Consider the following 50,284-nt stretch of genomic DNA (forward strand, 5'->3'; position numbering starts at 1 on the left):
TCCAGGTTTTCCTCCTGTTGCAACTTCACAATGTCTGTCAGGTTGGTAATCGTCTTCTTAAACCGGTTTACCGAGCCCTGCATCAACGTCAGGATGTGATTGATATCCTCCTGATTCGGAGAAGCCTCTTCCAAATCCTCTGAAAGCAACGTTAACAGTCCTTCGATGTTAGAAATAGGAGCCTTCAGATCGTGCGAGGCGGTATAAATAAAATTATCCAGGTCGTTGTTGATGCGAATGAGCTGCTTATTTTTCGATAAAAGCTCCTCCTCCGCCGATTTGCGGTCTGTTATATCGCGGGCAACTCCAAACATATGGGGTTTGCCCTCCAGCGTGATGCCCGTCAGACTAACTTCAACCGGGTATATGGTACCGTCTTTTCGCTTATGCAAGGTTTCGAAAGGGGGAATGCTTTGTTGTTGCGTAGTCCTGAAAACTTCCTCAAACTCTTTTTCCTGGTAAATAGGGTCCACATCCGGCACCCGTATGTGCAAGGACTCCTCTCGGGTGTATCCCCAACGCTCCAGTGCCAAATCATTGAGGTAAGCGAATGTGCCGTCTTCCCGCATCAAAATGAAGGCATCGAGGGCGTGGTCACTGATGTGCTTGAATTTTTTTAGCTCTTCCGCGAAATTGCGCTGGGCTGTCACATCCTGGATCATGCCGATCACCTTCGCCGGTTTGCCATCCTCGTCAAAGAAGAACCTGCCCTTCAGCTTAATCCAACGCACTTCTCCTGTAGAATCAATAATTCTGGACTCGAAGTCCAGTATACCTGTTTCAAGACCAGCTTGGATGGCTTTGTCCTTTGTCTCCAGATCATCGGGGTGTATTGTATCGTAATACTGATCGATGCTATGGATCTCTTCAAACCCAGATATTTCCGTAAACCGACTGTCCGCTATCACCTGGTTGGTAGCTAGGTTAATCTCAAACAGGCCCAAATCCCCGGCCTCTATGGCCATCTTAGCTCTTTCCTGTTCTTCCTCCAGCTTTCGCAAAGCCTGCACTTGCCTGGTCACGTCGTGGCAGAGAATCATGACACCCTCTATGTGGCCCTCCAAATCTTTGTAAGGCTGGTATACCAGGTTCAGGAAGCCTTCTTTCTTTTTGCCGCCCACATATACAAAATATGGCATGTCATACAGGTATAGCGGCTCTCCTGTGCTCCTTACCTGATCAATAATAGGCCTGAACACAGGCTCTGCCTCTGGTATGATGGAAAACAGGGGCTTATCGTTCAGCTCCTCGCTTTTGCGGTCTATCAGTTGCGCATAGGCATCATTTACAATATCAACCCGCATCTCTTCGCCTGTGAGCACAATGATACCCACCGATGCGTCTCGCACGAGGTTTCGAAACCGCGCCTCACTTTCCTGAAGCTGAATTTGAGAGAGAACTTCTTCCGTTACATCAATGGCGGTGTGATGGATACCGTATACCTCCCCATCCTCGTCCATCAAAGGTTTCAGCGTGTAGTTATAGTAACAGGTCTGCTGAGAACCATTTATGGCTAGCTGCATTTTCTCTTTATGGGCAGTGTATGTATTCCCGGTCTTGTAAACTTCCTGTAACAGTTCGCTAAATGACTGATGTTCCGGGAAAGCCTCCCGGAAAGATTTACCTGCAACAGCGTTGCTCTTCGCCCAGTAGTCCAGCATAATGTCGTTGGCATACTGGATGGTCTGCTCGCTGCCCATGTAAAGAGCGGCGGCAACAGGGGCCTCTTCGATAAGGGTTCTGAAACGGGCCTCGCTCTCGACCAATTGCTGCTTGGTGGCGACCTGCTCGGTTACGTCCTTGGCCACTATGATAACTCCTGTAATGCGACCATCGGCCTCACGGTAAGGCTGGTAGCCGAAATTGAAATAAATGGTTTCTTCCACCCCGTTTTTTCGCCTGAAAACAGCAGGTATCTCATAGCCATACTCAGGTTCTCCTGTATGGAGTACTTTCATGAGCATTTCGAGAAAGCCTTGCCCCCTAATTTCCGGCATGACCGTTTCGAAAGGCTTGCCCAGCACATCCGAGTTTCGTTGCCAAAGTTCCAAAACCGCTTTGTTGGCGACTTCTACCACTAAGTCCTCCCCTTTGAAGATGGCGATCAAATCCGATACCTGCTCGACCACATTCTGGAACTTCTGCTCTTGCCGCAGTCGATCGGTTGCGTCGTTGAAGTACCAGGCCCAACCATAATAATGGCCACTTTCTGAAACCACGGGAGATCCGTTCCGCTCAATGATAACACCGTTTTTGAATACAATTCTGTCACGAACAGGCCCACTCGTTCTGGAGTAAGCTGCTGTCACGGTGTCGATAAAGCCTTGCTCGTCTGCCACCTGCTGCCTGGCATACGCTAATGCCAAGGCGTCGTCTTTGCTATCGATGATGTGCTGAGGCATATTCCAGATTTCGACGAAGCGTCTGTTGTGCAGCAATATCTTGCCCGATGCATCCACGATCAGCATACCGTCAGGCGTCGCTTCTTTATGCGCCTCAAACAATGCATTGCGTAAGTCCAGCTGCTCCTTTACCTCCTCCACTTTCTTTCTGGCCAGCACTTGCTCGGTTACGTCATGCGCCACAATGAATACCCCGTGGGGCGTAAGGTCGCCTTCGTTTTGATAGTAGGGCTGGTATATGTAGTTATAATACCGAAGCTCCATCTGACCATCAATTAAAAGCTGGGCAGGAAATTCAGCAGCGTGAAAAGGGTTTCCTGATTTGCGCACCTGTTCAAGCAACTCAGGTATACCCTGATCCAGGGCCTCAGGCACAGAATCGAATAGCGGCTTGCCCACAATTTCAGCACTGCGGCCTATAATTCGGAGCATCTCCTCGTTGGCCAACTCCACAATATGCTCAGGGCCCACCAAAATGCAAACTGCCACAGGTGCCTGCATAAAAAGGCTGTATGCTTTCTCAACTTTTTGCAGGGAGGCTGTTGCTTTGTCCTTCCTGACCTGCGCCGTTACATCGGAAGTAGTATGTACGATGTAAAGAACCTCTCCACTTTGGCTTAAAACAGGTTTACTATGGGCAGACCAATACCTTGTCTCGAATTCGCCGCCCGGATTCGTTATATCGTAACGTACCAGCGGCATATAATCTGCCTTTTTATGCAGGATCGCATTTTGTAGAGAAATCCTGAGCTGAGAAGCGCCTGATGCACTAGTCACCTCTGGATTTTCGGGGTATACCTCAAACACCCCTTTTCCTATTATATCCTTTCTTGAACGGGCTGTGATTTGCAACAGCTCATCACTGATAGCCAAAATAGTATAGAGCGGTGGATTGGGCTGCAGCACTACAAAGCAGCCCGGCATTTGGTTGAAAATCTCCAGATAATCCAATGATGGATTGTTATCCAGAGTAGAAGAAAGGTGCGCCATAATTAAAGGTAGTACATCGCTAAACCTTATCCTAAAAAAATCGGGCGCTGCCGTTTTTTTAGGATAAGGTTATATTGCTCAAAATATCGTTTTAATATCCGAAAAATGCTTATTCTAAATTAGCGCTTGGTCCGTTAGGTACTATTAAAAGTAGCACAATGTTCAATCATATAGAAAATTTTTTTAGTCAGCAATTCTTTGCAAAGCACATGAGTATGAGATGCTGCTGCTTTACATTACATTTGCACCCATGTTTTACTCAAATTGCATTTAAGTGAAGCACAGATACTTGACACAGTTCCTAGTCCCTTACATTCGATAGCTTGCCAGAATCACTTTCCCCAGACAACTTCTTTATCCCTTTCGATAGATCCGCAACGGCTTATTCCCTGCCCGAAAAATTCTCCTACCCCTTCGCATACAAGCCACATGCGCTAGCTTTAGTAGCATCTGAAAAACTGCAGGTATACCTGCAACGGCAGCAAGAATGGGAGCATAATTTTGGGTTGGTAGAAGGGCAACAAGGCACTGTCATCGGGAAGATGTTCGGGGTGTTGGTGGTGGAAACCGCCCAGAACGAACTAGGCTATCTGGCCGCTTTTTCCGGTAAGTTGGCAGGTAGCTACCACCACCTCAAGTTCGTTCCTCCGGTTTACGACAGCCTGGCGGAAGGAAGTTTTCTGAACACAGGTATGCGCGAACTGACTCGCATCAACCAGGAAATCGGAGCATTGGAAAAACAACCTACAGGCGAGAGCAAAACGCAAATCGAGCTGCTACGGAAAATGCGCAAAACGAACTCTGTTGCGCTTCAGGAAAAGCTCTTTGACCAGTACCATTTCCGGAACCAGGCCGGTGAGGAAAAGAGTTTACGGGCATTGTTTCATAATTCTTCAAACGGCAACCCGCCGGCGGGAGCAGGCGATTGTGCCGCCCCCAAACTTTTTCAGTATGCCTTTCAGCATAACATGAAGCCCATCGCCCTGGCAGAGTTCTGGTGGGGCTTATCCCCTAAATCAGCCCACTGGAAACACGGCCACTTCTACCCTGCTTGCCAGGAAAAGTGCCAGCCGATTTTGGCGCACATGCTCCAAGGTATAGCCATGGACGAAAAACCACAAGAGCAGCCCCACTAAGGCGCAAATTTCGTAAGTTGCAGCTATGAATCACAGACCACCAGAGATCAGAACCGTCCACGTAACCCGTTACATCACGCCTTTGCGCGAGGGCGGTTCGCTTCCTGCCATCGTGGAGGCCGACGACGAGTTCCTTTATGTGCTCAAGTTCAGGGGTGCGGGACAGGGCGTAAAAGTGCTCATCGCCGAGCTCATTGTCGGCGAGATGGCACGGGCACTGGGTTTCCTGGTGCCCGAAATTGTGTTCATGCATCTTGACGAGGCATTTGGCCGCACCGAGCCCGACGAGGAGATTCAGGACTTGTTGCGCGCCAGCGAGGGCCTTAACCTGGGCTCCCATTACCTGTCGGGTGCCATTACGTTCGATTCGGTGGTCACGACCATCGATGCAGAACTTGCCTCGCGCATTGTGTGGCTCGACGCTCTGGTCACCAACGTGGACCGCACCGCCCGAAACACCAACATGCTCATGTGGAAGAAAGAACTCTGGCTGATTGACCACGGCGCCACCCTTTTTTTTCACCACTCCTGGGACAACTGGGAAGAACTTGCCAAGCGCCCTTTTGCCCAGATAAAAGACCATGTGCTACTGCCCCAGGCTACCGCGCTTGAAGCCGCCGACAAATCCGGCAAGGCGATCCTGACCTCCGAGCGCATCCGGGAAATTCTGCACCTTATACCTGACGAGTGGCTCACCGGTGTTGAGTCGCCGTTTGAAACTGCAGAAGAACACCGCCAGGCGTACGCCCATTTCCTGGAAACACGTTTAGCTCATTCTGAAATTTTTGTGAAAGCCGCCCAACATGCAAGAGAGACACTTATTTGAGTACGCCGTGATTCGGGTGGTGCCACGGGTGGAGCGTGAAGAGTTTCTAAATGTGGGCGTCATCTTGTTGTGTTCCGCGCAGGGTTTTCTACAGATCCGCTATACCTTGAATGAAGAGCGTCTCCGCGCCGTGTTCGGCAACCTGGACATGGAAGAATTGCCGGCCCGCCTGCGTGCCTTCGAGAAGGTATGTGCTGGCCGCAGAGAAGGCGGCCCAATCGGACAGTTAGGTATAGCATCGCGTTTCCGATGGCTCACGGCCAACCGCAGCACCATTGTGCAGATATCGGCCGTGCACCCAGGTATGTGCATTGATGCAAAAGAGACACTTGAGAAACTGCACCGAGACCTGGTATTGTAAACATGATTTGAACCGATAAAACCAGCTTCTCTGCAACCCAACCAGCCAGACTGATTGTTATAACCGCACAGACCCGCAAAGCACTATGAACATCTCCCGCATCATCACGATCGTTTTGACTATAGCAGGCATCTCGTTCCTGGTGATTATCCTGTCTGATCCTTACTTTTTTACTGATACCAAAAAGATCCAGAAAACGGCCGAAGCGAAACTGGAGGAAGGTATACTGGGCAACAAAAATGCATTTAAGGAGGCCAGCTATTACTTAAACTCCTTGATCGAACAGGGCAAGGACGACCGACAAACCCATGAGCTGCTTTACTGGAGCTACCGCTACGACAAAAACTTCGAACGGGCCGAAAAGGCGCTGGACGAAGCACTGGAAATTTACCCGGAAGATCCTGCTTTCCTGTATCACCGCGCTGAGATGCGGCTGGAGTTGGGCAAGTACGAACAGGCGCTACAGGACTATGACGCTGTGATTCCACATATCGAAAAACAGTCCTATTACTATGATGCACTTTATAGTCGTGGTGCCGCCAGGTATAAGCTTGGCCTGAAGGCCGAAGCTGAAGCGGATTTCCGGAAGGCGCAATCGTTGACAAAGGATACCTTGCAAGCTTACACAGTGTATTTTAAAGAGTAGGCTATACCTGTAGGTTGAAGCTATACCTGTATCGTTCATGAACAACCAGTAACCTCTTGTCTTTCACGCACAATAGTGGCACAGGAAGCTATCAAAACCTGGCCATAACCAAACGCAAGTCTGCTTATGGATGTTCATAAACTGAATACTGTTTAATGTTTAATGTTTACTGTTTATTGTTGACTGATCAAATGTGTAGTTGGTCGTATGTTGGCAACTCAAAGGTTTCTTTGTCGGAGAGCAGATCCACGCGCAGGTCACATACCGTGAAAGCCTCTCCAGTTTTGATCTGATGAATAGTTGATTTCGTGATGCCCGTTCCGTCCACCACCGTAACCAGCCCGCTGCCAATCACCTCGACCATTTTTCCTTTCGATACCAGGATGGCTGTGTCCTCTTCTATCCCTATACCTATGCAACCGGGATTGGTGGAAATTGCCTGGGCCATGCGGACAATTCGGCCTCGGGCTATAAAATGCGTATCAATGGCCACGTCCTTCACAAACTCCAGTCCGGTAGTAATCCGCACATCCCCCTTCAGCATACCGCCCTGGGTTTCTCCTTCGTAGATCATGGGCGTTGATAGGGCAGAAGCACCGGCGCTGGTTCCGGCAATGATGAACTCCTCGTAGGTATAGCGCTCTTTCAACAGCTGAACCAGGGGGGTGCCTCCCAGAATGGCTGTCAACCGGAGCTGGTCGCCGCCTGTAAACATCACGCCAGCCGCCTTCTCCAGTATTTTGAGGTAGGCAGGGTCACTGGCCTCTGTTCTCGACTTGATATTGATCACTTCGATATTTTTGACGCCTAGTTTTGCAAACAGCTTTTCATAGTCTTTGGCAGCCCCAACCGGATCGTTCGATGCCGTCGGAATTACGGCGATCAGCGGATTTTCACCTTTAAGCTCCTCCACAAAGCGCTTTTGTATTTCCTCTGCTATGAAGTTGACGTTCTGCTCTTGAACCTCGGTTTCCTCCTCAGTCGTTTTGCTTTCTTTTCCGCCGATGGCCAATACCTTTCCTTTCGGAACAGCCGGACGTTTGTGATGTGCGTGTTTGTCAGAGACTGTTTTCATAGTAAAGCTGGATCAAGGTCTTTTATAGCTCACTACCCTGGCCATCAGCGTATCCGCCTCTGCAGGGCTTTCTTTGAAATTCACCCAACCCTCTCTTTTTGACTCTTTGGGTGCGTATGCAATACTCAATTCGGCCTTTTCGAGTTGCTCCCCCCCTTTTTCCAACGACAGCTCTATCTGAACTTCTTCCGCTGTTTCGCCGCCTTGGTTAAGCACGACCACCCGGTAGCGCTGTGGCGCATGGGCCGATGGGTCATGAAAGTACTGCACCACCAGGTCGGGCGTAGCGGGTTTCTCGGTGTATGTCTGGTAACTGAGGTACCCCAGTATGCATAGCACCATCATTAAACTCACGCCGAACACGATCCATTCCAGTGCGTTTTTATCGTCATCGCCCGAGCCCTTGGCTTTGTATGCTCCTTTTTCTTCGGTCATCTATTTCTAATTCGTTATCTATTTAATCAATAATCTGCCCGCCGATGCCCCCAGGCTGGACAGCACACCAAGCACAATGCACTGCGCAAAGGCAACTTCAAAGCTCACACCATCGAAACGGCCGAAAAACCAGAGCAGGAAAGCCGATGCGGCCAGGGCCGTCAGATAACTCAGGCAGGTATCGAGGGTAATGGCAAAGGCTAGGTTGCCCGGCGCAAGCTTCCCGGTGCCCCTGAAGTCACTAAAGTATACCACCACGACACTCAACCCAATCGAGAGTAACGCCATGAGCAGTATGTGGTATGCATGGGCACCTACTGCCAATTGAATCACCTCCTCGGTTGGTGCCACGTTTCCACCCACGATCACGCTTCCGCACAAGGCCAGCACCACAAGACTCACCTTGCTCTTCAGCCCATTACGCCAACCTGCCTCTTTGGCCTCCGCCTTCACCTCGCTCTCCTCTTCCTCATCTCCTTCTGTTCCGAGCTGTGCCGTCCCGATTGACACGCCGATGGAAACGGCCATCGCCTCTATGATGATTTTGCCCATGATCTCATCCATCGACATATCACCGAACTGTATGAGGTTGAGCACAAACAGCACCCCAAACGAGAGCAGCAGTCCCAGGCCCATTTCCTCTATTGAGTCGATGAAGACGCTGCGCCAACTGGCACCGGGATGCATTCCGGCATAGCGGTTATAACCCAATAGTAACAGGTAGGTCATCGTCACCATTATGAGCAGTTGAAAAGGAGATGCAATGAATCCTGCCCACCATACCTCCATGGTATAGAGCAGCGGCAAACTGAATAGCAGTCCGCCAGCTATACCCCGGGCATACTCTTGCAGCGATTTACGGATGGGTCTTTTGTTTGTGTCTGGGTTCATAGGGTTTAGGCTTTTTATCGGGGCAACCTGACGGACAGGCCACTCGCCAGAAAGCTATGAGGCGCGGATTTGTTCAGCCTTCTGCCGGCCGCCACATCAAGCTGTAAGTTGGGCAGCAGCAGGTATAGCAGGCCCAGGTCGCCTTGGTGCGCGGCAGATTCACCCTTCGCTTTACTGCCAAACACTTCTACATACATCGTCAGTTTTTGAGTCAGCGCACGGGCCATGGTGGCGCTGTAAGAAGCGGAGGAGGTGCCGTCGGCCCGGCCATACCCCAGGTTATAGGTCAGGTCCGTTTTCCAGGGCAGCTCGTTGGCCAGGCTTAAAATAATCTGCGGCTCCGGGTTGTCAGGTCTGAAGGCCCGGCTGCCAACGGGTAGCACTACCATAGCCAGCACGGCCGCCTCCGGACGCCAGCCGCTCGCTTCCCATAAATGTACCTTGGTGCCGATACTGAGCGGACCGAATCCTTTCGTCTTTCGCTCGGCACCAGAAGCATCTACAGAGTCTTTCCATGCACTCTGCAGGCGCAGTTCCATCCCTTTTACCAAGCCAATACGCAATAAAGCGGTGGGATAGGCATGTGTTTTAACCTGACTATTCTGCTTCTGGTAAAAGTAACCTGCTTCCAACTGAAAGGTTTTCGCGGGCACTACAACTGGTCCTTGCGACTGGTCGGGGCGGTCAGTGGAAATTTTCTCCCCCTCCTCCTGTGCCTGCGCTATACCTGGCAGGGCAATCAGAATAGACAGAAAATATAAATATCCTGTAAAAGTTGAATTCATCGCACGAGCCGAATAAAGCGTTTTATAAACTAATGCGCTTTATACGCTACTGTGAGCGGTAGGGAGCGATTATGACAGATAAATGTCATTTTAGTTGCCGCTGCGTGCCGGCCATTGCATGTAGTATGCCCCTTATACCTGTGGTATTGATCGGAGTTAGTGGATAAAGAAAAGCAATGATTTGGCCAAATAGACAGGGCCAGTAGAAGGAGAGGAATAAATGTTGAGGGGTAAAGGGAGCCGGTTCCAACCGCCTGCTTTTTTTAAATAACAGAGACCGACTCCCCTCTATAAACATGGCAACCCGCTAAACGCACCCCAGATAGCGGCATCACCATGGTTCAGTTAAAAACAACGTATTGCAAAGCAGCAGGTCTCAGGAGACCAGAAAGCAGCGATTCAACCAACCTAAAATCAAAGCTCCAAAGCTGTCTTGCGCGTGTTCCGTCCTCCTTATACGAAGTATACTCCGGAGGGTAAACCTAAAAAGTACCAAATGGCTATTCGCCGCCAATTTTAAGTATAAGCCCGTATAAATTAAGTGTTTATACGTTATCGAACTACCAGCCACTCGCCAGCACGTCGGCTATGTGCAGGGTCTTGATCGGCTTTTTGTTCTTTTGGATATAGCCGTTGAGGTGCATCAGGCAGCTGCTGTCTGTGGAGATGATGTAGTCGGCGCCGGTGGCCAAAGCATTTTCTACTTTTTGCTCGGCCATCGCCACCGAAATCGACTCGAACTTCACGGCGAAGGTGCCGCCAAAGCCACAGCAGGTTTCGGTGTCCTCCATCTCGATCATCTCCAGCCCCTGCACACCTTGCAACAGCGCACGCGGCCCTTCCTTGATGTGGCACTCGCGCAAGGCGCTGCAAGAGTCGTGGTAGGTCGCCTTGCCATTCAGCCGGGCTCCCGGAACTTCAGTCACCCTGAGCACATCGGTCAGGAACTCTGTCAGTTCATAAACCTTCTTCTGCATGGCGCGGTACTTCACCAGCTTAGAGGATTTGACGAAGATATCCTGATAGGCGTTGCGCACCATGCCCACGCAAGAAGCCGATGGCGCTACAATGTAATGCGAGGTCTCGTTAGAGAAATCATCCAGAAACTTGTTCGCTACCTCGCGGGCCTCGTCGAAAAAGCCGGCATTAAAGGCGGGCTGTCCGCAACAGGTCTGGTTGGGGTTGTAGTTCACCTCGCAGCCAAGCCGCTCGAGCACTTTCACCATGCTCATACCGGTCTCTGGGTGCAACTGGTCTACAAAGCAGGGTATAAAAATATCAACGATAATTCTTCTTGCCATAATCAGGAAAAAACGGAGCTCGAGGCCGCCAGGGCAGCGGCAAAGGCTTGCTTGTTCAGGCCCAAATTTAAACCATTATTTTCGAAGTAGTCGACCAAATTTTCAGTCGCCATATTGCCTACCAGTTCGTCCTTGGCCATTGGGCAACCGCCATATCCTCTTAGGGCGCCATCAAAACGACGGCAACCAGCCTTGTAGGCAGCGTCCACTTTCTCTTGCCAGGTCGTGGGCGTGGTATGCAGGTGCGCCCCGAACTCGATGTGCCCGAAGGCAGGGATCAATTCACTGAACAGGTAGGTGATGTTCTCTGGATTAGATACCCCAATGGTATCGGAAAGCGAGATAACTTTTACGCCTAATTTGTCGAGGTCCTGCACAAACCGGATAACCGTCTCAGCATCCCAGGGATCTCCGTATGGGTTACCGAAGCCCATGGAAATGTAAGTGACCAATGCTTTGCCCTGCTTGCCGCAGATGTCCTGTATATGGGCCAATTGATCCATGGCCTCCGCAATGCTTTTATTCGTGTTGCGCTGCTGAAACGTCTCGGAAACAGAGAGTGGGAAACCCAGGTAATCGATCTCCCGATGCGAGGCAGCCTCTTCTGCACCGCGCACGTTGGCGATAATGGCCAGCAGCTTGGACTTCGTGTTTTTCAGGTCCAGGTTAGCCAGCACTTCCGCTGTGTCTGCCATCTGAGGTATCGCCTTCGGTGAAACAAAACTACCGAAGTCGATGGTATCAAAACCCACATTCAGCAACATGTTGATGTAATCGATCTTCACCTCAGTAGGTATAAACTTCTTCAGCCCCTGCATAGCATCGCGTGGGCACTCAATTATTTTCATGGAATTATCTTTCGTTTAGCAATAGGTTGTGTCGCCTCCCCAAATATACAAATTAGAATCAACTCAAATTATTACATTTTATAACTAAAAATTTTTATATCTGACTTCATTCTTATATATTTTGCTTGTCAAAACCGGTGTGCAAACTATAATATAACATTGTTTAAACACTCCCAGAAATATGGCAATAACCCAGAAGCAGCTGGTACAGATTGTTTGGGTTGTAACCGGAACGTTATATCCGGTAGCCAATAAGTTTCTGAGGAAGGTTTACCGGTTAAGTTTAAAAGTAAAATATATACCAGACACTTTTAATTTGGAAAGTGCTGGCCTCCTGATACTACACCACTCTTACATATTCACCCGCTATGAATTCATTCAATACTTTTACAAACCAACACCCGCCTGAACAAGAGACAGGCCCGGTAGCCATAAAGGAACTGCTCCAGCGGCAACGTGATTTTTTCGCCGGAGGCCATACCGTGGATCTGGCTTTCCGGAAATCTCAATTGCGCTTGCTCTTGCAGGCGATCAAGTCGCACGAGCAGGAACTGATGGATGCCATGTATGCAGACTTCCGCAAACCGGCCTTCGAGACATATACCACCGAGGTAGGTTTCGTGGAAATGGAATTACAGCTCGTTCTGAAAAAATTGGAGAAGTGGTCCAGACCCCGGCGTGTCAGCGAAACTTGGCTCAACTTCCCGGCTAGTAGCCACATCTATTCCCAACCGTATGGTGTAGCGCTCATCATTGGTCCCTGGAACTACCCGCTGCAGTTGGTTCTCAATCCGCTTATCGGAGCCATGGCTGCCGGCAACTGCGCCATCGTTAAACCGTCCGAGTTGGCACCTGCCACCTCTGCCGTAATTAGCAGGCTGATCAATACCACTTTCAACCCGGCCTATGTGGCGGCTTTGGAAGGAGGCGTTTCTACTACCAGGAATTTACTGGCCCAACGGTTCGATTACATTTTTTTCACGGGCAGTACACAGGTCGGGCGACTGGTCATGAAAGCTGCCGCCGAGCACCTCACTCCCGTCACGCTGGAGCTGGGCGGCAAGAGCCCTGCCATCGTGGCCGAAGACGCTGATCTAGGCCTGACTGCCCGGCGCATTGCGTGGGGCAAATTCATGAACGCCGGCCAGACCTGTGTGGCCCCGGACTACGTGCTGGTGCAGGAACAGGTGAAAGACGAACTGATCGAGCAACTGCGGATCGCCATCACCCAGTTTTATGGGCCCGAGCCGGAAGCCAGCACCGACTTTGCCCGCATCATCAACGACCGGCATTTTCAGCGGCTCAGCAATTACCTGCAAGACGGATTGGTGCGCATCGGCGGACAGACCAACCCAGCCAGCCGCTACATATCCCCCACCGTGCTCGACCAGATAACCTGGAGCCAACCAGTCATGCAGGAAGAGATTTTTGGCCCCATTCTGCCAATTCTCACCTATAGCAAATTGAACGAAGCCATCGAGCAGGTCAACACCGGTGAAAAACCGCTGGCACTCTATTTCTTTTCCAGTAACAAACATCAACAGGACTGGGTACTTGAGCAGGCACATTTTGGGGGTGGCTGCATCAACGATACTATGTCGCACTTGGCCAACCCCAACCTACCATTCGGAGGAGTCGGGGAGAGCGGAATTGGCAGCTACCATGGCCAGTCGAGTTTCGATCTTTTTTCGAACCAGAAGAGCGTTGTGCGCCGTGGCACCTGGCTGGACATTCCGTTGCGCTACCCCCCATACGGCAATCGTTTGAAGCTTATCCGAAAGGTTTTCAAGTGGTTGTGAGCACACTTGCACACGGTTGATAGTTAATATGGAGCGGGTGGTTTTATATACTGCCCGCTCCATGTATATAATTGCGCGAATGCTCCGTATATGAGGGCAGGACACTTTATACGAACTATGGAAAACCTGATAGAATACCTGGACGAATCACTCATTCCGCTGGAAGAAAAAGTAAAGGAATATCTGCACATCGAACGCGACATCCGGCTGCTGGAAGTAGAGTTGCTGTCACTGCAAAGCATCAAGCCTGACTTCAACCCGGAACAGCACGGTCTGGAGCACAGCACCGACAAAGATCAGCAAGGCAGCACACTCAACGACAAGGAGCAGAAAATGGTGGAGCTGTTGGATAAGTACAGGCAACTGCAACAGGAGGTGATTGCCATACTGCCCGAGAAGAACAAGTTTGTGGAGTTGAACCTGGGCTATGGCCCCAGTCTGGTCGGTTATTTTACAATAGACCCCGAAACGCATATTGCGCTCGAAGAACCTGTGCTTCGCGTAGTACACTAAACTCAGTTCTGATCCGGAAGGTATAGCAGACGCTATACACCCACATTTTCTCACCAATAAATGACCTCATGGGCTTACTCATTTTATACTTATCTATTGCGCTCGTCTTTTCCTTTTTATGCTCCCTGCTGGAAGCTGCTCTTCTTAGTATCACCCCTTCGCATGTGAGCATCACAGCGCAGGAAGACCCCGCGCTCGGCAAACATCTGCAGGAGTTTAAAGACAACATCGACCGTCCGCTTGCCGCCATCCTCACCGTCAACACCTTTGCGCATACCATCGGCGCGGCAGGTGTGGGTGCACAGGCGCAAATCATCTGGGGAGAAGAGTATTTATCTATTATCTCTGCCGTCCTCACCATCATCATCCTTATTTTTTCGGAGATCATACCGAAGACACTCGGGGCTAATTACTGGAAGCAGCTTACCCCTTTCACGGTCACCACGCTGCGCATTATGATCTACTCGCCTCTTTATCCACTTATCATTCTGTCACAGTTCATCACCAAGCGGCTGAAACGGGACAAGAACAAGAGTGTGCTGAGTCGGGCTGACTTCACCGCCATGGCAGAGATCGGCATAAAAGAAGGCATCTTCAAACGCGGTGAATCCCAGATTCTGCGCAATGTCCTCCGCTTTAACCAGATCCTGGTTCGCCATGTCATGACGCCCCGAACGGTGATATATGGTGCACAGGAAGAAATGACCATCCTCGACTTTTTCAAGCAAGCCAAAACGCTGCGCTTCTCTCGTATACCGCTTTATAAGAACAGCTTGGATGACATACACGGCTATGTATTGAAAGATGACGTGCTGTCCAAACTCATAGACAACCAGGGTAGCCAGCCGCTCAGCAGCATCCGACGCGATATTGAAGTGGTTACCGAGTACATGCCTATACCTGAGTTGTTCAGCCGTTTGCTCAAAGAGCAGAACCATATTGCGCTCGTAGTGGATGAGTATGGGGGCACGGCTGGTATTGTCACTATGGAGGACATCATTGAGACACTGCTCGGCATGGAGATCATGGATGAAATGGACAACGTGGAAGACATGCAGAAATGGGCCCGCGAAAACTGGGAAAAACGGGCAAAGGGAATCGGTTTCAAAATAGAGGAAAACCCTAAATAAGTACCCCTTGGATAGGTGAATAAAACAAAGCCCTGCCACTTCGATGCTTGAAGTGGCAGGGCTTTGTTTCAGGTATAGTCAAGGTATAGCCAAGGTATAAGCTCAGATTAAATTAGTGAAATTGCTCTTCCTCTGTTGAGCCGACCAAAGCCGCAGTGGAAGCAGCGCCAGAAGTCACGGTATGCTGGATGGCGTCGAAATAGGCGGTTCCAACGAAAGCCTGGTGCTTCACAGCTTTAAAGCCATCCTGCACGAGACCAAACTCACGCTCCTGTAACTCTGAATAACCCGCCATACCCCGTGCCTTGTAGGCTTTGGCCAGTTCGAACATGCTGGTATTGAGTGCATGGAATCCGGCCAGCGTAATGAACTGAAACTTGTACCCCATCTGCGCCAACTCTTCTCTAAAAGTTTCCATTTCGGCTACACTCAGCTTGGCAGCCCAGTTAAAGGATGGGGAGCAGTTGTAGGCCAGCAGTTTACCTGGAAACTCTGCATGAATCGCCTCTGCAAAGTGACGGGCCTGCTCCAGGTCTGGTTTGGAGGTCTCCATCCAGATCAGGTCGGCATAGGGCGCATAGGCCAGGCCGCGGGCTATACCCTGCTCCAGGCCGCAGTTCACTTTATAAAAACCCTCACTGGTGCGCTCCCCCTTGATGATGAAAGCATGATCGCGTGGGTCAATGTCACTGGTGATCAGGTTGGCAGCGTCAGCATCTGTACGGGCTACCAGCAGGGTCGTAACACCCATGACGTCCGCTGCCAGTCGTGCAGCCACCAATTTGTTGATGGCCTCCTGGGTAGGCACCAGCACTTTGCCGCCCAAGTGTCCGCATTTCTTGGCTGATGAAAGTTGGTCTTCGAAATGCACCCCGGCAGCCCCTGCCTCAATCATCATTTTCATGAGCTCAAAGGCATTGAGGTTGCCGCCAAAGCCCGCCTCGGCATCCGCCACGATCGGCACCAGCCAGTCTACCTCCCCCTCTCCGGTCACGCTTTGGATCTGGTCGGCACGAATAAGCGCGTTATTAATCTTTTTAATGACATTCGGCACACTATCAGCCGGGTACAGGCTTTGATCCGGATACATATGCCCGGCCAGATTGGCATCTGCCGCCACCTGCCAACCGCTTAGATAGATGGCATTCAGACCAGCCTGCACCTCCTGCACCGCCTGATTGCCCGTCATAGCTCCCAGCCCTGCCACGTACTCTTCGGAGTGTAGCAGCCGCCATAGTTTCTCGGCCCCGTTTCGGGCCAGGGTATACTCAATCTGCACAGAGCCCTGCAGTTTTACAACCTCATCAGCGGTATACGGTCTTTTTATACCTGCCCAGCGTGGGTTCACTATCCAGTCATTCTGGATAGCCTGTATTTTTTCTGTCCTGTTCATGATAGTTTAAAAGTTAGAAAGTTTAGAAGTTTGGAAGTTTGGAAGGTGGAGAAGTTGGGAAGCCTATAGAGCTGAAAGTGAGGAGTTATTTCCTGTAAACTTTCTAACTTTCTAACTTCCCAACTTTCTAACTAATCCATGTACTTGTAAGCCGGAAGGGTGAGGAATTCGACGAAGCAGGTCGAGAGCACCAGTTCGGAGAAGAGTTGGGAGGCACGCTCGAAGTGGCAGTTCTTGAAGCGGGCAAGGCCTACTTCTTCCTTAATGTTCTCCGTTTCCTCTTTTATGAGCCGCAGCACGCGCTCTTCTGTGATCGGTGTTCCATCATCGGTACTGGTATTGTTGTGATGCAACCACTGCCATACCTGCGCCCGGGAAATTTCGGCAGTGGCGGCGTCTTCCATCAAGTTATGGATAGCGGCAGCGCCTGTGCCACACAGCCAGTTGCCCAGGTATAGAATGCCCACATTGATGTTGAGTCGTAGCCCAGCCTCTGTAATCTTACCGCCTTCGATGCTAAAATTGAGCAGATCTTCAGCCTTCACGTTTACCTCTTCGCGCAGCACTTCTTTTTGATGGGGCTTGTTGCCCAGCACCTTGTCAAATGCCTCACGCGCTACAGAAACCAAGCCAGGGTGTGCCACCCAGGTACCGTCGAAACCATTTTTAGCCTCAAAGTCCTTATCCGCTTTCACCTTCTCAAAGGCAGTTTTGTTCGCCGCCGGATCGTGCCGGTTGGGGATGAACGCTGCCATACCGCCCATGGCATGTGCACCGCGTTTGTGGCAGGTCTTGACCAGCAGATCGGTGTAGGCTTTCATAAAAGGCACCTGCATTGTAATGGCCGTGCGGTCGGGGAATAGAATATCGGGTTGGTTGCGGAACTTCTTGATGGCACTGAAAATGTAATCCCAGCGACCGGCGTTCAGTCCGACGATGTGATTCCGCAGTTCATACAGAATTTCCTCCATTTCAAAGGCCGCGGTAATCGTCTCGATCAGCACGGTTACTTTGATCGTGCCAACAGGTATACCCAAGGCTTCCTGCGCTGCAACAAACACCTCGTTCCAGAGCCTGGCCTCCAAGTGACTCTCCAGCTTAGGCAAGTAAAAGTAAGGACCAGAACCCCGGGCAATCAACTCTTTGGCATTATGGAAAAAGGACAGGCCGAAATCGAACAGGGATGCTGAAATTGGCTTCCCCTCCACCAGCAAATGCTTCTCGGGCAGGTGCCAACCCCTTGGCCGCACTTTGAGCAGGGCCACTTTCTCCTTCAGTCTGTATACCTTGCCATTCTGGTATTCAATGTTTCGCCTGACAGCGTCGCGCAGGTTAATCTGACCCAGCACCACATTTTCCCAAGTGGGGGAGTTTGCATCCTCAAAGTCTGCCATAAACACATCGGCGCCGGAGTTGAGAGCGTTTATCACCATTTTTCGGTCTACCGGTCCTGTAATTTCCACGCGGCGCAGCTGCAGGTCGTCAGGTATAGCCCCGATCCCCCAACTTCCTTCCCTAATCGCTGCTGTTTCCGGTAAAAATTGTGGAAACTCCCCGGAATCTATCCGCTTTTGGCGTTCGGCCCTATCCCGTAGCCGTTCTTCCCGGGTAGCATTAAACCGCTGGTGCAGCGTCTCCAAAAACTCAATGGTTTCCGGTGTCAGGATTTCTTCCATACCTTTCACTGGTTTTCCTACAACTTGGGCAGAGGTGGTCTCTAATATCATAACTATAATTTTACTGTGTTAAACTATAACTTTTGATTTTATACGCGAACATTTATATTTTGGCGAATTTTCGCTAATTTAATTTTAGATGTTTTTAGGAAATAATCGCAAAAGACCGTTTATTGGTATTATATCCAGCAAAAACACTGAAAATGAGGCTGCAAGAAGATGTTATCCGGCTCATACTTGGCCTAAAAATCAAGCAATTAAGGACAGATAAAAATATTTCGCTGACAGACCTGGCTAACAAGACAGGAATATCTGTCTCTTACCTGAATGAGATCGAGAAGGGGAAAAAGCACCCCAAGCCGAGTAAGATCGCCGTTATAGCCGATGTGTTGGGCGTAAACTACGATTACCTGGTTTCCCTTCAGCTCAGCAAACGCCTGCAGCCCGTAGGGGAACTGCTACGCTCCAATATTCTCTCGGAGCTGCCGCTGGAGCATTTCGGACTGGACATCAGTCGCCTGCTGGACTTGTTTGCCACTGCGCCTGCCAAGCTGAGTGCCTTCGTGAACACACTGCTGGAAATTTCACGCGCCTTTGACTTGCGGGTAGAGCAATTCTATTTCTCGGCGCTCCGCTCCTACCAGGAACTGCACGACAATTACTTTGAGGAGTTGGAACTGGAGGTAGAGCGTTTTCTGGAGCATTACCAGCTTAGCCCGGATCAAACACCTTCTTACGAACAGCTGGCAGGTATACTCTCTACGGTATTTAACATAAATATCGAAACGGAGACATGGAGTCAATATCCTGAATTGACTCCGCTGCGCTCCGTGTTCATACCGGGGGTGCAGCCGAGGTTGCTGCTCAACCCCAACCTAACAGAGCAGCAGCGCAGTTTTGCGGTGGCTCGCGAGATCGGGTTTCAGGCACTGCAGCTACAACCCAGACCTTATACCTCTACCTGGGTGCGGGTGGGCTCTTTCGAAGAAGTACTCAATAACCTGAAAGCCTCTTACTTTGCGGGAGCCCTGTTGCTGAACCGCGATCGTCTGGTGCAGGACCTGGAGGCGTTTTTTGAACAGCCAACCTGGCAGCCAAAGCTTTTGCTGCAGATTATGGAGAACTATCAGACCTCTCCCGAAACGTTCCTGCACCGGCTCACCTCGCTACTCCCCCGCTTCTTCAACATCAAACAGTTGTTTTTCCTGCGCTTTCACCACGATGCGGGGTCAGACAATTACTCCCTGACCAAAGAATTGCACCTGGCTGGTCTGCACAATCCGCATGCCTCATTCCTGAATGAGCATTACTGCCGCCGCTGGGTTTCGCTGACCCTCTTTCAGGAGTTGGAGCAGCAGAAGCTGTCCGGCAACCTGCGCCAACCCCTAGTAGGTATACAGCGCTCCTCTTACATCAACTCTACCAACGAGTACCTGGTACTGGCACTGGCACAGCCCACCGAAAGTATGAACGGCACCATCAGCATTGGCCTGCTGATCAACGAGAACCTTCGCCGCAAGGTCCGGTTTCTGAACGACCCGGCCATTTTGCAACGCCTCGTAAACGAGACCTGCGAGCGCTGCCCCGCCCTCGACTGCCTGGAGCGCGCCTCGCCCCCCTTGATTTTGGAGAAGCAGCAATGGCAAGAGAAAGTGGTGCAGACACTGGAGGTATTGAAGGACTAAAATCCTTCACTCCGGCTACACCTTTCGCTAAAAAGTCCTATCTTCGGGATTACATTCTTCACCCTGCCCATGGCTCAGTTTAATTTCCGCCAGACAAGCGCCCAACAGGAGTTTCAGGCTCCGCTTTCGCTCTTCGAGCTGCACCAGCAGATTCGGGAGGAACTTGAAATGGCGTTTCCGGAAAGCTATTGGGTGGTGGCGGAAATCTCGCAGGTATCGCCGGACAGGCGCAAAGGCCACTGCTACCTCAACCTGGTGGACAAAGGCGACGACCCGCGCGGCGCTTTGCAGGCGCAGGCCCGGGCCACCATCTGGAGTGCCCGCTACCAAATGCTGGGGCGCTATTTTGAGGAGAAAACGGGGCAACCGCTCAAAGCCGGGCTCAAGATTCTTTTCCAGGCCAATGTGCGCTTCCATGAGCTGTATGGCATGAGCCTCGACATCGTGAACATCGATGCCAACTATACCATCGGCGACCTGGCCCGGCAACGGCAGGAAACCCTGAAGCGACTCGAGGCAGAAGGACTGTTGATAGCCAACAAAGCACTGCAACTGCCAATGGCACCGCAACGGCTGGCCATCGTTTCTTCCGCCTCAGCCGCCGGCTACCAGGATTTTATCCACCAACTGGGCAACAACGCCTATGGCTATACCTTCAGCACCACGCTGTTCCCCGCCATCGTGCAGGGCAACGAGGCCCCAGCTTCCATTGCCAAAGCCATGGTACTGATTGCCAGGTATAGCCACCTGTTCGATGCCGTTGTGGTGATACGCGGAGGAGGCTCACAGACGGATCTGGGTTGTTTCGATGACTACAGGGTAGCAGCTGCCATTGGCCACTCGCCCCTGCCAGTGATAACAGGTATAGGCCACGAGCGCGATGAAAGCATTGCCGACCTGGTGGCGCATACCCGCCAGAAAACCCCGACCGCTGTTGCCAATTTCCTGATCGACCTGTGCCGGGAAGTGGAGGTAGAGGTCGTGAGTCTTTATGACAGCATCTACATGCTCTCGGCCCAATCGCTGCGTTTGTCCACGGACAGGCTGGAGCGGCAAAGCCTGAAGCTCTCGAACCTGACCAATGGCTACCTGCAAAAAGGCCGCGAACGGCTGGAGCATTTTTCCAAAAGCCTGCTGCTCAAGCCCAAGAATTTCCTAGATAGCCAGAAACACCTGCTGCGTGACAAAGAACAGCTGATCAGGGCCTATACCAAAGACCTGCTGCACCTGCGCGGCAAGGAACTCGGTGAGCTGACCCTTTGTGTGGAAGGTATAGGGCAACGCTGGCTGCACCTAAAGGAGCAAGACCTCATCAAATTGGTGCACTGCGTGGAGACCGAGGCTAAGGGCAAACTCAAGCGCAGCCAGATGGCTTTTGTAAAGCACAGCGACCGGATACAGTATGGCGCCCAAAGAAGTTTAACCACAGACAAGCACCGGCTTGATATGCTGGAAGCACGCATTCAGGCCAACGACCCGGAAAAGCTGCTGCTGCGTGGCTATACCCTGACACTCATCAACGGGAAGATCATCAAGTACATGAACCAGGTGAAGGAGGGAGATGTAATGGAGACACGCCTGCAGGATGGCAGGGTGCATAGTTTGGTTGTAAACAAAGACAATAATGACGAATAAAGACATAAACAAAATGACTTACCGCGAAGCCACCCAGGAACTGGAGGAGATTCTGCGGGCTATTGAAAGCGACGCCGTAGACGTGGATGAACTAACCCAAAAGGTCCAGCGTTCCTCCCTGCTGATAAAATTTTGCAAGGATAAACTGCGCAGCGCCGAAAACGCCATCAACCAGGTGTTCAATGAGGAGAACTGCGAAGAGCCTGCCTCGAAGCCTGAGAAAGGCAGCAGTGGGAACGGAACTTTGTTTTAATAAGGTATAGCAATGAAAAAAATATACCCCTTTCTGATTGTGGCTGCCTTTGGGTTAATGATCTTCAACATAGCCCGCATCGACTATACTGCCCTGCCTTCACAGGAGAACCTTATGGTATACATTGCCCTGGCGAGCAATGCCCTTATTCTGGCTTCCTTATCAATTTCCTATTATAGGTATAGAAAGTATAACAGACTTTAGCTAAGCCCCTCAAAACTACTCTGTAGACGACAAAAAAAAAACTCCCCAGCCTGCTGAGCAGGCTGGGGAGTTTTTGTGCAATTAACCGATTACTGAAGCTCTTTGGGCGTCTTTTTCTGTTTGAGATGCACCAGGCGAGAAAGCAATCTGCGGGCTTCTTCGCAGGTATCGATATGGTACTTGGCCACCGAGTGCGAATTACCGATTTTGACGGTGTAGGCCTCGCGTGGCATTGCCTTGAAGATGTCCTCATCGCCCCAGTCGTCGCCGATGGCCAGCACGAAGTCATGCGGGTACATGTTCAGCCAGTAACTGGTCGCCTTGCCTTTGCTGACCTCTTGCGCTTTGATTTCCACAGCCATCTGTCCATCCAAAACCTGCAGGTTGCTGTTGGTAGCCAAAAAGTTGAGGTGGCTCACCAGTTCACGGGCACGCAACTCGCCCAAGCCTGTCTCCACTCGGCGGTAGTGCCAAACCAGGGAGTATTCTTTCTCTTCAATAAAGGAACCGGGGGTACGGTCTACGTACAGGTCGAGTATCAGCCTGATATCGGTTTTCCAGTCGTCTATGAGGCTGGTCATAGTCTGCCATCCTGTACCGCGCTGCTTTATCCAGACACCGTGCTCTGCTATCAGGTCGATGTTGAGGTGGCCCAGCCATCGTTGCATGTTGTCCTTCTCGCGGCTGCTGATCACGATGACCCTGTTCTTCGGGTTGCTGCTCAGCACCTGCAAGAGCTCCAGCAGATCCTCGTCCGGCGCTGCCATTAGCGGCCGGTTATGGTAATCGACCAGCGCTCCGTCATACTCCAGGAAGAACAGGCGAGAACTGGCCTCCTCATAGGAGTTGCTGAGTTCCTGGTAGGTGGCTTCGTCCAGGTAAGTAGTCGCCATAGACAGCTGCTTGATCTTGACATAGGACAGGCGGTCCATGAACATGCTCACCCAGTGATGGATGTTATACCTGCGCAGCGAATCCTGCATATGCTGCATGTGCTGTTTCTGCATGTCTTCGGGCATGGTGAGGGCCGTGTGCAGTGTTTCTACCAGTTGGTTGATGTCGTTGGGGTTGATGAGCAACGCCTCAGAAAGTTCTTTAGATGCCCCGGCCATTTCGCTCAATATCAGCACCCCGGTCTGGTCCAATTTGCTGGCCACGTATTCTTTGCACACCAGGTTCATCCCATCGCGCATTGGGGTTACCAGCGCCACATCGGCCATGCGGTAAAAGGCGGATAAAGTCTCGAGCGGGTAAGAGCGGTAGAAATACTGGATCGGGTTCCAGTTCATGTGGCTGTATTCGCCATTGATACGGCCCACCAGTTCGTCCACCTCCTCTTTCAACTCCTTGTACTTCTCCACAGCATCCCGCGACGGCACAACCAGCATCACCAGCGTTACCTTCTCATGAAACTCAGGGTAGCGTTTCAGGAAAAGCTCAAAAGCCTGTAAGCGCTGCGGTATACCTTTGGAGTAGTCCAGGCGGTCGATGGAGAGGATGATCTTCTTGGAATGCAGGTTGTTGCGGTACATTTTCTCCCGCTTTTTCACTTCCTCGCTGTCGGCTGTCTGCTCATACTTCTCATAGTCAATGCCCATCGGGAAAGAGTCGACCAGCAAGGACCTGTTGCCGGTGTTAATCCAGCCATGGGTACTGCCGTGCCCCACAAGTCGGTTCACGGAGCTAAGAAAGTGTCGCATGTCGTCGTAGGTATGGAAGCCGATCAGGTCGGAGCCCAGCATACCTTCCAGTAGCTCTTTGCGCCATGGCAGGAGACGGAAAACCTCATAAGAAGGAAATGGAATGTGCTGGAAGAATCCGATGGTGGTGTCGGGAAGTTTCTCGCGCAGCATGGAGGGCAGCAACAGCAGTTGGTAGTCGTGTACCCAGATGGTGTCATCCGGTTCAGCCACTTTCATCACCTCGTCGCAATACTTTTGATTCACCTCTACATAGGTCTCCCAGAGTTGCTGCTCATAAATGGCGTACTGGCTAAAGTAGTGAAACGTGGGCCAAAGGGTCTCGTTGCTGAAGCCCTCATAAAACTCTTTGATTTCTTTTTCTGTCAGGAAAACCGGGTGCATGTTCTGTCCATGCAGATTCTCGACAATGTCTTCTTGCTGATCTGTTTCCTCTACGACCATGCCAGGCCAGCCAATCCAAAGGTTGTTTTTCTTTTTGTAAATGGATCCTAGCCCAGTGGCCAGGCCGCCTTCACTCGGTTTGAAGTCTAGTCTGCCCTCTTTTTCCTGAAGCTTAACGGGAAGTCTGTTTGATACGATGATCAATTTCGCCATGTGTGTTATACCTTAAATCAGGCAATCTGCAGCAACGCCTAAGGATGGTAGATCGTTGCACCAGCGTCTGGATTAAATGTTCTTTTAAACTGATTGATACAGGCAGTCTTTCCTATCATACGCAATTATGATACAGACGTTTTCTCTATATAGTAAACTATCTATAAATATCAAATACCCCGCTGGTTATATAACTAAGTAGGCCAATTTTGAGTAACAATCCTTTTGATTAGCCAATACCGCCTGTTCAGGTATAGCTTACCCCGGACAGGCCATTCTACTTATGAACAGAGTCTCCAAATTTATTTCAGAACTCGATCAGTTGGCCTTGGGCCTGCTGATATTGGGTATCGGCGTGGTGGTAGGTATAGTTGTCAAATTTGTGGTTTTCTGGCTTCTGAACCTCTACAACCGCAAGGCCAATCCACAACTGATGGCTTCCCTGACCCGCCACCTGGACCGCCCACTCACTTTTTTCATCCCCTTGCTCTTTGCGGCCTTTGTGCTCAACTCAGCGCCCTTCACACCCGAGCAGCACCAGTTTTTCAGACGCATTATTGAGATTCTGAACATCGCCGGTTTCGGCTGGATCCTGTTGCATCTGGTGTATGTGGTGCAGGACATGGTGCGTCTCAAATACAATATTACCAAAGAGGACAATTACCGAGAACGCCGGCTCATCACACAGCTGCAGTTCATCAAAAAGCTGTCGATTGTGCTCATTATTTTTATCAGTGTATCACTTATTCTGCTCACTTTTGAACCGGTGCGCAAGTTGGGTACCGGTATGCTTACCTCGGCAGGTATAGCGGGTGTCATTGTGGGTTTTGCGGCGCAGCGTTCGCTCTCCAACTTACTGGCGGGCTTGCAGATAGCCTTTACGCAGCCCATCCGGATTGATGACGTGCTGGTGCTGGAAGGAGAATTTGGCCGGGTAGAAGAAATAACCCTGACCTATGTGGTACTGCGCATCTGGGATAACCGCCGCCTCGTGCTGCCGCTTAATTATTTCATCGAAAAGCCTTTTCAGAACTGGACCCGCACCGGCTCCGACATCCTGGCCACGGTATACCTATACCTGGATTATACCGCACCTATCGCAAAAATAAGGAAGGAGTTTGAGCGCATTGTGGAGGCATCGCCGCTGTGGGATCGGAAAGTACAGAACCTGCAGGTAACTGACGCCAAAGAGAAGACATTGGAACTGCGGATGATGGTGAGTGCCCCCGGTTCAGCCACCGCCTGGGATTTACGCTGTCATATCCGTGAGAATCTCATTACCTATATCCAGGAGCATTGCCCGGAAGCCCTGCCCAAGGTACGGGCAGAATTAGGCCCGGAAACCATTTGGGGCCGAAGTCAGTAACAGCATCACATTTAGCCAATAGCCCAAAGGGCAAACCAACACATGGATTACTTCAATGGAATTGACCCCGATCTGTTAAATTGGGTCATTATACCTATCCTTATCTTTCTCGCCCGCATTGTGGACGTAACGCTGGGCACCTTGCGCATTGTTTTCATCTCTAAGGGCAACAAAGTAATTGCTCCATTATTGGGTTTTGTGGAGGTGCTCATCTGGCTCGTGGCCATTACCCAGGTGATGCAAAACCTAAGCAACTTCGTTTCTTACTTTGCCTGGGCCGCCGGATTTGCCACCGGTAATTTCCTGGGGCTTCGAATTGAACAGAAGTTGGCACTCGGCCAGATGGTCGTTCGTGTAATCACTGTAGAGTCTGCCGATGAATTGATTGACCGGCTGGCCGGCCGGGGCTACCGCCTGACCAGTGTAGATGCCAAAGGTACCCGTGGTAAAGTTAACCTCCTCTTTATGGTTGTAAAACGCAAGAAATTGCAGGAGGTCATCAACATTATTCGCGACTACAACCCAAATGCCTTTTACTCGGTTGAGGATGTGCGATCTGTTTCAGGAACCGAAATCCCGGAAGAGGAAATAGAGCGCAAAAGCAGTTTCAGGAAGTTCTTCCCAGTGCGTAAGGGGAAGTAGAGTCAGGTTTCTCCCCAAAATCTATACAGCAAAAAAGAGCGTCTGCCCATACCTGTGCAAACGCTCTTCCTAAAAATATCTTTACAACGAACCAACTCTATGGCTGGTACTTAAAGTATACCACAGCCATAGGAGGCAACTTCAGCGTGATCGAATAATCATGCCCATGGAAAGAATCAGGTATAGCCTGCAGCGCACCGTGGTTGTGAAAGTTGCTCCCCCCGAAGTGACTGTCATCGCTGTTGAACACCTCTACCCAGCTATTTCCCATTGGAACGCCTAAACGGTAATGCTCATGTACGCCCGGCGTAAAATTGCAGACGACTAATATCTGATCTTCTGGCCTGTCGCCCTTGCGTAAAAAACTAACCACGCTATTATGAGCATCGTTGAAGTCGATCCACTCGAAACCTTGCGGCTCGAAACTGTGGGCATATAGTGCGGGCTCCTGCTGATATAAGTGGTTGAGCGCTCGGATCAATTCCTGCACACCAGCATGGTACCCATACTGCAGCAGATGCCAATCCAGACTGCTGTCATGATTCCATTCGCTGCTCTGTGCCATCTCACCACCCATAAACATGAGTTTAGCCCCGGGGTGGGCATACATGTAGGCGTAGAGCGCCCGCAGGTTGGCGAAAGCCTGCCATTCATCTCCCGGCATTTTCCGGATCAAGGCACCTTTGCCGTGCACCACCTCATCATGCGAAAGCGGTAGCATAAAGCGCTCCGTAAAAGCATAGATTATGCTGAAGGTGATATCGCCCTGGTGATGTCGGCGGTATACCGGGTCTTTGGAGAAATAGTTCAGCGTGTCGTGCATCCAGCCCATCATCCACTTCATGTCAAAGCCAAGCCCGCCTTCTTCTACCTTTCCGGTCACCTGCGGCCAGGCCGTTGACTCCTCTGCAATGGTGAGTACTTCCGGAAATTTCTCGTGCACAGCCTGGTTAAAATCTTTGAGCAGGGAAATCGCTTCCAGGTTCTCGCGTCCGCCATGCTCGTTCGGAATCCACTCATCGTGCTTGCGGCTATAGTCCAGGTATAGCATAGAGGCTACGGCGTCTACCCGCAAGCCATCCACATGGTATTTATCGAGCCAGAAGAGCGCATTACTGATCAGGAAAGAGCGGACCTCATTGCGGCCGTAGTTGAAAATGTAGCTGTTCCAGTCCGGGTGGTAGCCTTTGCGCGGGTCGGCGTGCTCGAACAGGTGCGTGCCGTCAAAGTAGGCCAGGCCGTGCTCATCGGATGGGAAGTGCGAGGGCACCCAGTCCATAATCACACCTATACCTTCGCGGTGCAGACAGTCGATCAGGTACATCAGGTCCTCAGGCGAGCCGTAAGTACTGGCCGCCGCAAAGTACCCTGTAATCTGGTATCCCCACGAGCCATTGAAAGGATGGTGCATCACCGGCATAAACTCCACATGCGTAAAGCCCAGATCCTTGACATAAGCCGGCAGTTCCTCCGCCAATTCGCGGTAAGTCAGCGGCCGGTTGTTGTCCTCAGGCTTTCGGCGCCAGGAGCCCACATGCAGTTCGTAAACCGAATAGGGCTGTGCTTGGCCGTGACGTGCCTGACGCTGCTCCAGCCAGCCATTATCCTCCCAGGTATGGTGCAACTCGTGCACCACCGAGGCAGTTTGGGGTGGCTTTTCACGGCGCAGGGCAAAAGGGTCGCTTTTCTCGACATGGTACATGTGGTAGCGCGACTTAATGTGGTATTTGTACAGCATCCCCGCCTGCACCTCCGGTATAAAGCCTTCCCATATACCAGAGCCATCGACCCGTACCTGCAGCTGGTGGCTTTCACGGTTCCAGTGGTTGAAGTCGCCCATTACAGCGACCTGCTCGGCATTGGGCGCCCATACTGCAAAGTAGGCTCCTTTCGTGCCTTGCCGCTCCATAAGGTGCGAGCCCAGTTTTTCGTACAGGGTATAGTGGCGGCCTTCGCGGAACAGGTAAATGTCAAATTCGGACAAAAGGCTGGTGTCGTAAAATACTGGCCCTGTCTGTTGCTGCGTAGCCTGTGCGATGGCCGGCACAGGCGCTGTCGATAGTCCCATCTCTTTGGCTTCTGTCTCTGTTGCCTTCGTCTTGGATTCTGTCGCTTTCCCTCTCTTTGGTTTGGCAGCAGTTGTCTGTGCGGCAGGGGTCTCTGACGTTGCTTTGGGTGGACGGCCTCGCGTTGGCTTACTGGCAACTCCCTGCGCAGTTTCGTTCGACTCCTGGGTCAATGATTTTTTAGGTCTTCCCCGCTTAGCCGGAACGGTACCCGACTGCTCTTGCTCTCTCGCTATACCTGGCTCTTTTTCAGTTCTCTTGCGTCCAGCTTTTTTGCTGGAAGCCATACCTTCGTTCGCGGCCTTGCTGGCACCAGTTTCCATACCTGTTCCCATGCCGGGGTTTTGCTGTGTGTTCTCCTGTTCCTTTTTCTTAGCCATTCCGATATTTCCTCATGATGTACTTTATGCCCCTGATCGGGATGAGCACCCAATCCGGACGGTTGTTCAGTTCATAACCCAACTCGTAGATCGCCTTCTCGAGCAGGAAAGTCTCCATCAGTATCTCAAAATCCTCCTCCTTTTCCGGCACGACGCCAGTTCCAAGCGTTTTGCCCAAGTAGGTATGCATAAAGAAGCCACTGGCGTAGTGGTACCATTGTTCGGCCCATTCTTCCAGGTAAGCGCTGTCCTCTTTTCGGAAGCTGTCCTGCTGGAAGAGTGCGCTGTAAGCAGCATAGTGGAACGAGCGGATCATACCGGCCACGTCGCGGAGTGGGGAACGCTTTAAGCGACGCTCACTGAACGAACGGGCGGGCTCCCCTTCAAAATCGATGATGACAAAATCACGACCTGTGAACAATACCTGTCCCAGATGGTAGTCGCCATGGGTGCGTATTTTCATCGTGTCGATCTTGCGGCTGAATATCTTTTTGAGCCTTTCCAACACCTCCTGGCGCATTTGAAGTACTTCCTCCGCTTCGGCTCTTACGGCCTCCGGCAGGTTGGGCAAATGCTTGCGCAAACTGTCAAAATTGCTACGCACCAGCGAGGTCAGGGAAGAGTATAGGGAGCGCTGATAGTGCAGCGAAAAATCTTCCGGTGCAAAGTCCTTTGACGTGTTGATATTGGCCAGGGCCAGATGCATTTCGGCGGTGCGTTGTCCCAGCAACTCAATCCGTTCGACAGATGCCCCGCCCAGTTGCAGCTGCATGTGTTCCGGAGCCTCCGAAAACTGAACTGGCCGCGCCAATGTGCCAGTCGTGTCAACGTGCTCAATATGTTCCCGATGTGTTTGCAGTCTTTCAAAAAACCGTTTGAGCGAGTCCTCCATGTATACCCAAGCGTCCCCCTGGTTCGGTACCAGTTCCTGCAGCATCACCAGCACCATCGGTGGTTTGCCGCCTTCCTCATGTTCAATGGAGCCCAGGAACATGGGCACATTCGGAAAATTCACGTCAGTGAGCGCCTGCACGATCTCCACATCGGGGTTCATGGTACGGTCCAGTTTACGGTATACCTTCAGGAAGAACTGGTTATCGTAAAGTACAGAAGTATTGCTCTGTTCAGCCCCGAGTATTTTGGAAGGGAGCGGGTGTCCGATTTCCTTTAATTTAGAAGCGATGTTGCGACTGCCTGAGCCCACTATTTCAGCACCGTCCACTTTGTGGCGCTTGCGCTTGGCCATCATGTTGAGCAAAAGCTGACGGTACTCTTCGGAGTAAACCGCGTCGTAGAGTATACCTTCTTTGCCATCCATACTCACGCGGGCAATCACGCTGTTGGGGTGGTTCGAAATAAGCTCTTCTTCCTGTTCGTCACTGGCAAAGGCAATCGGCAGTTGGTACAGCTCGGGCAGGCCCTCGTTGTAGCTCACCTCAATAAACAAAAGCGAAGCAGCGAATCGGCCCGCCGTCATGGGCGTATTGCTCACCACCTGCATGCGCTGTATGGTGCGGGCCTTGCCCCCGAACCAGCGACGCTTCATGATGTAAGGTGGCAGCACTTTGTTTTCCAGTGTCTTTAATGATCGGGCAGGCAAGGTATGGCTCAGAGCTGGCAGCTGCATGGCTGGCTTCTGCATGTCAAGTCCTTCCCTACCACTCACCTCCTGCGGCTGCAACTCAAACCAGTAGTAGCCGTGCGCTGCCATCGTGAACAGGTAGGTATCGTCTTTCACCTGCGGGAATTTGTTGCGACTGAACACCTCCACGGGCACATAGCCTTTAAACTCCGGCAACTCCAGCTCTACCGCCTCCGGGAAGCGTGACAAGTTTGCAATTACCAGGATATTCTCGTCCTGGTAAGATCGCACGAAAGCCAGCACTTTGGAGTTGGTGGGGTTCAAAAACTGCATGGTGCCCCGGCCAAAGGCCTTGTAGCGCTTCCGCATGTTGATTACGCGGCGCATCCACCACAGCAAAGAGCTGCTGTTGTGCTGCTGTGTCTCTACGTTTACCGACTCATACTTATACTCCGGGTCGATGATCACGGGTAGGTATAGCTTCTGCGGGTTGGCTGAAGAAAAGCCTGCGTTGCGGTTGTCGTTCCACTGCATGGGGGTGCGCACACCATCGCGGTCTCCCAGGTAGTAGTTGTCCCCCATGCCTATTTCATCGCCATAATATACCACAGGCGTACCGCGCATCGAGAAGAGCAGCACGTTCATGAGCTCTATTCTGGCACGGTCGTTCCCCAAAAGTGGCGACAGTCGGTGGCGTATACCCAAATTAATCTTGGCCATCGGGTCGCGGGTATACACCTTGTACATGTAGTCGCGCTCCTCGTCGGTCACCATCTCAAGCGTGAGCTCGTCGTGGTTTCGGAGAAACATGGCCCACTGGCAGGTCTCAGGTATAGCGGGTGTCTGGGCGAAAATATCGATGATCGGGTACCGGTCTTCCATTTTCACCGACATGAACAGGCGGGGCATGATCGGGAAGTGGTAGTTCATGTGGCACTCGTCGCCGTTACCAAAGTATGACGCCGAATCCTCGGGCCACATGTTGGCCTCCGCCAGCAGCAGCTTGCCTTGGTACTTGCTGTCTACGTGGGCACGCAGCTTTTTCAGGAAATCATGCGTTTCGGGCAGGTTCTCGCAGTTGGTGCCGTCGCGCTCAAACAGGTAAGGTACCGCATCCAGACGGAATCCATCCACGCCCATATCGAACCAAAAGTCCAACATCTTGAACACTTCCTTCTGCACATCAGGGTTATCGTAATTCAGGTCGGGCTGGTGATGGAAGAAACGATGCCAGTAGTACTGCTCCGCCACAGGATCCCAGGTCCAGTTGCTCGGTTCGTAGTCGGTGAAAATGATGCGAACATCTTTGTACTGCGCCGGATTATCAGTCCACACATAAAAGTTGCGGTACTTGGACCCCTTCTTGGCGCGACGTGCCCGCTGAAACCAGGGGTGCTGGTCGGAGGTATGATTGATCACCAACTCCGTAATTACCTTAAGTCCACGGCGATGCGCCTCCTTCACAAACAGCTTGAAATCCTGCATGTTGCCATAGCTCGGATTGATGCTGTAGTAATCGGCGATGTCGTAGCCATCGTCTTTCAGCGGAGAAGGGTAAAAAGGCAAAAGCCAGATAGCCGTTACGCCTAGGTCCTCCAGGTAATCCAGTTTCTGCATCAGGCCTTTAAAATCGCCTATTCCATCGCCATTGCCATCCATAAAGGCTTTGATGTGCAGCTCGTAAATGATGGCGTCTTTGTACCAGTGAATGTTGTCGTCGAGAAGGGTGTTGTCCTCTGCCATATAGTTTTTTTCAGTTTTATTCGTGTTTGCCGTGGTCTTCTGGTAACCAAGTGTCGTCGAGACTGTCATGGCCCATGCCCGGTGAAGCTGTTTCGATGCGGAAAACATGGACGGGCATTTCGTGGGGGCGAAGCTCTACATAATTCCACTCATTGGTCCATGTGTATTTGTGCTCGGTCATCAGGTCGTGCACCATGTATTGCTGGTTGTCAGGCATTTTCAAATCATGGAGCGGCACCTGCACCCAGCCGGCTTGCGTGTTGTGCGGGTCTAGGTTGACGACCATGAGCATTTTGTTCTTTCGGCTGTCGTCCCATTTGGCATAGCAGAGCAGTTGTGAGTTGTCCGTTTCGCCAAAGGCAATGTTCCAGGTGGTTTGCAGGGCCGGGTTCACCTGCCGTATTTTATTTATTTTGGTGATGACCTCCCTGATTTTCGTCAGCTTGCCCCAATCCCAGTGCATGATTTCGTACTTCTCCGAATTCCAGTACTCTTCCTTGCCCTGTACGGCTTCGTTTATGCCGAACTCATACACTGGTCCGTACATTCCATAGTTCGAGGACAGCGTGGCGGCCATTACCACACGGGTAATGTGCGCCGGCTCCCCCCCCGTCTGCAATTCATGGGGCAGGATATCGGGCGTGTTCGGCCAGAAGTTCGGGCGGTAGAAATCGCGCATTTCGGTTTGCGTGAGTTCGTGCATATATTCCTTGATCTCGGCAGCGGTGTTGCGCCACGTGAAGTAGGTATAGGACTGCGTGAAACCGATCTTGCCAAGCCGCTCCATGACACGCGGTCGGGTAAATGCCTCTGCCAGGAAAATCACCTGCGGGTACTGCTGCCGTACCTCCTTGATCATCCACTCCCAAAAACTGAAAGGTTTCGTGTGCGGGTTGTCTACCCGAAACACATATACCCCTTGCTCAATCCAGTGGATGACAATGCTTTTGAGCTCCCGCCACAGGTTCTGCCAATCTTCAGTTTCGAAATTTACCGGCAGCACATCCTGGTATTTTTTGGGTGGATTCTCGGCATACTGCACTGTGCCGTCCGGGCGCCACTTAAACCACTGCGGGTGCTCTTTCACATAGGGGTGGTCGGGTGAGCATTGTATGGCAAAGTCTAACGCTACCTCTATGCCGTGCTCGCGGGCGGCATGCACAAAGTTCCGGAAATCCTCTTCGTTGCCCAGTTCAGGTAGGATCGCTTTGTGCCCACCGGTTTCAGCGCCAATCGCCCAAGGGGAGCCCGGCTCACCCGGCTGGGAGGTTACGGAGTTGTTTTTCCCTTTCCGGAAAGCGAAACCGATCGGGTGGATAGGCGGCAGGTAGATTGTGTCAAACCCCATTTCGGCAATGCGCGGCAAGAGACGCTCACAATCCTGAAAAGTACCATGGCGGCCGTCCGCCTGCGCCGCTGACCTCGGGAAGAATTCGTACCAGGTACTGAAAAGCGCTTTCTGCCGCTCCACTTCCACGGTCAGTATTTTATGGTAGGTCGTTACGTTCTGGCGGTCGCAGCAGGCGTGCATGAGTTCCGACACATCTTCTCCCGTGGCCAGGGCCACAGCATCGGCCACGGAAACGGGGCTGTTGAGCTGCTCGGCCCATTTGCGCAGCCTTTTCTGCTGTCCGGGTTTGGCTGTCGTGGCGGAAGATTGGAGCAGTTGTGCCCCGATCTGCAACTCTACTGTAATATCCTGATTGGCTTCGAATTTTTTCTTGAGTCCTTTTTGCCAGGTATAGAAATGGTCGACCCAACCCTGCAGCGTATACTCAAAAGTCCCCATGCTGTCAGGGGCAAAAGTGGCTTGCCAACGATCGTTTCCCATAAATTTCATGGGTATCTCATTCCATTTCTTCTTTTTGGCGTGGCGGTAGAGCAACACGGCTATTACCTCGTCATGGCCATCTCCAAACACATCTGCGGTTACGGTTACCTCCTCTCCCACTACCCGCTTTATTGGGTATTGCCCACAGTTTACCTGAGGTTTCACGTTTTCGATAACCACCCGTTTGGTTCCTTCCAGTGCTTCCATGTATTGGCTTTTTCCTGTTTAAATTATGATAGCTAATAGGTACTGCATGCGCCGCCAATAGGTTTCGGAGCCAATGCGCTTTCCTGGCAATGCCAGTATACCTACAGGCTATGTTAAGCACTGCATAGCGTTGGTTTGGCCAATAAGCGAGGTCAATCGGCAGAAAAGAACAACCTAATGCCGTATAAGCGAGTTAAAAATCAGGCATAAATGAAAACAAAATGAGCATAACACGAGAGATCGGAGCACATTATGCCCCAGGCAATGGCACCTTGTTCACCGTATGGGCACCTGCAGCGAAGCAGGTAGATGTGGTGCTGAAAGATAACGACCAGATCATACCATTGCAGCGCGAAGCCTTTGGGTACTGGACCGCCCTCGGCGAAGAAGCCGGACCCGGCACACGCTATACCTATCGCCTTGACGAGGAAATGGAACGGCCCGACCCCGCATCGCAGCACCAACCCGATGGCGTGCACCAGGCCTCTGCTGTGGTGGACCATACCAACTTCCAATGGAACGACAAAAACTGGAAGCCCCTGCCGTTGGAGCAACTCCTTATATACGAGTTGCATGTGGGCGCATTTTCAGAAGAAGGCATTTTCCAGGGTGTTATCGGGAAGCTGCCCGAGCTGGTGGACTTGGGTATAACAGCTATTGAAATCATGCCGGTGGCACAATTTCCTGGCAGTCGGAACTGGGGTTACGATGGCGTATTCCCCTCGGCGGTGCAGGAGAGCTACGGCGGTCCTGAAGGATTAAAAAAACTGGTTGATGCTTGCCATGCCGCAGGTATAGCCGTGGTGCTGGATGTGGTGTACAATCACCTGGGCCCGGAAGGAAATTACCTAAACGATTTTGGGCCTTATTTTACCGACAAATACAATACCCCCTGGGGCAAGGCGCTCAATTTTGATGATGCACACAGCGACCATGTGCGCAATTTTTTCATACAGAATGCCCTGATGTGGTTCCGGGATTACCATATTGACGCCCTGCGCCTTGATGCCGTGCACGCCATACTGGATACAGGCGCCAAACACTTTTTGCAGGAACTGCAGGAGCAGGTAGCGCATCTGGAAATGCAGCTTGGCCATCGATGCCTGCTTATCGCCGAAAGCGACCTGAACGATGTCCGACTAATCAATCCAATGGAGAAAGGCGGTTATGGACTGGCTGCGCAGTGGAGCGACGATTTCCATCATGCCGTGCACGCACTGCTTACCGGGGAAGACTCAGGGTATTACAGCGATTTCGGGAAGCTGGAGCAACTGGTGAAAGTGCTGCAGCATGGTTTTGTGTACGACGGGCTCTACTCCGAGCATCGCAAGCGCACTTTCGGCAGCGATGCCACCGCCAACCCGGCCCGCCAGTTTGTGGTGTGTTCCCAAAACCACGACCAGATCGGCAACCGCATGCTCGGCGAGCGACTCACTCAACTGATTTCCTACGACATGCTGAAGGTGGCTGCCGGACTGGTTCTGCTATCCCCTTTTGTGCCGATGCTCTTTATGGGGGAAGAATACGGCGAACAAAACCCTTTCCTATACTTTGTGAGCCACTCCGATAAAGACCTGGTAGAGGCCGTTCGCAAAGGACGCAAAGAAGAGTTCTCATCATTTGCCTGGCAGGGAGAGGCGCCTGACCCGCAATCCGAAGAGACCTTCCGAAAATCGAAGCTGCAGCGCACTTATGAGCACAGCGCGTCTCACCGCCAGCTGCGCGATTTTTACAAGGCGCTCATACAACTCAGAAAGTCCGCCCCGGCTTTGGCGCAGCCCGACAAAGCCCGCCTGCATGTATACGCCGATGATCATACCCATGTCCTGCATTTGATTCACTCCGGCGAAAGCCCTTACCTTTATGCCTTATTTAACATAAGTAATCAACCACAAAAAACAACCATTGTCAAGGAAGTTGGGGCTGCATGGAAGTTGGTGTTGAACTCCAGTGAAAGCAGGTATGGCGGCGCAGTCTCCGACCTACCGCAGGAAATCAATGCTGGGCAGGCCCTCACGTTACCAGCGGCTTCCGTTACCGTATTCCAAAGCAATATCATATTATAACACTGATCCTTCGTCCGTAAACCTTTTGTCTCTAAAAAAATGAACAACTATATCTGCATTCACGGACACTTCTACCAACCGCCACGCGAGAACCCTTGGCTTAACGAAGTAGAGTTGCAGGAGTCCGCCCACCCGTTCCATGACTGGAATGAGCGCATTACAGCGGAATGTTATGCCCGCAACTCGGCTTCCCGAATTCAGAATGGGCACGGGCAGATCGTGGACATCATGAATAACTATGCTCGCATCAGCTTCAACTTCGGCCCTACGCTGCTGGAGTGGATGGAAAAAAAGGCACCCGATATTTACCAGTCCATACTGGATGCTGATAAGGAAAGTCAGAAACGCTTTTCGGGGCATGGAGCAGCCATCGGGCAGGTATACAACCACATGATTATGCCGCTCGCCAACGAGCGCGACCAGCATACGCAAGTAATCTGGGGCATTTATGATTTCCGGAAGCGCTTTGGTCGAGATCCGGAAGGGATGTGGCTGGGCGAAACGGCCGCCAACACCGCCACGCTGGAGGTGCTGGCCGAGCATGGCATCAAGTTCACCATCCTATCACCCTACCAGGCCAAACGCTACCGTAAGATCGATGAGAAGGACTGGCACAATGCGACTGGCGCCAAGATTGATCCGCGGCGCCCCTACCGCTGCACATTGCCCTCGGGTCGCACCATCGCTCTGTTTTTTTATGATGCGCCCGTGTCGCAGGCCATTGCTTTTGAAGGTTTGCTGGAGAGCGGCGAGAAGTTCGCCCAACGCCTTACCTCCACGTTTGACAAGCACAGCATAGAACCGCAACTGATGCACATTGCCACTGACGGCGAAACCTATGGTCACCACCATCGCTTCGGCGAGATGGCCCTATCTTACGCCCTGCACCACATTGAAGAAGAACAGCTGGCCAAAATAACGATCTATGGAGAATACCTGGAACTGTACCCGCCTAAGTACGAAGCTGAAATCATAGAGAACACCTCCTGGAGTTGCATGCATGGCGTGGAGCGCTGGCGCAGCGACTGCGGTTGCCACACTGGCGGCAAGGAGGGTTGGAACCAGGCCTGGCGGGCACCCATCCGCGAAGCGTTTGACTGGGTGAGAGACGAACTGGAATCACTCTTCGAAAAAGAAATGCGCATGCTCGGCGCTGATCCGTGGCAGACCCGCAACAATTACATACAGGTGATAATGGATCGCTCTGAAGACTTTGCCAAGGACTTCATAAACACCCAGACCAACCGCGAACTGAGCAAAGGAGAACAGACAAAATTTCTGAAATTGCTCGAAATGCAGTACCATGCCATGCTCATGTATACGAGTTGCGGTTGGTTTTTTGATGAGGTGACGGGTATCGAAACCATGCAGGACATCCTGTACGCGACACGCGCCCTGCAGCTGGCCGAGGACCTGAGCGGCAATAATTATGAGTCGCAATTTGTGGAGTACCTGCAGAAGGCCAAAAGCAACCTGAAAACGTATGGCGATGCCTCAAAGGCCTATTACAAGATTGTGCAGCCTACTCAGCTCGACCTGCTGCGGGTAGGGGGGCACTATGCCGTGTCGTCCATCTTCACAGACAACCCAGACGAACTACCGCTCTACAGTTACAGAGCCACCTCCGAGTATTATGAGCAACTGGAAGCAGGCCGGCAGAAACTTGCTATCGGCAAGGCCTTTATCCGGTCTAGCGTGACCTGGGAGGAAGTAGATATCACGTTTGGGGTATTGCACATTGGTGACCATCAGTTATTCGGGGGGGTGCGCAAGTTCGTGAGCCCCGATGCCTTTGCCACACTGCATCACGAACTGACAACCGCCTTCGACAAGGGTAATATCACGGAGGTGATCATGCTGCTTGACAAGCATTTTGAGACGCACAGCTACTCTTTCTGGCATTTGTTCCGGGACGATCAGAAAAAGATTCTGGACCAGGTACTCGAACAAACCATGCGATCGCTGGAGCATGATTTCCAACAGGTATACGACAACAACTTCCCGCTCATGGCGGCTATCAAAAACGTGGACATGCAGCTCCCGCGGCCACTGCAAATCACGATTGACTACATCGTAAGCAACCGCCTGCTCGAAGCCTTGACAGCAGAGCGTGTGGACGTGGACGTTGTACTGAGGCTTTTGAGAGAGGTGGAACGCATGGGTGTGAACCTTGATCAGGATGCGGTGAGTTACGCTGCCACCATCCACGTGGAAGAAACCATGGCCCGGCTCGAGGCCAACCCGGACGACTTGGCGGACATGGAGTACCTCTCTGAATTGCTCACTGTCATCAACGGCTCTTCGCTGGAGCCCGAGTACTGGCAGGCGCAGAATATTGCGTTCCGTATCAGGCAGTCAACTTACAAGGAGCACTGCCTTAAAAGGGAGGACGAAGGCCAGAAACATGCGGACTGGTGCGCCAAATTTGAAGCACTCTATGAAAACCTCAACTTAAAGATCTAACACACGATATGGTTTACATTCCATCCTCTACCTATAGACTGCAGCTGTCTCCTAAATTCAAATTAAGGGACCTTAAAAGTATACTGCCATACCTGCGGGAGGTGGGCATCAACACCATTTATGCGGCACCATTTTTCACGGCCCGCCCCGGAAGCGAGCATGGCTATGATGTTACCGACCCGCACCAACTCAACCCCGATGTGGGTACCCTGGAAGAACTGCAGGAAATTGCCCAGGAGCTGAAGGCCCATAGGATGGGCTGGCTACAGGACATTGTGCCCAACCATATGGCCTACCACCCGAACAACGCTTGGCTGATGGATTTACTCGAGAAAGGGCAGAAATCGCGCTTCTATACCTTCTTCGATGTCGACTTCAGCCACCCTGATTTTGATGGGCAGGTGATGGTGCCGTTTCTGGGAGAGGCGCTGCCGGAAGTGGTGAAGCAAAAGCAACTCAAAGTAACGTTCGATGCCCACGGCTTCCGGCTGCACTACTTCGACAATATCTACCCGATCAGTATCGACAGCTATACCTCACTTTTGCGGCAGGTCAGTGATCAACTCAATTCACAACAAGCCAAAGCCACTCTTACTGAACAAGTACAGCAACTGGAAAAGCGCATGACGCAAGACACGCTGGAGCCTGAGGTATGGCAGCAGGGCAAACGAACACTTTACCAAACCGTGCAGGACAACCCAGAGCTGAAGCAAGGTATAGCTAGCGTGTTGCAAAGTATAAATGAGGATGATGCGGCCATGCACCATCTATTGGAGCAACAGTATTATGTGCTCACGCATTGGCAGGAAACTGAAAAGCGCATCAACTACCGCCGCTTCTTCACCGTCAACGATCTGATTTGCACTGGTATGGAGCGGCAGGAAGTATTCGACCATTATCACCAGTTTATCAAAGAGCTATGCATACAAAAGCTGGTACAAGGCCTGCGGGTAGATCACGTCGACGGTCTTTTTGACCCCGACACCTATCTGAAGCGACTGCGCAACCTGGCTGGCGATGAGGTATACCTGGTGGTGGAGAAGATTCTGGAAGGCGAAGAAAACATGCCCGACTACTGGCCAATCGAAGGCAACAGCGGTTACGATTTTCTGGCCTGGGTAAGTAACCTCTATACCGACGCCAATGGCGAGCAAAAACTCACGGAGATCTACCACCGGATGGTGCCTGATGCCCTGCACGACTATGAAAAACTGGTGTATGAGAAAAAACTCATGATACTGGAACACCACATGCAGGGTGAGCTGCAAAACCTGCTGCGTTTGCTCCGCGATTCGGATCTGCTGCCGTCGTTGTCAGATGATAAAGGCTGGCACCACGCCCTGGCTACTTTGCTCGCTTCCTTCCCGGTATATCGTATCTACGGCCATACCTTCCCGTTATCTCCCGCTGCCCTAGAGGTGGTAGAAACAGCCTTTGAAATCGCGCATGAAAAAGCGCCTGAGACCAAAGCCGAGTTAGACCATCTGCGCACTTTGTTTGAGTCAGGGGATAAGGATTCGGAAGAGCAGAGGCGCAGCAAGCTGTATTTTGTCATGCGCAGCCAACAGTTTACGGGGCCGCTGGCAGCGAAGGGCGTCGAGGATACGACCTTTTATAATTACAACCGCCTGCTGGCGCTCAACGAGGTAGGCAACAGCCCCGATGTGTTTCACATCGCACGCCACGATTTTCATGAACTGATGCAGTACCGCCTCAAAACCTATCCGCATTCCATCAATGCCACGGCCACGCACGACACCAAACGCGGCGAAGGGTCTCGCATGCGTCTGCAGGTGCTGAGCGAAATACCTGAGGAGTGGGAGAAGGCAGCAACTAAGTGGATGAGACTGGCCCAAAAGCACATCAAAAAAGGAAGCCCCACTTCAAACGACCTGTACTTCATACTGCAGACTTTGGTAGGTGTCATGCCGATTGATGGGAGTGTGGACGATACCCTGGTCGAACGAGTGCAGGAGTATCTGGTGAAAGCCTTCCGGGAGGCCAAGGTCAACACCAACTGGTCTTCGCCGAACGAGGAATATGAGACGGCTGTGAAAGATCTGGTGAAACAACTCCTGCAGGAGGACGAGGAATTCATGGCTTCCTTCCAGCCATTCTTCCGGAAAGCAGCCCATTTTGGCTGGCTCTACTCTCTCTGCCAGACCCTGCTCAAAACTACCTGCCCGGGTGTACCTGACATCTACCAGGGCTGCGAGCTTTGGGACTTCAGTCTGGTAGACCCTGACAACCGCCGACCAGTGGACTACGACCAAAGGCAACAATTTTTAAAGGAGATCAAAGCAAAAGACAAGCAAAAAGAACTGTTGCAGGAGCTCTTGAAGTCGCCGAATGATGGGAAAGTAAAGCTATACCTGTTGCATAAAGTGCTCCACCTGCGCAACGAATTGAAACAACTTTTCGACAAAGGGAATTACCTGCCCTTGCAACTCAAAGGCAGGTATAGCGAGCATGCCATCGCCTTTGCCCGGCAACGTGAAGGCAATTGGTGCCTGGTGGTGGTCCCACGCCTGCTCACAGGCATCATCTCAGAAAATGAACTGCCGCTTGGTGAAGAAGCATGGGGCGACACAGAGTTGGAATTACCGGCAGATGCGCCGCAGCAATGGAAACAGCTTTTTGGGGATACGCACATGCAAGCGACAAAAGCTATACCTTTGGCAGATCTGTTCGCCTCTTTCCCTGTAGCACTACTAACGTCCACAAACCCATGATCATACCAAAACGAAGTAGCGGTATCCTGCTCCACATCACTTCCCTCCCATCGGCCTATGGTATAGGCGATCTGGGATCGGAGGCCTACAAGTTTGCCGACCTGCTGGCCGAAGCGGGTCAGCGTTACTGGCAGATCCTGCCACTTAACCCAACTGAGATCGGCTCGGGCAACTCACCCTACAGCAGCCACTCAGCCTTTGCAGGCAATCCGCTGCTCATCAGTCCGGAGCGATTGGTGGAAGACGGCCTTTTAGACAAAAAAGACTTACGGGCTGGCGGCGGTTTCGACAAGGCAAAGGTGGATTACCCCAAAGTGGCGGCCTACAAAGTAAAGCTGTTGCGCCTGGCTTACGACAATTTCAAAGAGGGCGAGGCAGGCAAGCTCAAGAGCGAATTCATCCGTTTTCAGGAAGCGCACAAGGAGTGGCTGCCAGACTTCACCTGCTTTGTGGCTTTCAAGCACTATTTTGATCAGGCCCCCTGGAGTGAGTGGCCCGTGAAGGTGCAAACCAGGCAGGATCATGCCATGGAGGCACTGGCAGCCGAACTAAAGGACGAGATAGAGCGGGAGGCATTCTTCCAGTTTCTATTCTACCGACAGTGGGCACAGCTCAAGGCTTACTGCACCTCCAGGGAAATCACTTTCATCGGTGACATGCCCTTTTATGTGAGCCACGACAGCGCCGACGTTTGGGCCCACCGGCATATTTTCAAACTGGACCGGGCCAACATGCCAACTGCGGTATCGGGTGTGCCACCGGACTACTTCAGCGAAACGGGGCAGCTTTGGGGTACGCCCGTATTCGACTGGAAGAAACTGCAAGAGCAGCATTTTGACTGGTGGGTACAGCGTATAGCACATAACCTGGAGCTTTTTGGGTTGCTGCGACTCGACCATTTCCGTGCGTTTTCGGCTTACTGGGAGGTACCTGCCGGCGATAAGACGGCCATGAACGGGAAGTGGGTGAAAACACCGGGAGCTGAACTGCTTACTGTGATCAGGAAGAAGTTTCCTGCCATGCCCATCATTGCCGAAGACCTGGGCGAAATAGACCAACCCGTACGAGACCTGATGGCACAATTTGATTTGCCAGGTATGCGGGTACTGTTGTTTGCCTTTGGCGAGGACCTGCCCGAAAGCCTGTATGCCCCACACCATCACATACAAAACTCCATTGTCTACACAGGCACACACGACAACAGCACTGTGCGGGCCTGGTATGAACATGATGCCAGCCGGGATGACAAAAAACGACTGAGCGACTACAGCGCACAGCGCCTTTCTAAGGAAAATGTCAGTTCTGTGATGGCTAGGTTGGCCTATATGTCGGTTTCGCAACTGGTGGTGTTGCCTATGCAGGATGTGCTGGGGTTGGGCAAAGAAGCGATCATGAACAAGCCTTCTACCGCCAAAGGCAACTGGCAATGGCGTCTGCAACCAGGATCATTCACCAAGACGGTGGCGCATAGACTACGGGAGGAAGTGCAACTATACGGCAGATAGGTCAATATTCATTCTTTTATGTATATTACCAATCTAATATAGCTACACTAACCGAATCCCTTACAATGAATAAGAAACTAACACTTAGCTTATTACTTTTTCTTGCTTGCGTAACTCCTTTGCTGGCACAAATTGAATCTGCATCTGAGGTAACGCAAACAACTGTCATAGAAAAAGGGGTTGGCTTAGGTGCCGTCATCGCTGTGGTTGCTTCCTGGTCACGCAACCAATCTATTCTGTGGGCAATACTCCACGGCATATTCAGCTGGTTTTATGTCATCTACTTCGCCATCACCCGAAACTTTGATAATTAAGAAAAACAGGTATAGCTTATACCTGTTCGGAATGTAAATTTCGTTTAAAATAAAAATCAACAGATACCCCAACCCATAGCGGGGTTCTGTTGATTTTTATTTTTTATTCACGGTATAAATCCTATATTAGTTCAGTGATCGGGTATAGCCCGCGCTAAGTCTCACTTCTAATCTACAGCGTTATGCCATTAGCTTCCACAGCATTACCACTGGGCACTGTAGCACCCAATTTTGCTCTGCTCGATACTGTTTCTGATCAGCTTGTTAGTCTGGAGGATGTTGCTTCCACTAAGGCGACCGTCATCATGTTCCTGTGCAACCACTGCCCTTATGTGCTGCACATCCTGGACGAACTGGTGGACACAGCCAACGAGTATAAGCAGCGGGGCGTGAGTTTTGTGGGGATTAGCGCAAACGATGCCGTAAGCTATCCGCAGGACGGTCCGCAGCAAATGCGTGAACTCGCCAAAGAAAAGAAATTTCCCTTCCCATACCTGTATGACCAGACCCAACAGGTTGCCCGTACCTACCAGGCCGTCTGCACCCCCGAATTTTACGTGTTCGACCGTAACATGCGACTGGCTTACCATGGCCAGTTCGATGATGCCCGCCCTAAAAACGAAACGCCTGTTACAGGAGAAGACCTGCGACAGGCGCTCGATACCTTGCTGGCGGGCGATCAGGTCAGGGCTGACCAAAAGCCAGGTATAGGCTGCGGCATTAAATGGAAAACTCTGCCGGAGGAAGCGGGGTAGGCTGCATGCTGGCAATGTACCCTGCTACGGCATTGGCATGATCCAGGTAGGGGGAGGTATAACTCTCGTCGCCGGCGTGAATATAGAGTGCCGTTTTGCCTTTTACGGCGTCGATGATACTCTCATGCTCACCCAACGGCACAGCCGGGCAGCCCAAACTGCGGCCTAGCCGGCCATACTGTTTAATGAAACTTTCTGTGGCGTACTCCGCTCCGTGCATCACGACAGCGCGGTCACGTGCGTTCGAATTAAAGGCTTCATCCATACCGTCCAGCCGGAGGGATTTGCCGTGTTTGCCGTAATACACTTCATCCGTCACGTAAAATCCCACACTGCTCATAAAAGACTTGTGCTCATTGGAGAAGGCCTGCGCCTGCACATTCCCGGAGTTTCGCCCATGCGCCACATAGGTATTGTGCAGCACCTGTCTGTTGTTGAGGTCGAGCACCCAGAGCCTTTTCTCATTGGAAGATTTTGTGAAGTCCACTACCGTTAGGATGCCCTTACCCGAAAGACGCCCTTCGTTGTATAAGCTGTAATACCCCATCAGGGCATTATTGAAGACGTCGTAGCTCATATCAGATGCAGTGAGGTTCATCTGTGTGTAGAGGTCGAACGACACCTGCTCAAAACGCATGACCTTCAGGGCCGTAATATTGTTTTTGGTGTCTCTCTCGATCGATACATACTTGCCAGCTCCGATGGAGGCAGAAGGCGACAGGATGAGCGGTGCAAACAACGGTAAAAGCCGCTTTCCTACCTTACGCTTTCGGCGACGCCATCTTTCTTTTATGCTCTTCTTTCTAACGTTCTTTCTCACCTTTCACTTTGGTTGATGTACCTTCATTGTACGTTCAGGATTTTGCACTGTTCGAATTTGTGCAAAAGCTACAACCATGCCTACAAATCATTCAACATCAGTCAGAATTTACTCAACGGAGGTAAGCGTATGAGAATGGCCCGACTAAACCTACATTTATTTAATCCTCAATTTAAAATGAGGAAAGACTCCCCTTTCACTTACAGGTTTCAAATCCCAACATTGTGTAAGTGTGTGAGGTCAAACGGTCATTGAGAGACTTATTTCAGTATCATTAGAGCTTTCCGGGTACAGCATTTATACCTATATTTGGGTAGCAAATCATGTGGAACGCTCTTAATCGGATAATTTTTGAAGTTAGCTGCTATTGATATCGGTTCGAACGCGGTGAGATGCCAGATCTCCAATGTGCTGAACCAGAACGGAAACGTCATTTTCAAACGCGTGGAATACATCCGCTACGCCATTCGCTTTGGCGAGGATGTGTTTAACACGGGCTATATCAGTGAGGGGAAAATTCAGAAATTCATCAAGCTTATGCACGCTTTCCAGTTGCTGCTGGACGTGCACGATGTAGACCACTACATGGTATGCGCCACTTCCGCCATGCGCACCTCCCAAAATGCCCCCGAGATTCTGGACCGCGTGCACCAGGCCCTTGGCATGGGTATACAGGTAATCGATGGCGTGGCCGAAGCCGACCTGATCAACAAAGTAATCGCAAACTTCCTGGATGAGCGTAATTACCTGCACATTGATGTGGGGGGCGGCAGCACGGAATTTAACATTTATGTGAACCGTGAGAAAATGGCTTCACAGTCCTTTGAGCAAGGATCTATCCGCCACATGCACGGCGTGGACTCCCAGGAGCTTTGGAACAGCATGCGCCTCTGGATTGAAGAGAACTCCAGGAAATACCACCTCACCCGGGCCATTGGCACAGGCGGTAACATCAACAAGATATTTGACATGTCCGGCAAGTCGGTAGGCAAGCCGATCTTCCGCAAACAAATCGAGGAGATTGTTAACCGTGTGGCCAGTATGACCATGGAGCAGCGCATCACCGAGCTACTTCTTAACCCTGACCGTGCTGACGTGATCCTTCCCGCCGCCGAGATATACCTTTCCGCCATGAAGTGGGCCAAGCTCGAGAGTATGCTGGTTCCTGCCGTTGGTTTGAAGGACGGGATGATTCATGCGCTCTATGAGCAACACCATCAGGAGCGCTTTGTGATAAGCCAGATTAGCCGGTAGCTTTTGCTTTGCCAGCAGGGCTGCGCAGGTATAGCAGTGCTTGTACCTGTGAATGGCAAAAGCTAAAAAAAGCCCCCTCCTGTTATCAGGAGAGGGCGTGTGTTAAGTTATACCAGTTCCACTTCCTGTGTGGCTTCCTCAAACACTTTCTTGTAGAACACCTTGTGCACATCCACAATCTCTTCGTTGGCGGCTGGCCTTTTACGGGCGTAGGTACCGTCTTCACGCATGATGTAGGAGTTCTGGTTGTCGAGCAGGTTGTAGTAGAGTATGTTGATGGACTCTTTCTTCAACTCTTCGTTCACGATCAGGAAAAGTGCCTCCACGCGGCGATCGAAACTGCGCACCATTATGTCGGCGCTGCCGCCGTATACCTTGGGCTCACCGTTGTTATGGAAGTAATAAATGCGGCTATGCTCCAGGTACTCGCCCACGATTGACTTCACCGAAATATTCTCGCTCAGGTCTTCGCGGCCCGGACGCAGGCAGCAGATGCCCCGCACGATCAGTTTGATCGGCACGCCTGCCTTGGACGCTTTGTAAAACTCGTCGATCACCTCCTTGTCCTCCAATGAGTTGATCTTGATCACGATGCCGCTTTTCAGGCCTTTCTTGGCATTGCGCGCCTCGTGGCGAATCAGCTCGATCAGCTGCGACCGCATCGCTTTAGGAGAGGTGAGCAAATACTTGTACTCGTTCGGTCTGGAGTGCCCCGTTATAACATTGAAAAACTCCGACACGTCGTGCGCATATACTTCATTGGTCGTCAGCAAACTCACGTCAGTATAAAGGCGGGCGGTTTGTTCGTTGTAGTTTCCACTGCCAATGTGAATGTAGCGCGTCACCTTCTCCCCTTCCTTACGGATGATCATGAGCATTTTGGTGTGCGTTTTATACTTGCTAATGCCATAGATCACAAAGCAACCTGCCTTCTCCAGGCGTTCGCCTTCCCGCAGGTTTCGCTCTTCATCAAAACGTGCCTTCACCTCAAACAGCACCGAAACGTGCTTGCCGTTTTCAGCCGCTTTCAGCAAAGCCGCCGTCACTCTGGACTGGTCAGCCAGCCGGTAAATGGTTTGCTTTATACCCAGCACATACGGGTCTTCGGCAGCCCGCTCCAGCAACTGCACTACCGGCTCCATGTTGTTGTAAGGATGGTGCAGCAGCACGTCATGCTCTTTCAGGTACTCAAACATGTCCACCGACTCGGCTGGGAGGCTGAGCGGCGTAACGGGTGCCGGCTGCTTAAACCCTTTGTCTTTAAACTGACGATGGTTGATAATCTGCCACAGGCCGCGCAGGTCGATCATGCTGGTGATCGTGAAGACGTTGGCATTGTCGATGGTCCAGCGCTCTTTCAGCACCTTCATCATAAACTGGGACGGATTGCGCTCTATCTCCAGTCTCACCACACGGCCTTTCTTGCGTGTCTTCAGTTTCGACTTGATCTCCTGCACGAAGTCCGCCTCAATATCGTCGGACTCTTCCAGTGTAAAGTCACCGTTTCGGGTAATCCGGAACAGGTTAACCGACACGATCTCCACATTGCGGAAAAGCTTTTTGATCTTCCAGCGAATGATTTCCTCGATCGGCACAAAGACGATCTTATCCTTGCGGTTGATTTCGTAAAAACGGGCCAGGTTCTGAGGTATCTGCACAAAGGTGACGCGGTCCTGCGCCTTCTGCTCCTCTGTGGTGCGGGTAACCACGCCAAAGGTAAGCAGCTGGTTCATGAGCAGCGGGAAGCCGTGGTAATTGTCGAACACCATGGGCGTGAGCAGCGGGTAGATCGTATTTTTGAAGTAACTGTCCACCTTCTTCTGCTCGATCTCGGTCAGGTCGCCCACTTTGAGTATATCGAAGCCGCTCTTATCGAACAGCTCGGTCAGTTCGTTGTTGAAGGTTAGGTACTGATCGTTGACGAAGCGGTGTGCGTAATCCAGCAGTTTTTTGCGGAACGGCATTTCGCGCAGACCCGAATAGTCGAGCCGCTCCTTGCCGTAGTCGATGTAGTTGTACAAGCTGCCCACCCGGATCATGAAGAACTCATCGAGGTTGGAAGCCGTGATGGCCATGAACTTAAGCCGGTCGAAAAGACTGCGGCTCGTGTCGCGGGCCTGGTCGAGTACACGGTAGTTGAAGCGCAGCCAGCTCAGGTCGCGGCTGATGTATTTACTTCGCTTTATCTGGTCAGAAACCTTATTGATCAGCATGTTTTCAGATGTTATAAAAGCCTCCGGCCACGTCAGAATTGGTGCGGTTGCCGGCAGACCGAGGTATACGGACACTGCAAAATTATTGCCCGACTGCTAATATAATTTTTGTAAGTGAATTTGTCATGCCTTTTGTCAAAAGCTTGCGGAAATGTTTTGGATATGGCACCGCTGAACTTGCTCCGAGGATCAGTTTCAGTCATTACGTTATCCGATACACAAAACCTAAGGGCCCGTAAACGGTATAAAACAGAAGCTAACCTGACAAGACCATGCAGCGAAACCCCATTCCCGAAACCAGCGAACTCGATTTCCCCCCCCTTCCGCTGGAAGAGTGGGAAGCAACCAAAGACACACTGCACCTTTACCTGCAAATCATCGGGAAAATACGGCTCACGCTCACGCCACCCCGTATCCACTGGTGGCACGTCACACTATACCTTTCTTCCCGCGGACTCACGACAGGGCCTATACCTTACGGTTATCATACCTTCGAGATTGAGTTTGATTTTGTCGATCACCAGCTCTGTATCTGTGCAAGCACAGGCGAGCAGGAACAAATCAAGCTACAGGATGGGCTCAGTGTAGCTGAGTTCTATACTGCTGTTATGAAATCGCTTCATAAACTGGGCATCGAAGTAGATATACTTGCCAAGCCATTCGATAACAAGAGCAAAATTCCTTTTGCCGAGGACCACAAGCATGCTACCTATCATCCGGAGCAGGTACACACCTACTGGAAAGTACTGTCCGCTGTTGACAAGGTGATGAAAGAGTTTAACGGACGCTTCTACGGCAAAACTTCTCCCGTACAACTTTACTGGCATCATATAGACCTGGCAGTAGGTCGATTCTCAGGCAAGAAAGTACCCGTACGGCCGGATGCTGGCAAGATCGAGCGGAATGCCTACTCGCATGAGGTGATCAGTTTCGGCTTTTGGCCCGGGGATGAGCAGGTACGTTTCCCGGCCTTCTACTCCTATACCTTCCCCTCACCAGCAGGTATAGACCAAGAGCCGCTCAAACCCAAAGCCGCTTCCTGGGTAGACTCCAATGGCAGCCCCATGGCGTTGCTTCCTTACGAGGACCTACGAAAAGAGAAAGATCCGCATCAGGCGCTCCTGGACTTTTTGGAAAGCGCCTACCAGGCAGGGGCTAAAAAAGCAGGATGGCCGGTGGAGGAACTACTGGCTCATAATGACTGAACCTGGCTAGACGAATCTGACAGTAACACATGTTTAGGAACCCAGGGCATTTGTTCGTGATCTGCCCGCTTAAGAGTTGGCTATACCTTAAGACATATTATTATCTACCGCAAGATGACAAAGTCAGTATCATTGATTTCCTGTATACCTGAAATGGGCTGGTGTCACCATCTAAAACCATCATATACCTTATGAAGCAAATTGCTCTTCTACTTTCCATTTTGATTTGCACCGCTTGTGCCAACATGGCCCAGCCTCTGCAAACAGACAACCTCATCACAAAACAGAGTGCCTACAGCATGGACGAAACCCTTTCCAAACTTAGGGCCGCTATACAAACTATGGGCATTAGTTTGGTAGCCGAGGTAGACCATGCCAAAGCTGCTGCTGATAACGGGCTTGCGCTTCGTCCCACCCATGTGCTCATTTTCGGTAATCCGCAGGTAGGCACCACCCTGATGCAAGCTGACCAACGTACAGGTCTTGACCTTCCGTTGCGTTTACTGGTGTGGCAGGATGAAAACGGCAAGGTATACCTGAGCTACCACCGTCCTAGCGACCTGAAGCAGGACTATAGGTTGCGTGAGCAGCAAGCTGTGCTGGATAAGATAGGGAATGTGTTTGAGAAGTTGAGTGAGGTAGTGAGGGAGTAACTTCGTTGAATGAGTTATTTTGTGGTTGCAACGGTGTTCGTGCAGCCGATGAGCGAGGCGTAGCCGAGCTTAAAAGCTGCACCTTGTGCTTGTTGCACAACCTATTGAAGATAATCGTAAAAGTATATATTACCAAATCTTCAATGGGATGCAGGGCAGGAAAACTTTCGAAGACGAGCGGGAGCTGCGCTTCTCGCTCTCGGCAC

The 50,284-nt window shown here is 51.4% G+C and carries 37 protein-coding genes (1 of these 37 cut by a window edge); 22 read left to right on the plus strand and 15 right to left on the minus strand.

Annotated features, from left to right (window positions below; genetic code table 11):
- Nucleotides 1-3,392 carry the 5' portion of a PAS domain S-box protein gene (locus H9Q13_RS11320; protein WP_191183906.1) on the minus strand. 448 nt of this gene lie to the left of the window's left edge, so the window shows 3,392 of its 3,840 coding nt (coding positions 1-3,392); its start codon is at nt 3,390-3,392; the stop codon falls past the left edge of the window.
- A 323-nt stretch (nt 3,393-3,715) separates the two neighbouring features.
- Here H9Q13_RS11320 and H9Q13_RS11325 point away from each other — a divergent pair, with 323 nt between their 5' ends.
- The 4 genes from H9Q13_RS11325 to H9Q13_RS11340 all read left to right on the plus strand — a co-directional run bounded on the left by H9Q13_RS11325 (nt 3,716) and on the right by H9Q13_RS11340 (nt 6,361).
- Entirely contained in the window at nt 3,716-4,528 is an 813-nt protein-coding gene (locus tag H9Q13_RS11325; RefSeq protein ID WP_191183907.1) for a pseudouridylate synthase, read from the plus strand.
- Nucleotides 4,529-4,553: 25 nt separating this feature from the next.
- Nucleotides 4,554-5,354: a HipA family kinase gene (locus H9Q13_RS11330; RefSeq protein ID WP_191183908.1), complete on the plus strand. Its 801-nt coding sequence runs from the start codon at nt 4,554-4,556 to the stop codon at nt 5,352-5,354.
- Entirely contained in the window at nt 5,332-5,715 is a 384-nt protein-coding gene (locus H9Q13_RS11335) for a DUF3037 domain-containing protein (RefSeq protein WP_191183909.1), read from the plus strand. Before H9Q13_RS11330 ends, H9Q13_RS11335 begins: the two co-directional genes overlap by 23 nt.
- A gap of 85 nt (nt 5,716-5,800) precedes the next feature.
- Nucleotides 5,801-6,361 (plus strand): tetratricopeptide repeat protein, encoded by a 561-nt coding sequence (locus H9Q13_RS11340; RefSeq protein WP_191183910.1) that lies wholly within the window; start codon nt 5,801-5,803, stop codon nt 6,359-6,361.
- Nucleotides 6,362-6,548: 187 nt separating this feature from the next.
- On the opposite strand, the gene H9Q13_RS11345 is transcribed toward H9Q13_RS11340, so the two are convergent.
- From H9Q13_RS11345 to H9Q13_RS11370, 6 genes are all read right to left on the minus strand, one after another.
- The gene (locus H9Q13_RS11345) at nt 6,549-7,436 is read right to left on the minus strand and encodes a cyanophycinase (RefSeq protein ID WP_191183911.1); all 888 of its coding nucleotides are present in this window, start codon (nt 7,434-7,436) and stop codon (nt 6,549-6,551) included.
- Nucleotides 7,437-7,448: 12 nt separating this feature from the next.
- On the minus strand, nt 7,449-7,871 hold the full coding sequence (locus tag H9Q13_RS11350) for a hypothetical protein (protein ID WP_191183912.1): 423 nt from the start codon (nt 7,869-7,871) through the stop codon (nt 7,449-7,451).
- A gap of 18 nt (nt 7,872-7,889) precedes the next feature.
- Nucleotides 7,890-8,762: a TIGR02587 family membrane protein gene (locus tag H9Q13_RS11355; RefSeq protein WP_191183913.1), complete on the minus strand. Its 873-nt coding sequence runs from the start codon at nt 8,760-8,762 to the stop codon at nt 7,890-7,892.
- A gap of 14 nt (nt 8,763-8,776) precedes the next feature.
- On the minus strand, nt 8,777-9,547 hold the full coding sequence (locus H9Q13_RS11360) for a transporter (protein ID WP_191183914.1): 771 nt from the start codon (nt 9,545-9,547) through the stop codon (nt 8,777-8,779).
- Nucleotides 9,548-10,107: 560 nt separating this feature from the next.
- Nucleotides 10,108-10,848 carry a (Fe-S)-binding protein gene (locus H9Q13_RS11365; RefSeq protein ID WP_191183915.1) on the minus strand — a complete coding sequence of 247 codons (741 nt, stop codon included), beginning with the start codon at nt 10,846-10,848 and terminating at the stop codon, nt 10,108-10,110.
- Between the two features lie 2 nt (nt 10,849-10,850).
- Entirely contained in the window at nt 10,851-11,696 is an 846-nt protein-coding gene (locus H9Q13_RS11370) for a hydroxymethylglutaryl-CoA lyase (protein ID WP_191183916.1), read from the minus strand.
- 368 nt (nt 11,697-12,064) lie between these two features.
- Between H9Q13_RS11370 and H9Q13_RS11375 the strand changes: the two genes are divergently transcribed.
- From H9Q13_RS11375 to H9Q13_RS11385, 3 genes are all read left to right on the plus strand, one after another.
- Nucleotides 12,065-13,495, plus strand: coding sequence for an aldehyde dehydrogenase (locus H9Q13_RS11375; RefSeq protein WP_191183917.1), 1,431 nt, complete (start codon nt 12,065-12,067; stop codon nt 13,493-13,495).
- Nucleotides 13,496-13,612: 117 nt separating this feature from the next.
- Entirely contained in the window at nt 13,613-14,008 is a 396-nt protein-coding gene (locus H9Q13_RS11380) for a hypothetical protein (RefSeq protein ID WP_191183918.1), read from the plus strand.
- 68 nt (nt 14,009-14,076) lie between these two features.
- The gene (locus H9Q13_RS11385) at nt 14,077-15,138 is read left to right on the plus strand and encodes a CNNM domain-containing protein (RefSeq protein WP_191183919.1); all 1,062 of its coding nucleotides are present in this window, start codon (nt 14,077-14,079) and stop codon (nt 15,136-15,138) included.
- Between the two features lie 112 nt (nt 15,139-15,250).
- On the opposite strand, the gene aceA is transcribed toward H9Q13_RS11385, so the two are convergent.
- Both aceA and aceB read right to left on the minus strand, forming a co-directional pair.
- A complete protein-coding gene (gene aceA / locus H9Q13_RS11390) occupies nt 15,251-16,531 on the minus strand; it encodes an isocitrate lyase (protein ID WP_191183920.1) in 1,281 nt (426 codons plus the stop codon).
- Between the two features lie 131 nt (nt 16,532-16,662).
- Nucleotides 16,663-18,258, minus strand: a complete 1,596-nt coding sequence (gene aceB / locus H9Q13_RS11395) for a malate synthase A (protein WP_191183921.1) — start codon at nt 18,256-18,258, stop codon at nt 16,663-16,665.
- A 152-nt stretch (nt 18,259-18,410) separates the two neighbouring features.
- On the opposite strand from aceB, the gene H9Q13_RS11400 reads away from it, so the two are divergent.
- The 4 genes from H9Q13_RS11400 (at nt 18,411) to H9Q13_RS11415 (ending at nt 21,984) form a co-directional block, all read left to right on the plus strand.
- Nucleotides 18,411-19,892 carry a helix-turn-helix domain-containing protein gene (locus H9Q13_RS11400; protein WP_191183922.1) on the plus strand — a complete coding sequence of 494 codons (1,482 nt, stop codon included), beginning with the start codon at nt 18,411-18,413 and terminating at the stop codon, nt 19,890-19,892.
- A gap of 69 nt (nt 19,893-19,961) precedes the next feature.
- Nucleotides 19,962-21,527, plus strand: a complete 1,566-nt coding sequence (gene xseA / locus H9Q13_RS11405; protein ID WP_191183923.1) for an exodeoxyribonuclease VII large subunit — start codon at nt 19,962-19,964, stop codon at nt 21,525-21,527.
- Nucleotides 21,517-21,780: an exodeoxyribonuclease VII small subunit gene (gene xseB, locus H9Q13_RS11410; RefSeq protein WP_191183924.1), complete on the plus strand. Its 264-nt coding sequence runs from the start codon at nt 21,517-21,519 to the stop codon at nt 21,778-21,780. The genes xseA and xseB overlap by 11 nt, the downstream gene beginning before the upstream one ends.
- A 12-nt stretch (nt 21,781-21,792) precedes the next feature.
- Nucleotides 21,793-21,984 (plus strand): hypothetical protein, encoded by a 192-nt coding sequence (locus tag H9Q13_RS11415; RefSeq protein WP_191183925.1) that lies wholly within the window; start codon nt 21,793-21,795, stop codon nt 21,982-21,984.
- Between the two features lie 89 nt (nt 21,985-22,073).
- Here the strand turns inward: H9Q13_RS11415 and H9Q13_RS11420 are convergent, their stop codons facing one another.
- The gene (locus H9Q13_RS11420; RefSeq protein WP_191183926.1) at nt 22,074-24,281 is read right to left on the minus strand and encodes a bifunctional alpha,alpha-trehalose-phosphate synthase (UDP-forming)/trehalose-phosphatase; all 2,208 of its coding nucleotides are present in this window, start codon (nt 24,279-24,281) and stop codon (nt 22,074-22,076) included.
- Nucleotides 24,282-24,564: 283 nt separating this feature from the next.
- On the opposite strand from H9Q13_RS11420, the gene H9Q13_RS11425 reads away from it, so the two are divergent.
- Both H9Q13_RS11425 and H9Q13_RS11430 read left to right on the plus strand, forming a co-directional pair.
- The gene (locus tag H9Q13_RS11425) at nt 24,565-25,647 is read left to right on the plus strand and encodes a mechanosensitive ion channel family protein (protein ID WP_191183927.1); all 1,083 of its coding nucleotides are present in this window, start codon (nt 24,565-24,567) and stop codon (nt 25,645-25,647) included.
- Between the two features lie 42 nt (nt 25,648-25,689).
- Nucleotides 25,690-26,289 carry a DUF2179 domain-containing protein gene (locus tag H9Q13_RS11430; protein ID WP_191183928.1) on the plus strand — a complete coding sequence of 200 codons (600 nt, stop codon included), beginning with the start codon at nt 25,690-25,692 and terminating at the stop codon, nt 26,287-26,289.
- Nucleotides 26,290-26,386: 97 nt separating this feature from the next.
- On the opposite strand, the gene glgB is transcribed toward H9Q13_RS11430, so the two are convergent.
- The 3 genes from glgB to H9Q13_RS11445 are packed head-to-tail and all read right to left on the minus strand — an operon-like array spanning nt 26,387 to nt 34,098.
- A complete protein-coding gene (glgB, locus tag H9Q13_RS11435) occupies nt 26,387-28,735 on the minus strand; it encodes a 1,4-alpha-glucan branching protein GlgB (protein WP_191183929.1) in 2,349 nt (782 codons plus the stop codon).
- Nucleotides 28,728-32,060, minus strand: a complete 3,333-nt coding sequence (gene treS, locus H9Q13_RS11440; RefSeq protein ID WP_191183956.1) for a maltose alpha-D-glucosyltransferase — start codon at nt 32,058-32,060, stop codon at nt 28,728-28,730. The genes glgB and treS overlap by 8 nt, the downstream gene beginning before the upstream one ends.
- 16 nt (nt 32,061-32,076) lie before the next feature.
- Nucleotides 32,077-34,098 carry an alpha-1,4-glucan--maltose-1-phosphate maltosyltransferase gene (locus H9Q13_RS11445; protein WP_191183930.1) on the minus strand — a complete coding sequence of 674 codons (2,022 nt, stop codon included), beginning with the start codon at nt 34,096-34,098 and terminating at the stop codon, nt 32,077-32,079.
- 221 nt (nt 34,099-34,319) lie between these two features.
- Here H9Q13_RS11445 and treZ point away from each other — a divergent pair, with 221 nt between their 5' ends.
- From treZ to H9Q13_RS11475, 6 genes are all read left to right on the plus strand, one after another.
- Nucleotides 34,320-36,164 carry a malto-oligosyltrehalose trehalohydrolase gene (gene treZ, locus H9Q13_RS11450; RefSeq protein WP_191183931.1) on the plus strand — a complete coding sequence of 615 codons (1,845 nt, stop codon included), beginning with the start codon at nt 34,320-34,322 and terminating at the stop codon, nt 36,162-36,164.
- Between the two features lie 39 nt (nt 36,165-36,203).
- Nucleotides 36,204-38,627, plus strand: a complete 2,424-nt coding sequence (locus H9Q13_RS11455) for a DUF3536 domain-containing protein (protein ID WP_191183932.1) — start codon at nt 36,204-36,206, stop codon at nt 38,625-38,627.
- 8 nt (nt 38,628-38,635) lie between these two features.
- On the plus strand, nt 38,636-41,359 hold the full coding sequence (gene treY, locus H9Q13_RS11460; RefSeq protein WP_191183933.1) for a malto-oligosyltrehalose synthase: 2,724 nt from the start codon (nt 38,636-38,638) through the stop codon (nt 41,357-41,359).
- Complete coding sequence (gene malQ, locus H9Q13_RS11465) at nt 41,356-42,864, plus strand: 4-alpha-glucanotransferase (RefSeq protein ID WP_224744236.1); 1,509 nt, start codon at nt 41,356-41,358, stop codon at nt 42,862-42,864. The genes treY and malQ overlap by 4 nt, the downstream gene beginning before the upstream one ends.
- 65 nt (nt 42,865-42,929) lie before the next feature.
- On the plus strand, nt 42,930-43,178 hold the full coding sequence (locus tag H9Q13_RS11470; protein WP_224744237.1) for a hypothetical protein: 249 nt from the start codon (nt 42,930-42,932) through the stop codon (nt 43,176-43,178).
- Between the two features lie 182 nt (nt 43,179-43,360).
- On the plus strand, nt 43,361-43,933 hold the full coding sequence (locus H9Q13_RS11475) for a thioredoxin family protein (protein WP_191183935.1): 573 nt from the start codon (nt 43,361-43,363) through the stop codon (nt 43,931-43,933).
- Here H9Q13_RS11475 and H9Q13_RS11480 read toward each other — a convergent pair.
- The gene (locus H9Q13_RS11480; RefSeq protein WP_317173896.1) at nt 43,899-44,753 is read right to left on the minus strand and encodes a murein L,D-transpeptidase catalytic domain family protein; all 855 of its coding nucleotides are present in this window, start codon (nt 44,751-44,753) and stop codon (nt 43,899-43,901) included. The genes H9Q13_RS11475 and H9Q13_RS11480 overlap by 35 nt on opposite strands.
- Nucleotides 44,754-45,104: 351 nt before the next feature.
- On the opposite strand from H9Q13_RS11480, the gene H9Q13_RS11485 reads away from it, so the two are divergent.
- Nucleotides 45,105-46,007 (plus strand): Ppx/GppA phosphatase family protein, encoded by a 903-nt coding sequence (locus tag H9Q13_RS11485; RefSeq protein WP_191183936.1) that lies wholly within the window; start codon nt 45,105-45,107, stop codon nt 46,005-46,007.
- 107 nt (nt 46,008-46,114) lie between these two features.
- On the opposite strand, the gene ppk1 is transcribed toward H9Q13_RS11485, so the two are convergent.
- The gene (gene ppk1, locus H9Q13_RS11490) at nt 46,115-48,220 is read right to left on the minus strand and encodes a polyphosphate kinase 1 (RefSeq protein ID WP_191183937.1); all 2,106 of its coding nucleotides are present in this window, start codon (nt 48,218-48,220) and stop codon (nt 46,115-46,117) included.
- 272 nt (nt 48,221-48,492) lie between these two features.
- Between ppk1 and H9Q13_RS11495 the strand changes: the two genes are divergently transcribed.
- Nucleotides 48,493-49,425 (plus strand): DUF5996 family protein, encoded by a 933-nt coding sequence (locus tag H9Q13_RS11495; protein WP_191183938.1) that lies wholly within the window; start codon nt 48,493-48,495, stop codon nt 49,423-49,425.
- A gap of 191 nt (nt 49,426-49,616) precedes the next feature.
- Nucleotides 49,617-50,078: a DUF302 domain-containing protein gene (locus H9Q13_RS11500; RefSeq protein ID WP_191183939.1), complete on the plus strand. Its 462-nt coding sequence runs from the start codon at nt 49,617-49,619 to the stop codon at nt 50,076-50,078.
- The last annotated feature ends 206 nt before the right edge of the window (nt 50,079-50,284 follow it).

The organism is Pontibacter aquaedesilientis (assembly GCF_014773225.1).
Classification (GTDB): domain Bacteria; phylum Bacteroidota; class Bacteroidia; order Cytophagales; family Hymenobacteraceae; genus Pontibacter; species Pontibacter aquaedesilientis.

What these genes read in the sequence shown, in the direction of transcription:
- H9Q13_RS11330 (WP_191183908.1), top strand. Translation starts at nt 4,554, where the DNA reads ATGAATCACAGACCACCAGAGATCAGAACCGTCCACGTAACCCGTTAC.
- H9Q13_RS11335 (WP_191183909.1), top strand. Translation starts at nt 5,332, where the DNA reads ATGCAAGAGAGACACTTATTTGAGTACGCCGTGATTCGGGTGGTGCCA.
- H9Q13_RS11340 (WP_191183910.1), top strand. Translation starts at nt 5,801, where the DNA reads ATGAACATCTCCCGCATCATCACGATCGTTTTGACTATAGCAGGCATC.
- H9Q13_RS11345 (WP_191183911.1), bottom strand. Translation starts at nt 7,436, where the DNA reads ATGAAAACAGTCTCTGACAAACACGCACATCACAAACGTCCGGCTGTT.
- H9Q13_RS11350 (WP_191183912.1), bottom strand. Translation starts at nt 7,871, where the DNA reads ATGACCGAAGAAAAAGGAGCATACAAAGCCAAGGGCTCGGGCGATGAC.
- H9Q13_RS11355 (WP_191183913.1), bottom strand. Translation starts at nt 8,762, where the DNA reads ATGAACCCAGACACAAACAAAAGACCCATCCGTAAATCGCTGCAAGAG.
- H9Q13_RS11360 (WP_191183914.1), bottom strand. Translation starts at nt 9,547, where the DNA reads ATGAATTCAACTTTTACAGGATATTTATATTTTCTGTCTATTCTGATT.
- H9Q13_RS11365 (WP_191183915.1), bottom strand. Translation starts at nt 10,848, where the DNA reads ATGGCAAGAAGAATTATCGTTGATATTTTTATACCCTGCTTTGTAGAC.
- H9Q13_RS11370 (WP_191183916.1), bottom strand. Translation starts at nt 11,696, where the DNA reads ATGAAAATAATTGAGTGCCCACGCGATGCTATGCAGGGGCTGAAGAAG.
- H9Q13_RS11375 (WP_191183917.1), top strand. Translation starts at nt 12,065, where the DNA reads ATGAATTCATTCAATACTTTTACAAACCAACACCCGCCTGAACAAGAG.
- H9Q13_RS11380 (WP_191183918.1), top strand. Translation starts at nt 13,613, where the DNA reads ATGGAAAACCTGATAGAATACCTGGACGAATCACTCATTCCGCTGGAA.
- H9Q13_RS11385 (WP_191183919.1), top strand. Translation starts at nt 14,077, where the DNA reads ATGGGCTTACTCATTTTATACTTATCTATTGCGCTCGTCTTTTCCTTT.
- aceA (WP_191183920.1), bottom strand. Translation starts at nt 16,531, where the DNA reads ATGAACAGGACAGAAAAAATACAGGCTATCCAGAATGACTGGATAGTG.
- aceB (WP_191183921.1), bottom strand. Translation starts at nt 18,258, where the DNA reads ATGATATTAGAGACCACCTCTGCCCAAGTTGTAGGAAAACCAGTGAAA.
- H9Q13_RS11400 (WP_191183922.1), top strand. Translation starts at nt 18,411, where the DNA reads ATGAGGCTGCAAGAAGATGTTATCCGGCTCATACTTGGCCTAAAAATC.
- xseA (WP_191183923.1), top strand. Translation starts at nt 19,962, where the DNA reads ATGGCTCAGTTTAATTTCCGCCAGACAAGCGCCCAACAGGAGTTTCAG.
- xseB (WP_191183924.1), top strand. Translation starts at nt 21,517, where the DNA reads ATGACGAATAAAGACATAAACAAAATGACTTACCGCGAAGCCACCCAG.
- H9Q13_RS11415 (WP_191183925.1), top strand. Translation starts at nt 21,793, where the DNA reads ATGAAAAAAATATACCCCTTTCTGATTGTGGCTGCCTTTGGGTTAATG.
- H9Q13_RS11420 (WP_191183926.1), bottom strand. Translation starts at nt 24,281, where the DNA reads ATGGCGAAATTGATCATCGTATCAAACAGACTTCCCGTTAAGCTTCAG.
- H9Q13_RS11425 (WP_191183927.1), top strand. Translation starts at nt 24,565, where the DNA reads ATGAACAGAGTCTCCAAATTTATTTCAGAACTCGATCAGTTGGCCTTG.
- H9Q13_RS11430 (WP_191183928.1), top strand. Translation starts at nt 25,690, where the DNA reads ATGGATTACTTCAATGGAATTGACCCCGATCTGTTAAATTGGGTCATT.
- glgB (WP_191183929.1), bottom strand. Translation starts at nt 28,735, where the DNA reads ATGGCTAAGAAAAAGGAACAGGAGAACACACAGCAAAACCCCGGCATG.
- treS (WP_191183956.1), bottom strand. Translation starts at nt 32,060, where the DNA reads ATGGCAGAGGACAACACCCTTCTCGACGACAACATTCACTGGTACAAA.
- H9Q13_RS11445 (WP_191183930.1), bottom strand. Translation starts at nt 34,098, where the DNA reads ATGGAAGCACTGGAAGGAACCAAACGGGTGGTTATCGAAAACGTGAAA.
- treZ (WP_191183931.1), top strand. Translation starts at nt 34,320, where the DNA reads ATGAGCATAACACGAGAGATCGGAGCACATTATGCCCCAGGCAATGGC.
- H9Q13_RS11455 (WP_191183932.1), top strand. Translation starts at nt 36,204, where the DNA reads ATGAACAACTATATCTGCATTCACGGACACTTCTACCAACCGCCACGC.
- treY (WP_191183933.1), top strand. Translation starts at nt 38,636, where the DNA reads ATGGTTTACATTCCATCCTCTACCTATAGACTGCAGCTGTCTCCTAAA.
- malQ (WP_224744236.1), top strand. Translation starts at nt 41,356, where the DNA reads ATGATCATACCAAAACGAAGTAGCGGTATCCTGCTCCACATCACTTCC.
- H9Q13_RS11470 (WP_224744237.1), top strand. Translation starts at nt 42,930, where the DNA reads ATGAATAAGAAACTAACACTTAGCTTATTACTTTTTCTTGCTTGCGTA.
- H9Q13_RS11475 (WP_191183935.1), top strand. Translation starts at nt 43,361, where the DNA reads ATGCCATTAGCTTCCACAGCATTACCACTGGGCACTGTAGCACCCAAT.
- ppk1 (WP_191183937.1), bottom strand. Translation starts at nt 48,220, where the DNA reads ATGCTGATCAATAAGGTTTCTGACCAGATAAAGCGAAGTAAATACATC.
- H9Q13_RS11495 (WP_191183938.1), top strand. Translation starts at nt 48,493, where the DNA reads ATGCAGCGAAACCCCATTCCCGAAACCAGCGAACTCGATTTCCCCCCC.
- H9Q13_RS11500 (WP_191183939.1), top strand. Translation starts at nt 49,617, where the DNA reads ATGAAGCAAATTGCTCTTCTACTTTCCATTTTGATTTGCACCGCTTGT.